Origin of the sequence: Domibacillus indicus (assembly GCF_023715895.1) — a bacterium.
Classification (GTDB): domain Bacteria; phylum Bacillota; class Bacilli; order Bacillales; family Domibacillaceae; genus Domibacillus; species Domibacillus indicus_A.
The window spans coordinates 1-57,671 of sequence record NZ_JAMBOO010000025.1; the positions used below are offsets into that span (position 1 = coordinate 1).

Consider the following 57,671-nt stretch of genomic DNA (forward strand, 5'->3'; position numbering starts at 1 on the left):
CTCCTGCGTGACAGGCAGGCATTCTAACCAACTGAACTACCGGACCAACGATTGCGGGGGCAGGATTTGAACCTGCGACCTTCGGGTTATGAGCCCGACGAGCTACCGGGCTGCTCCACCCCGCGATGATAAAATAATGGAGGAGGAAAGGGGATTCGAACCCCTGCGCGGTTTGACCCGCCTGTCGGTTTTCAAGACCGATCCCTTCAGCCGGACTTGGGTATTCCTCCAACATAGCATATAAAAATAATTGGTGGAGCCTAGCGGGATCGAACCGCTGACCTCCTGCGTGCAAAGCAGGCGCTTTACCACTGAGCTACTGCAGAATAATCTGCACTAACGACAGATATCAAATATTATCATCCTTAAAGTTTAAAATCAATACTTTTTTAAAAAAATATTTATTGCCAACTTTCTTTTTCAGCATTTCCTTTTTTCAGCATTTCTATAGAAGCTAAGTCAAGCTCAGGTTTTAACGGTATAACTTCTTCTACTTTTAAAGAAATATAATAACAGCCTTGAACTTAGGAAATTTATTCTGACCTTTGAAAAAACGGTCATACCCATCCTGCACTTCCTCACAGGCACATTCCACGCAAATTTATCAACTTCTTTGAGCCAGTTAAAAGCAGAATGCTCTTTGAGAGCATTAAATGCTTTTTTGAATTCAGCAACCGACAGGGTTTCCCTGTAACCTTCCATCCGTTCAGGAAGATGAAAGTTTTTTGTGAAACGAGCTCATCCTAGGGTTTTTTAATCTTTTCTCTTTGAACAGAAGCAGGCATGGCACGTTATTTTAAGGCATAAATATGCAGCTTTAGCCCTTTTAAAGCCAGCTCTTTATTAGTTCTTTTATGGTTTTAGGTTTTGCCATGTTTAACAGCTCCTGCTCTTTTAGTAATAAGAATATTTCAACAAAAGGAACGTCAGTTTGTCTCTTGGAAACTTTTTTATCCTGCAAAGAATAAGGTCTATAGCGTTTTCGAGAGCTTTCTCACCGTATTTTCCATGTTGTTTGACCCAATTATGAATAATGGAATATTACTTTGCTCTGAGGGAAAAATACACCGTAAATTCGCTGACATTTAGAACTTACTGAACCATCTAGCAATTAGTTTACAAAACCTATAACAAAACTGGAGGTTACATCATGAAAAAATTAGCATTTTCTATCATTACTCTTGTTTTGGTTCTCGCACTTGCTGCATGCGGCGGAAATAATGCAAACGAGGGTAAGAAGGAGGAAGAAAATAAACAAGAAGCACAAAGCTCTTATGAGCAAATAAAAGAAAAAGGCGTCATCACAATTGGCACTGAAGGTACATATTCTCCATTTACTTTCCATGATAAGTCCGGAAAATTAACTGGGTTTGATGTCGAAGTTGCAACAGAAGTGTTTAAACGTTTAGATATTAAGCCGCAGTTTGTTGAAACAAAATGGGATGGCATGATTGCCGGGCTTGATGCGAAACGCTATGACATGATTGCAAATCAGGTTGGAATCAACGATGAGCGCAAAGAAAAATATGACTTTTCTGATCCTTATACAATTTCAAAAGCTGTTCTAATTGTAAGAGAAGACAACAACGAGATTAAATCGCTTGATGATTTGAAAGGCAAAACAGTTGCCCAGTCTTTAACAAGCAATTACCGCCAAACAACAGAAGAGCATGGAGCAAAAATTACCGGAGTAGAAAGCTTTAACCAGGCAATAGATTTAGTCACCTCTAAGCGCGCTGATGCTACTTTAAACGATAGCCTTTCTTATTTAGATTTAAAAAAGCAGCGTCCTGAGCTTCCAATCAAGATCGCCTATACGGAAAACAATGCTGCTGAGAGTGCTTTTCTTTTCCGTAAAGACAATAAAGAATTAGTTGATGCTGTTAATGGTACTCTTAACGACATGAAAAAAGACGGTACGTTCGAAAAAATATCTAATAAATGGTTCGGTGCAGACGTATCGAAATAAAGGAAGAGATCGCATATGTTTGGGGAGGAACGTACAGAACGAATTATAGGAATCCTTAGTGAATCCTTTTTTCCTATCTTAATGGCGGGTTTGCAGTACACCATTCCTTTAACACTAATCACTTTTACCCTTGGCCTAATTTTAGCTTTCTTTACAGCTGTAGCAAGGATTTCCGGATTTATGCCGCTTGTTCTTTTAACACGTTTTTATGTATGGATTTTTAGGGGAACGCCATTATTGGTTCAGCTGTTTATCATTTTCTACGGGCTTCCAAGCGTAGGAGTTACCCTTTCTCCATTTGCGGCTGCTGTTATTGTTTTCACCCTGAATAAAGGGGCATACAGTTCGGAGATCATACGTGCCGCCATATTATCGATTAATAAAGGCCAGTGGGAAGCCGCCTATAGTATTGGTATGACAAAATCTCAGGCTCTTAAAAGGATTGTGCTTCCGCAGGCGGTTCGTGTTTCCCTTCCACCACTTGGAAATTCTTTTATCAGTCTTGTTAAAGATACTTCTCTTGCGGCCACTATTACGGTTACTGAATTATTTCAAAAGGGACAGCAGATTGCAGCTGTTACGTATGAGCCCCTCTGGCTTTATATCGAAGTAGCCTTCTTCTACTTAATATTCAGTACTGTGCTTTCTTATTTTCAGGGCAGGCTTGAAATACGGTATGGCCGCGGCATAGCGAAATAGTGGAGGGTAAGCGATGATCACAATTAATAATTTATACAAACGGTTTGATAAACTCGAAGTATTAAAAGGAGTAAGTCTTTCTATTGAAAAAGGAAAAACAGCAGTCATTATCGGGCCTTCAGGATCGGGAAAGACAACACTCCTCCGCTGTTTGAACCTGCTAGAGATGCCTGACAAAGGAACCATTACGCTAGGAAACAAAACGTTAAATATAACGGCAAGCACCAGGCTTAAACAAGCGGAAATTGTTTCTTTTAGAAAGCAGACCGGAATGGTTTTTCAAAGCTATAACTTATTCCCTCATTTGACGGCTGTTGAGAATGTCATGGAGGGACAAGTGATCGTTTTAAAACGTTCTAAGGACGATGCCAGAAAAAAAGCTTTATCTTTATTAGAAAAAGTCGGGCTGCGTGATCGCGCGGATATGTATCCGTTCCAATTATCCGGAGGCCAACAGCAGCGTGTTGGGATCGCACGCGCGATGGCTATTGATCCAGAGGTTCTTCTTTTTGATGAGCCAACATCCGCTCTCGATCCTGAGCTGGTCGGTGAAGTACTAAAGGTAATGAAAGACCTGGCAAACGAAGGGAGGACAATGGTAGTCGTAACCCACGAAATGAAGTTTGCGAACGAAGCTGCCGACCAAATCATTTTTATGGACGGCGGTGTTGTAGTTGAACAAGGTACGCCTAATGAAGTATTTAATGCGACTAGAAACCCGAGAACTCTTCAATTCTTGAATAAAGTATCTGAACGATAACTCCTTGTCCTGTACCATGTGCAGGGATTCCCCTGCTTTCGCAGATATAAAAAACATTAACGCCATTGCCAAACTGAATACAATAATCGTACCGATCATTTTAACTTTTTCTGATTTAATTACGTTTAACGTCTCCCTTATTCTGTTTAGATAAGTGTAGACGCGCACTAAATAAAGTTTATTCATGTAAAATTATTCCTTATAAGCAATAAAAAATAGACTTGCATCTGCAAGTCTCCTCTTTTATTTACATACATAAGTTTGTATTAATTTATTAACACTTATCCCTTGCCCCGATGACAACCAAAGCATGCATATAAACTGCTCATTCCTGACCAAAATCTACCGGAGGCTTTCTAATGCCTGCTTCACTGTAGCAAAAGCTTCGATTTTAGACGGATCAACACTCTGACTGCTAACCACTGCTTGTACGACTTCGGGACGTAAGCCTGTCGTAAGGACACGGATTCCCATTAGCTGAAGCGTTGCCCCTATTTGATCAAAGTATTTTGCAATTTCTTTATCGAGGTTGAAAATTCCTGAAAGGTCAGCGATAACATAGTCAACGTCCATTTCCGAGATTTTTAGGATAACATGGTCTGCTATATATTTCAATCGGTATTCGCTGAATTCTCCAATCAGAGGAATAACAACTACATCATCTTTAACAGGTGCAATAGGTGCTGATAGTCTTGCCAGTTCTTTTTGGTTTTCCTCTTGCAGCTGATCGGAAAGGCGTTCAAATGCGAAAATGGTTTCGTTTAAGCTGATATCTAATAAGGTGTTGATCTGTTTTATGATAAAAACATTTTCGTTTAGAGATAAACCAAGCTGTGAGCTAATTTTTGTAAACAGTTCAAGGAAAACCTGCCGGGTTGGAGGATACCGAACGGCAATTTCCGAAATAGTTCCTCCTGATGAGACTTGCATAGCTGCATTTTGCTTACTCCATTTTATAAGAGCTTCCGGAGCTGTATCTTTCCTTTCGTCCAGTACTAATTCACTTAAAAATCCCAAAAGTTCAACATACATAATGACAGCTTGTTCTTTCTCCCATTCAGGAATTTCTAAATTCATTTTACGAAGAACAGCCCCAACAATTTCACGAGCTAGGGAATTTGTATTTTTTCTAAGGTATTCAGAAAAGCCAAAAAGTAATGTCAAAAAGTCTCCCACCTTCGTCTATCTTGATGATTTCATTATATAACTTAAATGAAGAATGACAATATAGTAGTACCTTTCGGCTTTCCTCCCTGAGTCCTCCAACCTCCTTCAGTTACCCATTCCTTTTTGTATTAAAAACGCCACTTAAAGGCGACATGGTTTTTGGATACAAAAAAGAGCACCCAGATAGGATGCTCTAGCTTGATTTATTCAGTTTTGTTTGCTCAACAGTTCTTTAAGTAATAGTTAAAATTCTCCCTATACTTTTCGTAATGATATAATTTCTTTTTCTCAAATTCTCTTTGAATTTTTTTATTGATACAATCCACTTCAAGTTATTTGTATTTTAAATAATTATATTTATGCCATATCTGAAGAAGTTTAGATAATAGGGTTATAGGGGTGTTGTTAATTCTAAGCCTAACTCCTACAAACGTATTGTTCTACAGTCAGGTTTCCCTCTCCTGGCTGCTTTTTTGCATTTTCATCTACTTTACAAAATGTCACACGGTTTCTTCCTTGGTTTTTAGAGAGGTACAGCGCACGGTCGCGCGATCTATTCATTAGGGATAAAGAGCGTCACGCCAATGCTGATCGTTATACCATAGCTGTTTCAGCCTGCATGTTCAATGGTATGCCGTATTCTTTTCGCTGTTTTCTTTGACTCATTTTCGTTCGTATTGAACACTTGCTAGTCAACTACTTAGTTTGAACCAAGTCAATTTCGTTAATAATCGGAATTTCTTTTTTTAGTAAAGATAGAAAAGTTTCTTCGATTTTGTTGTCGATTTCACAAATCGTTATGGCCTCACCATTAATTTTCGAACGTTCATTAGCCATACGGGCGATGTTATATCCATTTTGATAAAGAATTCCGGATAAGTCGGCAATAACTCCTTTTTTATCGGTATGGCGGATGACAAGTGTTGGCCGTTCTCCTGAAAACTTTAATGGATAATCATTAAATTCCTGAACCTCCACCTTGCCACCGCCTAAAGAACTGGCCAATACCTTTACAGTACGGGAAGGTCCTGCCAGTTCCACGAGAACAGTATTTGGATGATAACTTCCAAGCACCCGTTTTGTGAATTCGTATTGTAATCCGTTTTCATTAGCGAGTTCTTTGGCGTTTGGAATGCCATCATCCATTGTCGTTAACCCAAGAACACCTGCTAATAGAGCTAGATCTGTCCCATGACCCTGATAGGTTTTGGCAAAGGAGCCCATTAGCGAGAAATTCACATATAAAGGATTCTCATTTAATAGCTGGCGGGCAATGTTACCGATTCGGACAGCTCCGGCTGTATGCGAACTTGAAGGGCCAACCATTACAGGACCGATGATTTCATATGCACTTTCGTATTTCGCCGGCCCACAACTACTCGTTTTTTCACCAAGAATCTGTTCTTTTAATTTTTGCCCTGTCGGAGTTCCAGCAAGACCCCCTATCCCGGTTTCCCTCAATGATTCGGGCATTTGCTGCCCAACTTCATGCATAACATGGATCACTTCATCTGGAAGAATGATGCTTGTTACCCCAGCTAGAGCCATATCTGCTGCAGCTTGCGCGGTAATAGCATGTAAACCGTTGCGAATGATACAAGGTATTTCCACCAGACCAGCAACTGGATCACAAACCAATCCGAGTGAATTTTTCAAAGCAATTCCTACGGCATTTCCTACCTGTGCCGGTGTTCCACCAGCAAGCTCAACTAATGTTCCAGCTGCCATTCCGGTTGCTGATCCGACTTCAGCCTGGCATCCGCCGGCAGCCCCTGATATCGAAGCTTTATTGGCAATGACTAAACCGAGAGCAGAAGCAGTAAATATCGACTGTATAATCTGCTCACGGGTGAAGTTTCCGCTGTCAAGGGCGTGAACAAGTACGGCTGGCAAGATTCCCGCTGAACCGGCTGTTGGCGTCGCTACAATCCGCCCCATTGCCGCATTTACTTCTGATACTGCCAGCGCATTTGCGGCTGCATTTAATGTTGTAGGATTGACAAATGAGTTCCCGTTTTTTGCATACTGATAAAGACGGTTCCCATCTCCACCCGTCAAACCAGTTCGGGACATAACAGGACTCATTGTCCCTCTCCGGACAGCCTCTTCCATTACCGTAAATTGTTCCGACATTTTTGCGATGATCGTCTCTCTAGAATAACCTTTCTGTTCCACCTCAGTTTTGATCATCAATTCCGAAATTGTTGTTTTTTCCTGCTCTGCTTGTTCAATTAATTCTTTTAGGCTTGTAAAAGACATGTGACCACTCCTTTAAAAAAGACGGCTCCCACGCTCGAGCATGAAGAACGTCCCGTTGTTTACTTTATTCTTGCCCGAAATATTCTGTAACAACAGCTGCCATTGCTTTTGCTGCAATGATCAATCTATCTTCGTTAATGGTGAATGTAGGATAATAAGGATAAACTGGACCTCTGCCGGCTTTGCTCCAATAAAACATACTACCAGGTATCTTCCCTAAATAGTAAGCAAAATCTTCAGATCCAGATATTGGCGGTGTCTCTACTACCCACTTTGACTTCATTCATTTATCCATACATATTTCAGCTTTTACTCATATAATTGCGGAGCAATTTGAAGGAGTCTTCTGGCGGTAATACGATAAATTTCAATAAAACATGGAGTGAATTAATAATGAAAACAGAAGAAACAGAGCAATATCTAAAAAACAAAATTGGTGAAAACTCTATTGTACAGGCGGGGAAGGATTTAAAGCTGTTGGAAAAGAAAAAGTAGATGGAGAAGAGGAAATAGCACTGCTGTTTCAAAGTGGTGTTTACAATTTCACAAGAGAAAAACGGTTTTATTATGACTTTGTTAGACAGTTTACAAATGAAGATGGTGAGGCGGAGCAGCTATATTGTGAATTTGTCTTTAAGCCAACTAAAAAGCTGAAAAGTGGTACTTTGAACAACGATAAGCATTTTGATACAAGTCTTATGAGATATCACAAAACTTAATTTAGAGTTGATTTGATTATGTGCCAATAGCCTTTACCCTGTTAAGATTGTGAAGGTTTCTACTTATACTAACGGAGCAGTTTAGTTTAACAAGAAGTAAACTAAAATTTATAGAGGGGAACTAACATGACAAAGAAGAATAAGAGGATGACTTCTAAGGTTGATGAATATTTAAGTAAAGCTAAAGAGTGGAAGGAAGAATATGAGAAGTTGAGAAATATCGTTCTTGACTGTGAGTTATCCGAAGAATTTAAGTGGATGCATCCCTGCTACACGTTTGAGAAAAAAAACATAGTTTTAATACATGGATTTAAAGAATATTGTGCGCTTCTGTTTCACAAAGGTGCCTTGTTACAGGATGCCCACGGGATTCTAGTCCAACAAACGGAGAATGTACAGTCGGGGCGCCAGATTCGGTTCACCAATGTTCGAGAAATAGTTGAGATGGAACCCATTTTGAAAACCTATATCTATGAAGCCATTGAAATTGAAAAAGCCGGTTTGGAAGTGAATTTAAAAAAGACTTCAGAATTTATAATTCCCGAAGAATTACAAAATAAATTCGATGAAATCCCTGCCTTGAAAACTGCTTTTGAAGCATTGACGCCGGGACGGCAAAGAGCATACATTCTTTATTTTTCTAAAGCCAAACAATCCAAAACTCGAGAGTCAAGGGTTGAAAAATATACGCCGCAAATTCTCAATGGAAAGGGACTAAATGATTGCACTTGTGGATTATCTCAAAAGCAGCCTAACTGTGACGGCTCGCACAAGTACATTTGATAAGAAAATATATTAATCAAACTTTAAGATATTACCTTACCTTGCGTTCATTTGAACTTCTTTTTAGATCGCAGGTAACACTCCATCAAATAATTTAAAATGGAACTTCTGACGAATGTTGGGATGTTTTGCTTGCAGCCAGATTGTTAAGAAGGCATCATCATACTTAGCAACTATCAAAGGAGGCAAAAACAGTATGAAAATCATTGTTACCAGTATATTCGTACAAGATCAAGACAAGGCACTTGAGTTTTATACAGAAACGCTGGGCTTTGTAAAAAAGCACGACGTTCCCACCGGAGAATTTAGGTGGATAACGCTTGTTTCTCCCGATGATCAAGACAGTACCGAGCTTTTGCTTGAACCGAATGTCCATCCAGCTGCGCAAGAGTATCAAAAGAAGATATTTGCCGAAGGTATCCCAGCAACAATGTTTGGCGTTGCAGATATTCGCAAAGAGTACGAACGATTATTGGAAAACGGCGTGAAGTTTACTATGGAGCCGACAAAAATGGGCGAAGTCACAATAGCTGTCTTCGACGATACATGCGGTAACCTTATTCAGATAATGCAGAATTAACTTTATGTCGAAATAGTTGTTCAGTGAAGCGTTTTTATCAACAATTAAACAGCAACTTTATGTTAACCCTGTTCTAATTTTAGGACGGGGTTATACATTTTTAACGTTTAAAAATAAATGGCATTGTTGTCATTCTCCCCTTGATCCGGATAATTTTGCATGGACAAATGAGAAAAATTGATTTTGCTGCTGGCATGAAATTGCGGTTAAGATTTTGTCCGTAACTGAAATTAAATAAAAAAGCTCTGGCACAAACCAAAGCTCCTTCTCTTTCACAATTATTTTTTATCATTTTTATAATATCCAGTTCCGTTACAATGATGGCATCCGTTGCCATTGCAAGGTGTGCAGATATATAGTTTCATTATTTCCCCTCCTTTCTTACAGCAGTGATACAACCTTTTTTCTCGTTTCAATTGAGGTACTTCGATTCTCTCAAAGTCTAAAAACTCTTTACCTAAAAATCTAGTTTTTTAAATAGTAAATGTTTTCTGCCTTTTTATTATTTCCAGTCCGTCGTATATTAAAACATTTATCGACAAAAATAGATATATTTACACAAATAAGCAGGTTTTTTGGATTCCTATAGCAATTTGTCAGAACTTTACCATGAAAAATCTTTTGGATGCGGATACCTTAGCAACAACAAAAGTGTACTTAAGCAAAAAGTATACATTTACTTAAGTACACTTTTGTCTAAATACACCTGTGTTTACTAACTTTTTGATCGCATTACAGGCCAGAAGACTCCTTCAAATTGCTTCGCAATGGGCGGGAGATGAATGGCCGCTTTTTTCTCGTTTGTTACTTAACAAGCAAAACATACATTCCTTTTAGGTCAACATCTAGTGCACATTCACGGCAGCAAGTATCGTTGAACTCTTCTACGAAAGCCTCGCAAATGGCGGCGCAAAGTTTGCAGTTTTGTTGAACAAACTGGCTGCTGTGGACCAAAAAAGAAGGGGCCTGCCAGCAAACTTGAGCGCATTCCTGCAGTGTTTGGATGCCGTTTTTTCACTTGAACATCCGTCTTTGCAGGAGAGTCATTATGTATTCTTCGCATGCTTAAGCACATTTTAAACACTCCTCTATCACTGTGTTTTCATTCGCAGTTGATGACAACAAGCTAAATTTTTTCTCGTAATCATCTTCCAGTGGTTATATTTCCTGTCCCGGCTGAAGTGTTTCTACACCTTCGATTTCAACTGTTTCCGGATATTTGAGACCTGAGCCCGTGTTAAGGCATACAACATGCTCGTCTGCCTGGATCCATCCTTGTTCACGCAGGATTCTAGCTGCCGCAAAGGTTGCTGCTCCTTCTGGGCAGACAAAGTTTCCTTCTAACGAAGCTACTTGTTTTTGCGCCTTCAATAATTCCTCATCTGAAATGGCAATCGCACAACCTTCTGTTCCATAAACTCCTTCAAGAACTAAGAAATCCCCCAATGCTTTAGGGACATTAATGCCAAATGCACAAGTTGCTGAGTCTTCAAAGAATTCGGATTCTTTTTCGCCTTTTTTCCAGGCTTCTACAATTGGCGCACAGCCTTCTGCTTGAACGGCTACTAAACGAGGAAGTTTCCCGTCTTCGATCCAGCCCAATTGCTGCAATTCAAGAATGGCTTTATAAATTCCAATGATGCCTACTCCCCCGCCTGTTGGGTATAAAATAACATCTGGAACTTTCCATCCAAATTGTTCGACAATCTCATAGCCCATTGTCTTTTTACCTTCAACACGATACGGCTCTTTAAGTGTAGAAGCGTCGTATACGCCATGGTTCTGTACTAAATGGCCGACAACCTTTCCTGCATCACTGATCAAACCGTTGATAAGATGCAAGTCTCCACCGGCAATATAAACTTCTTTACGTGTAATTTGCGGCGCATCTAAAGGCATGACAATTGTGGCTTTGATATTTGCTTTTGCCGCATACAGCGCCCAAGCCGCACCTGCATTACCGTTTGTCGGCATAGCTAAATGTTTTACACCCAGCTCTTTTGCCTTTGAAATGCCAACACTCGCACCCCTTGTTTTAAAAGAACCCGTTGGAATGACACCTTCATCTTTTATGTATAAATGGTTTAATCCATATTCTGCTCCTAATGACGGGAGCTTTTCAAACGGCGTCATTCCTTCACCGAGTGTGACAACGTTCTCCTTTTCATGAACAGGCAGCAGCTCATGATATCGCCATAAGCTGTTTGGACGATTTGCAATCTCTTCACGTGACATGTTTGCCTTCACTTCCTCTAAATCATAGCGCACCAACAACGGTGAACCACACTTACATAATTGCTGTACCTTTTTTTCCTCATATGCTTCACCGCATTTTGGGCACTCTAAATGTGAGATATAGCTATAATTTTTCATTTTTTCCCTCCTAAAAATAAAAGACTGCAATTAGTGTCTTCTTCAGGTCTCCCTTCAGCTGTGAAAGCAATTTCTTTACATTTCCCGGTACATTTTTTTACTGTATGTCTCTGCTTAACTAAGTAGAAGCAGTGTATGAATGATTAGCGCTGCTTTGTGAGTCAGCATATAACAAAAGCGGTCTTCCTCCCTGGGAAAAGACCGCGTAATGTGTTAGCCAGGGTAAGAATGTGATTCGATCGGACGTACTGTTAGCAACAGGCTGTTTCCTGCCTTTTAAATCTCTGTTAGATAACGATTAGACATTAAGATACGACATTATAACGCTTTAAGAGTTTTTTTCCGGCCCAAACAAACAGTCTATCCATGAAAAATCCCATTAGCCCCAAGACCACTAATCCTACAAAAATCCAGTCTGTTTGGAAGTACAGTCTGGCATTCCAGATCATGAAGCCAACTCCTTCATTTGCGGCAACCATCTCCGCACCAACGATCGCCATAAAAGAGGATCCCATCGCAAGCTTGGCGCCCGTGAAAATATATGGAATGGACGCCGGGATGATCACATAGCGCAGCACTTGAAAATTGGATGCACCCATGCTTTTCGCTGAACGGATTTTATCTTCTGAAATCGAAAGTACCCCTGTTAAGGTATTGATAGTGACAACAAAGAAAGTCGCATACATAATCAAAAATATTTTTGACTGTTCGCCAATTCCGAACCAAAGCATAAACAGTGTGATAAAGGCTAAAGGAGGAATAAAGCGCACAAAGTTGATTAACGGTTCTACAAGTGAACGGATGAACTGGTTACTGCCAATCAGCAGGCCTAGCGGGATCGCAACCAAGTTTCCTAAAAACCAGCCGGCCAATACACGGGCAAAACTGTATCCCATATAGATGAACAGCGACCCGTCTTTACTAAGTTCTATCGCCCCTTCTAAAGTGGCAAGAGGACTGGGCAGAAACTGCGGGTCTGAAAAAAAAGCGGCAATGCTCCAGATAACCAATAATCCGATCCATCCTAAAACACCTGTTTTTGCAATACTTCCCCAATGGCTTTTAACACTTTTTCTTTTTTTAACCGTTTTATCCCTAATTTGATGACGGGCAATGGTTTCCATTTTCATGACCTCCTCAGTCAAAATGCGACTGGACGATTTGATAGTAATGATTGAAATCCGGGCTTGTGATTTCACGCGGATACGGCAGGTTAATGTCATACGTATCCGTGATTTTCGATGAAGGGCCGACTGACATAAGGCCAATGCGCTGGCCGAGCATCAATGCTTCCTGAATATCATGCGTCACAAAAATGACGGTCTTATTCGTTTCCTGCCAAATCCTGATCAATTCCTTCTGCATGGTCCGTCTTGTCATGGCATCTAATGCACCGAACGGTTCATCCATCAATAAAATATCCGGGTTGTTTGCCAGGACACGTGCTAACTGTACACGCTGTTTCATTCCTCCCGAAATTTCGCTTGGAAACTTATGATGGTGTCCCGAAAGTCCGGCAAGTTCAATATAAGACTGAGCCATCTGTTTTCTTTCTTTTAAAGGAACTTTTTTTATTTTTAGTCCAAATTCCACATTTTCTTCTACGGTCAGCCATGGAAATAATGCGGAATCTGCCGATTGAAAGACAAATCCCCGGTTTGCAGCGTAATTGGAGTCCGCCCCATGTATATCAAGCTGGCCATCAGTTTGATCCAAAAACCCGGCAATAATATTGAGAAGTGTTGATTTTCCGCACCCGCTTGGGCCCAGCAGAACATAAAATCCACCCTGCTTTATTGTCAGGTCAACATCTTTTAATACATAAGCCGTCTCTGATGTGTCCTCTACAAATGTTTTAGAAAGCCCTCTAATTACGATAGAGGGGCTTTCTTCTTGTATCACTGCCATAGAGCGATTCCTCCAATCTTTACTTTTCGTACGTTACAGACTCTGGATATGCCTCGCGCAAAGGTTCCAAGAACAGTTTTTCTTCCAGGTCATAATCTTGCTTTAGCAAGTTTCGATCAAGAAGCCATTGCTTCATGTCTGATAAATGGTCCAAATCTTCCTGCTTAAATTCAAGCGTGTAATTGGACCGCTCCAAATCCCTTAACGTATCTTCCTTCTTCACTTTTAATTCTTTATAAGCGATTTCTGCGGTACCGTCCGGATTGTCTTTAACGTAAGCAATGCCTTCTTTGATCGCTTTTAGCAAATTCACGATCACCTGCTGATTTTCTTCCGCAAACTTTTTGTTCGCCACTAAGTAGCTGCTCACCGAAATATCAATAGAAGAAAGATCATCAATTTTATGGACGCCATCAATGGCCTTGAACTTTTCAAGCAGTGCGCCGCTTGCCAATACAGCGTCAATATCACCTTTTTTCACACCGACAAGGGCTTCGTCCGGTGTACTGTACGGTACATACTCGATATCCTCTTCTTTAATTTCTAAATGTTCCAAATATTTCGCCCAGTGATATTCAAAAACAGTTCCTTTGGCGACGCCAATTTTCTTCCCTTTTAACTGTGACGGCTCATCAATGCCATCTACAGCTAAAATTTCCGACTGTTTGATCGTTTCCGGTGTGCTGTGCGTTAACGATGAAAGCACGACTAAGTCACCGCGGTTTAATGAATTCAGCAAGGCATAATCAGCTGCCAGGCCCGTGTCTGTTTGTTCTGTTAATAATGCATTGATTGTGTCAATCCCATATGCAAAGTTGGAAAGGGACGGATCAATTTGATGATCTTTAAAATAGCCTTCTGCATTTGCGGCGCGGATCTGCAGGGAGCCGCCTGCTGCTGTATCAATCCCGATACGTATTTTTGCTGTTTCTTCACCTTCTGCTCCTGTTGTACTGTTGTTAGAGCAGCCCGCTAAAAAGAGAGAGAACACCAGACTAAAAACCAGCAGTCCGTATAATCGTTTCATTGCCGTTCCTCCAGTATCAGTTATTCTGCTCTTCCAGCGTTTCATCGTACCGTGCTACACATAATGCTCCCTCACCAATCGTTTGTGCCCCTTTTACTTCAACGACAGAATCCGTTCCTCCCGGGGCAGCATTCGGCACGCGGAATGTTTCAATATTTAAAGGCTCAATCGCTACTTCTTCCGGTTTTTCAAGCTGCGGCACCCAGTTATAAGGAACCCGGTAAGCACGGTAAACCATGTTTGAATTACGAGGATTTTTGTAAGGCGAGATGTACTCCCACACAATTTCATGCTCGGCATTCACTTCAAAAATACGGCCATTTGCCCCTTCTGTAATGAGGGTATTGCCATTTTCTAAACGCTGGGCAGAACTGATATACGGACTGTAGAAACGGAACGAATCTGTTGGTACCTGGAAGTTTGCCTCAAGTCCCGTATACTGCCATACAATTTCAAGGGTAACTGGGTCGATTTCCAACACGCGGGAATGATCGCGCGCAGCATTTTTGTTGCCGTTTGGTGATGCCGGATTTGGTGCGCCGTATCCGCCCCATCCGCCATTGTCAAATACTAATACATTGCCTTCGCCCGGCAGGCCTTTCGGAATAATATGGGCATGATGCTGTCCGATAATCCATCCCAGATGCTCGAGTTCAGGTGTTGAATAGTCAGGTCCAATCTGCCATACAATTTTGCCGGTACGCTTATCCGTGATGCCGATAATATTAGCTTCCCGTGCATCCCAAATAATATTGTCAGGATGGAATCTTTCATCCCCTGCATCATAATGACGGTTTGGCCCTACTGCCGAAATCGAATTGATATGCAGCCAGTCGCCTGACTCATTTCCGAAAAAGCGGCGATTCGGCTCTTCATAAATCACTTTTTTTGCTTCATCATCAAACTGGAGTTCGTCAAAGTGGTCGCTGAATGACCATTCCCATACGATGTTTCCTTCCCAGTCTACTTCCAAAATAACATCGTCCAGCAGCTCATACTTTGAAATCTCAGGCTTATGGACATTACGGTGTGCCAAAATAAGTGTATTTCCTGCATCTGTTTTTGGACTTTGTCCCGGTGCATAGTAGCCAACTGGATTTCCTTCGCGCTGATAGTCATGGTGTGCACGTGCGAGCCATCTTCCTTCATGTCCCGGGTCTGTAATGAATTCATGCTTATCAAATTTCCAGACGATATTCCCTTCAAAATCTACTTGTACAAGATCCCCTTCATCCTGAAACCCATGCTCCGGATCCCGGTTAAATGTATGACCCAGCACATATCCGCCTGGAAAAATCTTATTTGGAAAACCGCGAAGACCTTTCCACAAGTGAACTTCTTTTCCGTTCATATCAATTAATAAAGCACCGAGGCCAGGAGCTTGAAAAATGGTATAGCCGCTCCATGCTTTTTCTGGCGAATAAATCGTTGCCCCTGTCGGATGAATTGTTGGAAGTCCCATATGTTCCCTCTCCTTTTTATATCGATAATAGATGATCTAATAACTTAAAAAACGATTGTTTTGAATAGACGAAGCTTTTTTGCTTTCTTTTTCTAACGACATGATTTCTCCTGACAGTCCTTCTAAATTATTGATTAAGCGCGAATACAATTGGATTTGCAAGCGGATTTCTTCAGTTGAAAATCCGCCGAACAGAATGGAAATAAGGTTTGCCCCGATATCACTATTTCGGTTTAAGAATGCTCTCCCCTCATCCGTTACATCCAGCAAGACCATTCGCCTGTCTTCTTTATGGCGTTTGCGGGCGGCAAACCCTCTGCTTTCCAATTTGTCGCAAATAGCGGTGATGGCTCCCGAGGTAAGGTCTAGCTCTACAGCTAAATCCGTTAACCGCTGCTCACCATCTTGAATAATCTTTTTTAAAATTAAAAACCCGGGAAGCATCACACCTTCGATCGTGATTTTGTCGCGTTCTTTGATGAACTTGCGAACCATTTTGCGAAATAACCAATCCGCTTCTTCGAGCAATTCCATATCAATGTTTTCCATGCTCCCCCTCTCCAGGCTGAATGGGTATGAAAAAAGGCACCTTACACAGTTCAACATTCAGCTTGAAGAATGTTTTAAACTGTATAAGGTGCCTTTGGATGCCCAATCAGCCCTTAAATTTATTTTAACGCTAAAAGAATGAAGGCTAAACGATTTGATGTTCATATCTTATTCCCTTAATTCCAATAAGTCAAGTAAGAATTGTAAGAAATATTATTTTTTATTTAAAGAACAAGGCCGCTTTTTGATTCAAACAACATACCCTTTTAACAAATAAGATCTGTTCACAGAAGAATCCATATAGCCTCAAGGGCTTCTTCAATGTACTAATGAGCATGACTGACTATAAGCTTAAACGGTGCTTCTTATTCCTGCGGCTAAATAATTTGCTGTTTCAAAGATCGTTTATTTTGAGCTAGTTGGACAGCTATTTTCCCTGGTGTTAGAACCTTAGCCATCACCTTTTGTATTAAAGAAATGAGAAGACCCCTTCAAACTGCTTCATAATTAGTTGGAGAGGTTCACATTATCAGGACCTAGATCCAAAAAATAAATAGTGATCCATATTATATATGACTAATATGGATCACCCTTTTACTGCTTTTTTTTAGAAAATAGCGTGAAATGACTCGGTACAGACATTATCATTTAGCAGCTGTCTTTGGTACCTTTCATTCCCAGCTGGGGAGCAGCGTTAATAAAGAAAGTACGATTTAAAAAGACAAAAAAAACAATTATGAGAGAGCAGATTGGACAATACTGTCAGGACCAGATAGCCATTTGAACGTTTTTTCAGCCCAGGGAGAAGCTTTTTGGCGGCTGTTTCTGTATACCGTTTTTTTGTTTTTTCGAAACTCCTGATGTTTTCGTTTAATATATAATTGTAGACAAGCCGGCAGCAGCCGATCGTTTGGTTAATGATTTGTTTTTGCTCTTCACTTGGATGGATTTTAAACCGACAGGCTTTAAAATGAAGGCTCTTTTCTTCATCTTTTTGGCTTTTGTTATTTTCTCCACAACCGAAACATTTGTTCTATGTCTAATTATACTACTTTGATATTGGAGTTTTCAAAGAAAAAGAATGACTGAAAGAGCAGCGATTCATCCCCTCACTTAGCAAGCTTGAAGTTGGAATGTTCTCGCCAAAAATTATAAAAATACACTTACATAAGGGGGACATGACGTGAAAAAATGGCTTATTGGTTTGGCAGTTGCTACTGCTGCCTATTTTCTGTTAAAAGGATTGATGACGATGTTTTTTTATGGAACGCTTTTCCGGGTAGATTCTTTTCACATTTTTTATGGACGTCCTGACCAGGAAAAATTGGAAGATCTTGCACAGCAGGATGCGGCTATCATCGAGCCGACTGCTTTTACAAAAGAGGATCTTTCGTTTTTGCGGAAAAAAAACGTGATGCTGTTCGGCTATGTCAGCTTAATGCAGCTGGAAAACTGGAATGAAGAATTGAAACAGCACGTTGCCCCCTCCGATTATTGGTTACAGGAAGGCGAACGGCTTTATGTGCCGGATTGGGATACATATGTGATGAACATTAGCGAACCGCATTACCGTGATGTCCTGATGCATAAAATCAGCACTGAAATTGTTGAAAAGCAAATGGATGGCATCTTTTTTGATACCGTAGATGACCTCGATTATTATTTCCGTGATGATCTGGCTGCCAAAAAAGCGATGCAGGCTGGCTACAAACAGCTTCTTGACGAGGTTAAATCCGCTTACCCTGATTTGCTGATTATCCAAAACCGAGGGTTTGAATCCTACAAAGCTGTTTCTCGCAAAAAAGTTGAGGGCATCCTTTGGGAAGGGTTCGACAAACAGGATATAGAAAAAAGCGATTGGGCTCAAAATTGGCGGGAGTACTTCAAAAAAGAGCAGCGTTTCGGCCAGGTGCGTGTATTTACAGTTGTTTCAGACGATGCGAGCCTTCAACAAAGCAGACGCGACCGCTTTCCTGCTTTTATGCGGACAGGAGATACATATCAGTAATGAAATCAAAAAAGCATCTCTGAGCTAAAACCGTCAGCTTAAGAGATGCCTTTGCCTGTTAGTTATATGAACCGTCCACTTTTGTGAAGCTCGTAAACTTAAATCTCTTGCTATACCTGGCACTTTCTTTACCGGAAACAGTGGAAAAGACAGCAAATTCTTTTGTCCGACCCTTTTCCGCCAAGTATTGAATCCATTTTTGCCCCCAGCTACTGTCTTTCAGTTTGCTGTAATTGAAGCTTTCCCACAGCAGCGCGTCAACAAATGGTTGGGACCCTGCTTTTAGCGTATCAAAACCGCGATTTTGGATAAGCAAAAGCGAGCTGTCTTTCTTTTTTATTTCAACCAAAAGCACTTCATATGCTGCTCTGAATACGCTCTGTTCTTCATCACGTTTATGCAGATAATAATGTCATCAACCGTATCAAGAAATACGCCGTCCAAGGCTTTTGAGACAATGTCCGTGTTTACCTGATCTACCAGCAGCTGCTATAGTGAGCAGCAACACAATAAACATCGACACAATACGCTTGTGCACAGACTTCGCTCTCCTTTACGGTGATTCCTTTAACCAGGAATTACCACAGTAACCTGGCCATTATAACATGCATGTATCATGTCGTAGACCTGAGGCTTTGCGTCTCTACCTTTCGATAGATTTGCCCTTATGACAGTTTTGTGCTGCCACTTTCAGTGTAACGTATTTTGATGATATGCCCTACTGAATAAAATCCTTGTCCTGCTTTTCATTATACTGCATAATCACCATTATATTGGACCAATGACACATCACGTACACCTTCAACTTCATTGAGACGGCTCATAAAAGCTGTATTATCAATTTTCAGCCGTATCTCTGAGGTTTGCTCAATCACATTTTTGCGCACAATTTTTGATTTCAGTGTATGGTCAAGCTTTTGCAGTTCCTTCCTCACATCATCTGCCGCTTCTTCTGTGTAGTGAATAACAAGCAAATACAGTGTATCCGCGTGTTTTTTGCGGGATAAAATAATAAGTACACCGCCGATCACCCCAGCGCCGACAAACGTTAAAAAGTATAGCCCAGCTCCGCTTGAAATCCCGGCAGCAATGGCCCAAAACATAAACACAACATCAAGCGGGTCTTTAATGGCCGTACGGAAACGCACAATGCTCAGTGCGCCGACCATGCCGAGCGACAGAACCACATTAGTGCTGATGGTCATGATAACCAAGCATGTAATCATCGTCATAACAAGCAGTGTCGCATTAAAACTCGGGCTGTAAAGCACCCCTTTATAGGTAGACTTGTAAACAAAGTAAATAAATGCGCCGGCAATAAATGCCGTCAATAGCCCAAGCAGGATGTCAATAATCGATAGATTCCCGAACATAAAATCATTTAAAAAGTTTTTCTTTAAAATATCATTGAAATTAGTTGTCTCATTCATCTTTATCACTCTTTCATATACCGTGATAGCGGATTGAGGCCATACGGCAGTGCACATATTTGGAAATGGCAGATCGGTTGTGCGAATCAAGCTGAAGCACCTGCCGTATATAATCCGGCAGAAATTCATCGTACTTTACTTCAAGAATTGTTTTCGGGTAGTCGAGCACTTCTTCCGATACACCACTCTGATCAAACAAATCAATGGTATTCGTTACAAAGCTTAATTCTTTGTCAAACGTAATCCGGATATTGCTCATCGGCCCGACATACGCTTCACGCACATAATCCACAATTACACGCGGCTTCATATAATAACTGTTTAAATAATAATAAAACTCCTGGTAAAGCGGGCCTTCTTTTTCCTGCAAAAACGCATAATCCCACTCAAGAAGCCGCGTGTATTCACTGCGCGTAATAGGGACAGAAGATTTTAAGATGTATTCCCCCTGCCGGCTTTTTTTCTCAAGCCGGATGACAGAATCCGAATAATTGTATGTGCGGATCCGAAATTTTTTGCGCCGGAACACGCCATTGTTTTTTTGAATCAAGTCATGGTCATGCACATTGTCGAAATACAAGCTGCGGATCAAATAGCCGCGCTCATCAACTGAGTATTGATCCTGCGGCAAAAGCAGGCCAATTTTTTCACGCATCAATTCATAATCCCGCTCTGTAATATAAAACTTCAATTCATGGCGAAACTTTTTCACGAAGAGCTGCCTCCCGGCACGACAATTTGCTGTACGCCCCAATACACAATGCCAGCATTGTCGCGGTAGTAATCAAACGGGATTTGTTCATGGCCTTTGTCATCATGCACTAGAACTCGCCAGTAGTAGCGTCCTGCAGGTAAGGCCGCCATGTTGTACGTAAAGTCCGGCTGCTCTTTTATTTGCATAATCAATGACTCAAATCCAGGTGTTTTGCTTAGCTGAAATTCATAAGACAACTTGTCATTTTGCAAGTCATGCGACGCTTCCCACGTAAAGACATCGCGCCCATTTTTCCGCTCATAATGAAGAAAGATAGGCATCGGCACTTCAAGAGATTTCATGTACTGCTCTTTGTAGCGGGATGTAACCTGTTCAAGCTTCCGGTAGGCCGGATCAAATTCTGATGCTTCAATGCCTAGATAAGATAAATCCGGCTCCTGTAGTGCGAGCTGTTTTACAACCGGATAATACGAATCAATCAGTTCTTTGGTTGTTTTTTCCGTAATAATTGCCGAAAGTTCTTCTATTTTTGCGGTTAAAGCGGCCGCGTTCTCTGGATCACGCAAATACCGCCGGTGCAGCACTGTGCCCCAATAGCGCTGAATGCCCTGCTGCCACTGTGGAAGACCGTCTGTCCGCTCTGCATCACGGCCGAGTGCTTTATCAAAATCCCAAGGGATGAAATACCATTTCTTCGAATTCAGCGGACTGTACAAATAATAATTCGTCGACATCGTATCATAATTGCCAAATAAAATATTGACCGCAAGCCATGTTAAATAGTTATCTTCTTGAAAATACGTATCAAATACCTCATCAAACGGTTTTGACAAATCATTAATGTCATCCAGCATTTGCAGAAGCTCATCATGGTTCTCATTTCCGTTTATTTTCAGCACTTGTTCAAACTTTTTTTTGTCATAATTAGGATCATTTTGATGATTTAGCTGGTCCGGATAACGGTAAAACTCAAAATTTTCCGCTTTGTACAGATGGCCGTCCGGATTCAGCCCTCTCGCTGCCAGCGCTTCTTCATTCAGCTGTTCGACATGCGTGTACAAGCCGTAGCTCTTAAACTTGCCTTCTGAAGAAGGATCCGTCAAATCTTTCACATGCAGCTGGACGAAATTTGTCCGTAAACTGATCAGGTCTGGAATGCGGCGGAAATAATCAAACGCCAGCATATTCCGTACTCTTGTCCGGTCATCTGCATGCTTATTTAAATTAATGACACTCTGCCCGTACCAGAGGCCGCCATTGTCTTGAAGACGGATTTTATAGGACTTCTGTGCTTCCAGACGGCTTGAACGGCCGCGCAGCTCAATCGTCGCATTCGGCTTGTCCGTACCAAAAGAAATAAATCCGTTGTCTGATGGGCCTTTTGCTGTTCCCGTTTGAAACAGGATATCAAGTTTTGGCCCCGAATCAAGGTTGCTGTACTGCTTATAAGATTCATTTAAGTCATAAAATGTAATATCGTTTTCTGGCACAGCTGACTGGTCAAAAATCGTAATATATACGTGTTCAAGGTTTGTTCCGTTATGTCCTTCGTACACACGTTTGTCTTCTACTAACCGCTCCGACGGCTGGACAGCGGTGGCTTCCGTTTGAGTCTCAGGCTCGCTTGAAGCAGTCAGGGCTTCCGGCTGCTTCTCAAGCCAGGACTGTAAAAACATCAAAATAATAAACAACACGCCGATCCCAATCGATGTTTTTAAATAAGGCGGCCTTTTCATTTAAACTGCTCCTTTCAATCGAGGCTGCCGACTTTACGCAAAAACTGTTCTGTTCTTGTGGTTTTTTCTTTGTAGATAATCGGCTGATAACAAAATGTCGAATAGTCAATGTTATTGAGCTGCCTGATCAGCAGCCGGCTCCCGTACATAAAGCTCAGCACTGCCGCTGTGAACATGCCTGCTCCGTGCAGGCCAAACTGCCCGCTGAACAAAATGGTTCCGAAAAAGCTGAGTAAGGCATAAAGACCGGTTAAGAAAAAAGCGGCTTTCCGCTCATCAAAATAAAGCAAAAGCAGAAAGAAAGTGATCATTAAGCTTAAAAACCAGCTGCCAAGCACTACGACCATAAAAATATCAATCTGATCCTGCGTTAAACCTAGAAACGGCAAAAAGCGGACGCCGATAAACAAAAATACGAATGTGACAAGAAGCTGTACTTGTGCTAGAAACAGAATTTCAATGCGCAGTGTCCGATACATTTCCTGCTTAGCACTTTCAATGTCCTGCAGCGGAAACCCATTTAAAATGCGTCCGTAATATTTTTTATATGTCGTATAAAACGTTGTCTCAAGCGTGACCATAAATAAAACTAAGGCAGGCAGCACGCTCAAATATGCGTAAAAGACCGGCGTGTCATAGTAAGGCGCCATGACAAACGTATCTGCCACAATGACTCTTCGCTCTCCAAGCCAGATTGCTAGGTTATGTCCATACAGGCCAGCGTAATAAAACAAGCCTATAAAAAACAAAAACGGATATTTCTCCATATATGTTAAGAAGTAAAAATATTGCTTGTTGTTCAACTGGAAAAAACCAAAAATATCCTGCATCAGCATAACAGCAATAAGCAAAAATCCGACATCAAGCCCGATGAAAACCGAGGCCGCTGTTTTCATTCCGAACAGCCCGGTCGCTGCCCAGATGAAGAGTGCTGCCACCGTTATCCCGATCAAGTAGCCTTTCACGATTTTCCGGTAATCTTTCAGTGCGGACACATACATGGATAAAATCCAAATGATATTCAATTCTGCAAAAAATAAGTATGAAATAAATTTAAACAGAAGAGGAAGTGGAGATGACCAGTAAAAAAGCACAGCGGTGATAAACCCGATCAAAAGCACAATGCCAATTGCCCCGTACATGGAAGACAGCACATTTTCTTCTTTTTCCATAAACGTCTGGTCGGCTACAAAACGGGAAATGACGAACAGAAAGCCGCCGGTCAATATTTGCGAAAAAATAAACGCATATTGCACCGATGCCATAAATAGGTTCACTTCTGAACTTGGCGTATTTAAATGCACAAGCCATTCCCGCGCTGCTGTAATAAGCAAAATGCTTAAAAACATTGGACCGACTGCCGTCACAGTGGAATAGCCATACGCACGGAGCTGTGCGAAAAAGTTTGATTGGTTATACAGTTGTTTCAGCTGAAAGCCAATGCCCGCCATCGCGCTTCGCCTCCTCATATAAATGATTGTATCTTTCTATCATGCCTGGCAGCGTATAAAGCGAGGTCACCCGCTCCCGTCCGTTGCGCCCGTACTCCTGCCGGCGCTCCCGGTCACGTGCAAGGGCAACAATATCATTTGCCATTAAGTGAAAGTGCATTACCGGTACAATCGTTCCAGCCTGGCCGAACGAGTCGTAGGTGCCAAGCAAAAGCTCCGCACAGCTGCCGACATCGGTAGAGACAAACGGAATTTCCATGGCCAGCCCTTCCAAAATTACAAGCGGCTGCCCTTCACTGATGCTTGAGAGCACCATAATGTCAAGAAACGATAAATATTCCTGTACGTTCACAGCTCCTGTAAACACGAGATTACGAATGCTGAGGCTCTCGGCGAGTTCGACGCATTCTTCGTAATACTCTTCGTCTTCCTCATACGGCCCGATAATGTAAAAGTAGGCATCTTCTATTTCCTGCTGTACAATAGCAAAGCTCTGAATCACTGTTTTAATATCTTTAATTGGCACCACCCGGACCACTGCCCCGATATGAATGCCTGTTTCTTTCAATTTACGGTTTTGTACATGAAATTTACCGACGTCAATGCCATTAGCGATAGTGGACGTTTTATCAGCCGGGCAGCCAAGCTCTATTTGGATCTGGCGGCTTCCTTCAAAGAGCGATGACACCCGGTCAGCATGCTCATACGCGCATTGGGACAATTTGTAAAAATAATCAATCCAAATGTCTTTGAAGTATCCTTTAATCCAACCTGCTTTAATGATTTCCTCTTCCCGCTCTCGCGTGTAAATGCCGTGCTCCGTCAGCACAAAAGGCTTATTGTACTGATGCTTCGCCAGCGTACCAAGCACGCCGGCGTATCCTGTCGAGACGCTGTGATACAAATCCGCTTCCGGCATTTTCTGGTCAATGCACACAAACAGAGGCAGCACCATTGAACGAAGCGCCCAGAACATGTCGGTAAATGGCACGTGAACAAACCGGTTTGCACAAAGTGTCCGGACAATATCAAAGAAATCTTTGCTTGCCAAGAAATTTAAAATGGAATCTACCCGCCCACTCACGAAAAACTGAAAAAGCACATCCCAGTTTGTTTCTTTGCCGCCAATAAGGGACAAAAATGCTTCTTTTTCTTCCTCGGTTATGTTGTAGCGCTTGCCTGCTCGAATATTCTCATCCACATAAGCGCCAAGAAAAACGTCGTGCATTTCAAGTGAATTGGGCGGCTTCTCATATTTCCATGCGGCGCCTTTGGTTTCTTTTGCGGAAATGGAATAGATAATAAACTCATGTTCCGGCATATTTAAAATCATAGATTGAATCCAGCTTGATACGCCTCCCGTTACATACGGATACGCGCCTTCTGAAATCAGGCAAATTTTCACTGTAATCCCCCTAGAACGATAGAAAATGTCAACTGGTCTGCCGCCACTAAATACAAGTCTTTTCCGATTTTCTTTACTTCACAGTTCTCTGTTTCTGCAATAGTCCGGTTTGTTGAAAAATAATAATATGTCTGCGCTTTTTCTTTCATCGTTGTAGCGTAGAAAGTCAGCGTATTACCGTTATGCTCCTCATACAGGTCACTGTTTATATACGCATACGCTGCTTCTCCCGCTTCTGAAAGGGGAAGCGATCGAATCCACGGAATTTGATTGTGAATCGACTGCTGAAAATTAGAGAAAGCAGCCATCTGTTCTTCTGCATGACCTTCTTCAAAAAAGCGATATGGGAATAAGGAGTGAGCATAAAAACCACTTAGGGCCACTTCATTGAACAGCCGCCACTTTGTATGATCGTCCAGATCAAATCCTTCTACCGTCTTCGGCAGTACAATGGTTTCTTTCATTTCTTTTACGTATGCATTTGGTGCAAGCATCGCTGATACATCCTCCATCAAATCTACATTCGCTTCCAAAGATGAACTTACGGCCGAACGGACCGGATAACCTGGCAACGCTTCCTGTATGTGCTGAACAGAGGCTTCGTAGAAACGTGCCGACTGATCAGCTGTTTTGAATACAGGTTCCTGAACTGCCATTTCACCGCCCATACGTAGCAGTTCACGGCCATACAATCGCAAATCTTCAAGCACTCGAGACGGCTCTCCTTCTGAAGGTACGGCATCTTCCGGCGCTGCATAGGAAGCGGTGTAATTTAAATCATACTTTGATTCAATTCGCTGCAATTCTGGCCATACAACCGTGCGGTAATAATCACGGTTTGTATAAGAAGGCGATAAATCCCTGCCATCGGGCACCAAAAATGGAAAGCCGCTTAGCTCCGTAACGCGGGCATTAACAATGGGCATAATTACATGCTCAGACGCCTGCTGAATGCCTTTCACAAACAATGCTTGGTCTGCCACGGTCATGAACATAGTACCGTTAAAAATAATGAACGTCCCTTCCCCGTATGAAGCTTTCCATAATAGCGGAATACCGGATGAAGAAGAAGCGAAAAGTTCGGCATCGCCTGAAAGCCGGACAGACAGCGATGAATTAATAATGGTCTCTGATTCAAAAAAGGTGCCTCCGTTTTCTCCAAAAAATGGCTGCTCGAGCTCAATGCCGGATGTTTCCACGAAATAGCCAGTTTCCACTAAGCCAAGCGGCTGATAAAGAGCGGACAAAGCCGGACCAGGCGACGGGCGGACAGCTAAAAAGAGAGAACCGCCGTTTTTCACAAATCGGAGCAGCAGATCCGTTTCCTTTATCAGATCAATTTGCTCGGTTGCTACCACTACACTAGCATAACCCGCAAGGTTCGCTTCTGATTTAATCGAGGAAATCGGCCGGACGACAACGTCTTTTCCCATCAGCTCCAGCCGGTTTTTCAATGAATATTGAAGATCCGGCTGATCCGGACCTGTCAAAAGCAAATATGAAGGCACATACTGGCTTGCTTTCACTTCCTGCTGCAGTACGCCCTGCTCAGGTGGTTCATTGAAATAACGAAACTTCAATACCGCGTCCGAACGAGCGATTAAAAATAATACGCCGACAACAGCAATAAACGTTCCCATCGCATATATGCTGCGCTCAATTTTAAATTTTTTGTTCATATAAACCACCTTGTAACCAATAGCGCAGCTGGTTCAGCCGCTCAGGCGACAGGCGTATACTTGACGAACGAATTGTATCCACGAGCTGAAAAAAAGCTTCATTGTTCCGCATGTGAAAGTGAACATTCATCGCCGCAAAATACGCGTCCTCATGGTGCGGAAAGTGCTCCAGAAACGCTTCCGCTATCTCCAGTGCCTGCTGAAACTCCTTTAGGTCCAGCGCTGTGGCGATTTTTTCATTGTAATATAACGGGCTGTCTGACGGGTCAAGCGCCAGCAGCTGGCTCAGTGCCTGAGAGTACAGATACATATATTTTTTTCGCGTTTTCTGGTCAAGAAATTCCATTTGAATAGACTGTTTCAGTACGTCTACATATTGTTGAATGGTTTCAAGGCCAGTGCTGTCTTCCTGTAGCTTTCCTTCCAGCCGCTTCAGTTCTTTCATTAAATGGCTCTTCGCCTGCTGGAGAGCAGTGGCTGCATAATGGGATGTTTCGGTATCTTCGCTTTTTAGCGCCAGTGCCAAGGCTTCTGATTGCTGCAGAAATTCTTCTTTCAGCAAGCTGATCAGCGTTTTACGCTTTATATTGTTTTCATTCAGCGTAAGCGCATCTTGAAACGGAATAATATTCGTTTCCAGTTCGCGGTCTGGCGCTTGCAAGGAAACATCCTCATATTCTTCACGCCTTAACAGCCACTCCGGCAGTTCTCCTTCTTGGGCCGGCTTTTTAAACATAGCCAAAATAACCAGAACACCCAAAAAGGGGCAGCTGATTAAAATCATTGCCTGAAGCGTAGCCCCTTTCCGGCGCAGAATAAACAACACAATGCTATACAGGAGTGCGAGGGCGTAGTATACAGTTAGCCCATTAGCCAACATGAGATAATTCCTCCTCTATTACGGCTGCATCAATGCCCTTTTTACCGAGCCGGTCTACTACTAGTGCTGCGTCGCTTGATTCTGTATTTGATAAAATAATGTGGAGTTCTCCTTCTTCCGTAAAACCAAAATAATCTGTTGTCCGGAGTGTGGCTCCGATCGACTGTAATCTTTCTTTATCATGCTCCTCCCCATAGACCTGAAGTAATGTATACGGAATATGAAGCGTTCCGGCTGCCTGCTGTTTTTGCTCCAAAATCCGGGCAAAGTACGCCGGCTTAAGTGCTGTCGTTTCTTCTACGTACCGCTCATGGTTGATTTCTTGAATATAACTGGATGAGCGTTCAAGTGCCGCGCTGATAAGGCGCGTCACAACATCGACCAAGTTTCGAAATGACAATGTCAGCTGCTGAAACGACACATCGTAGCACACAATCATAGCGACCGCTTTGTTCCGCTGCACAATCGGCGCTACAAAGAACGGGTCAGACGGTGAAAGTGAATGGTTAAAACCGAGCTTCTTCTCACTGACTGCTCTACTGATGAGTGAATTTTCTTCTATTTTCAAGGATGCACCCGGCATAAACAATGGGTCCCCTGATTTGGCAGCCAGACGGGCAAATCCATTTGGCGCAATAGAATACAGCGCAAAATGCTTCGCTTTTAATGTTTGTTCAAGTACGTGAATCGAACCGGCAAATAGGGCTTCTGGCTCAAGGCTGTCTAATGAGCGGGTTGCTTGGTAAATCTGGCCGATTCCGTTATCAGAACGTAAAATTTGCTGCTGCAACTCGTTTTTAATTTCAAGCGTTTCTTCATAAACAGATGATAAAAACGAATACTGTGCCTGCGAGGAGGCCAGCTCATCCTTTGTATACAACAGCTCGATTTTTCGCCGGTCCACAACGTAGCTGACGATAAGCCCGATCAGCAAATAAATGGTGAACGTAGCAAACAACTCATTATCCATAAACAGAGAAACGGGTTCCCTTCCTGAGCTAAAGGCTTCATTTACGTAAACAGCAATTGCTAGAAAGGAAGAGAAAACAGCTTGTGTTTTGCCGAATAAGAGAGCTGCCAGCAGCACGTAAATCATCCAAAAATCTATTACTTCTAAAGCCGGCACTGCAATAATGGAAAGTATATAAAACATAAGAAACAGCACAATATTTTCCGCAAGGTGCATCCAGTGGCTTGCCCACAAAGTAGAACGGGGTTTTCTTTCCTTCACTGGTTCCGAAGCTGGCATGTTTTCATAATAATCCAGCGTGGTTTTCAATCCCTCTTCCAGTGAATACTTCGGCACCCAGTCTAAATCTTTTTTCAGCCTCGTATTGTCCAGCTGTGAAAACGCAATGTCCCCCTCTTTTGGGTCAAGAAAGTCAATCCAATGCTGTCGCTTCCCATTCGTTAGGGCCGTAATCAGCTCATTAATACTCGTTTGTGTATTATTTGATACGTTGTAAATACCGCTCAGCCCGCTGATCACACCCCGATACACAGCCTCTGCCACATCGCCAGCATAAATAAAGTCACGTGTCTGGTCACCGGTTCCAAAAACGGTAATGGCTTCTTGTTTTAAAAGCTTGGTCGTATAAATGGAAACCACACCGCTTTCCGCACTTACATGCTGTCGCGGGCCATATACATTGGAAAAACGGAACACAAGTGATGACAGCCCGTACAGCTCATCCCACTTCCGGCAATACAGTTCCCCGTTCATTTTGTTAATGCCGTATGGTGAAACCGGGTCAAGCTTATCCTCTTCTTTCAGCGGCAATGACACGTTTTCTCCATATACTGCTGCTGATGAACAGAAAACAAACGTTTTAACGCCGTACTTTTTCGACAAATTCAGCATATTGATAAGTCCAAGAATGTTCGTTGATGAATCTTCAAATGGCTTTTCAATTGATCGCTGTACGCTTGTCTGCGCCGCACAATGAATGACTACATCAAACGAATGCGCTTTAAAAAAACTCTCACATTTTTCATCCGCGACATCCCCAATAAATGACCGGTGTTTAAAATCAATATTTTCTTTCCTTCCGGAAAATAAATTGTCGATAATAAACACACGATGGTCTTCTTTAAAAAAGCGTTCCGCAATAAACGAGCCGATAAATCCATATCCGCCCGTGACCAGTACGTTCATACACACTTCTCCTTACTGTCGAATCTTTCTCCATTTTTTCATCGATAACACTATATAACTATTGTGACAAATTTCTTAAATACTACTGAAAGGCAAGAAAAAAGTATTATTTGTCTAAAAAGTATAATGTGATGGGCATTACATGGATTTCACGGCTATGATCCTTTTAAAAAGAAACACCTCAATACTGTCTCTTCCTACAAGATTGAGACATATCCAGACGGTAGATAACATGGCGTATGATATAAATCTCTTATGTTTCACGCGTCCTCAAACTTCCCTTTTGACATAAAGAACAATTAGCAGTGCAAGACTACAAATCTATCTTTACACATGAATTTTTCTATTTTAACTATGTTTTCAAAGGCTATTTAAGATAAATAAATACATTCTTTTATACCTTATTTTTCCTTAACAATATTTTTATTATATAATGTCCAGGCTAAAATTCCTATCTATTTTAAAATCTATGCTTGCCATCATTATCACTACCCACCTTTTTATCCAAAAATCCCCTTATATTTTCTATAGCAGTATAACCATATACTAGAAATGCAAAAAAAAAACCGTTCATTAAAATGAACGGTTGCGCCACTCGCTCCCAATTTGCCAGGCGCCCATCTACAGCAAATTGTTCATTGCATTCTACTATATAATAAAAAGGTAGTACTTTTTTGTCAATTTTTAGTTCAAAATGACAGATTTTACTGCCTTAACAAATCATATATCTTAAGGTATTTAAACTCAATCTTACGCATGCATGGCAATGATGAATAGTCTTCCAAAAAAATAAATAACAAAAAACTGACTCAAAAGAGTCGTAATCAACGACCTTTTGAGTCAGCCTCATTTTTTAACAATGTACCCGTTTTTTTATAATTCTTAAAGAAAATGTGTCTAATATCCTGTTTTAACCATTCTAATAAAGTCATCTAAAGTTATTTACTTTGAATGCCTTCTTATCCTCTTGTCATACATTGATTTTCTTTAAAATTAAACTTTTTATAAAAACTGTGAGAATTTGAAGTAGGAAGTGCAAACTTGGTATTTTTAATTTCTGGATGTTCTAATATTAAGAAAAAGCACTGCTCTATTGAACTACCACCCACTTACCTGACGGTGGAAGTGGGGGATTCCTGGGCAAGAGGATCTTCGACCCCCAGTAATCAGGCTAACCCCGTATTCCAACGGTTTTATGACCAATCTTAAATAGACTGAAGTGAAAGAAGCCGAAGGGCTTCTCTTTTGATGTTCAGGCTCGCATTCAGGTCTCGGTCGTGACGCACGCCGCAGGATGGACACTCCCACACCCGGACAGCGAGATCTTTTACATCCTTATGCTGGTGGCCACACCCGGAACAGAGCTGGCTTGATGGGAAGAACGGATCGACTTTTATAATCGTCCGTCCGTACCACTTTGCTTTGTAAGCGAGCATTTCGTTGAACCTCGACCATGACGCATCGTGAATCCCCTTGCTTAGCTTTTTGTTTTGGACGAGATTCTTCACGGACAAATTCTCCACTGCGATCACTTGGTTTTCATGAACGAGTCTAGTCGTCAGCTTGTGAAGAAAATCTTCTCTTGTGTGTTTGATTTTTTCGTGCAGTTTAGCAATCTGGGCTTTATTTTTTTTCCACGATTTCGAACCTTCTTTTTTACGCGCAAACGCACGCTGAAGAAAGGCTAATCGCTTTTCGTATTTCTGGTAGTATTTCGGGTTAGCAATGGATTCACCATTGGAGAGCACGGCAAACTCTTTTAATCCCAGATCAATGCCAACGGCATCCGTGGTGCTTGGTTTGTACGGGGAATAAGGCATCTCGCAAATGACCGAAATAGAATACCGGCCGGTACTGCTGCGGCGCACGGTGACACGCTTGATGTCGCCTTCAATGTTTCGGGACTTGGAAAAACGAATCCAGCCGAGTTTCGGCAGCTGAATGCGATTGTCCACGATTTTGATATTGTTATTTGTCATTTTGGTTGTGTAGCTTTGGACCGGGTTTTTCTTACTTTTGAATGTCGGATGGCCCTTAAAGTCATACGCCGTTGGCGTATAGCCTTCTGCACATTTTTTAGCGGCTCGTTTTTTTAATTCTTTTTTCGGCTGTTCCTTATATTTTTTGAATCCTTCGTACTGATATTCGATGCTTGCCTGAAGAGCAATACTGTCAGAACCAGACAACCATTTGAACGTTTCTTTTAGCCCAGGGAGGAACTTTTTAGCAGCTGTTTCTGTATACCGTTTTTTTGTTTTTTCAAAACTCTTGATGTTTTCATTTAATATATAATTGTAGACAAACCGGCAGCAGCCGATCGTTTGGGTAATCAGTTGTTTTTGCTCGTCACTTGGATGGATTTTAAACCGAAAGGCTTTAAAATGAAGGTTCTGTTTTTCATCTTTTTTGGTTATTATCATTTTTCTCACCCACCTGAACATTTGTTCTATACCTAATTATACCATTTTAGCAATACAGCGTTCAAGGAAAAAGAATGACTGAGAGAGCAACGATTCATCCCCCACTTTAGCAAGCTTGAAGTGGGGGTGTTCTCGCCGAAGATGATAAATGAGTAGTGCTTTTTCTTGTCTTTAGATACGTAACATATATTTATATAATAAGAATTTCATTTAACATCAACAAAAGTACACCTAATCAAAAGCATACTTTTGATTAGGTGTACTTTTGACTAGGTATACTTCTGCTTATAAACAAATTGTTTGTTCTCTTGAATGGATTAAGCCAAAAGTAAACGTTATAACGCTACGTTCCCGCTTGAACAAAAAATCAAAGTCTTCAATTTAGTGAGAGTTAGGCGCTAATTTTTTTGTTCAATTACAGTTTGCTATTTTATATGGATTGTCCACATTAAATAATAAATTAATTTACAGGGTGCTTAGCTTTGAAATAATAGGCTTATTCATTTCAGCTAATGTTTCATTTACATAATCGGTTATATTGACATCCTTCTGCAAGTTCCCTTTCCATGCGTCTAATTCCCACTTCACCAGCTGGTCAGAATGTTCAACAATCAGCCTGCTTCGTTCAAACCGTTCCTGCATAAATTGATCTAGTGTGTTTTCTATAGAGAGATTTCTCTTTAAAAGTTCAGCCAGCACAATTACATCTTCAATGGCAAGCGAAGCACCCTGCCCTAAATGCGGTGCTGTTCCATGAGCTGCATCGCCAACCAGCAGCACTCTTCCTTTATACCAGGGCTGAGGGATAAGGTGGCTGAATATCGGCCGGTATACGACTTGTGAAGGATCCGTTATTTGATCTGCATACTCTTTGATAATGCCGCCAAACTCAGAAATTCGTTCTTTCAGCAACGTGTGCAATTGATCAGCAGGCATTTTAGGATTTCCTGGTTCAGGTGTGGTGACCAGCAAGTACATTTTATCGTCAGACATAGGGACGAGACCTGCTTTTGCTTTACGGCCGTAATAAAAAAGGCCTCTAGCTATATCTTTAGGACGAGGAAGCGTATAGCGCCATACCCCTTGTCCGCAATATTGCTGCGGCACATCGCCAAATATCATTTTACGTACAATAGAATTAGCACCATCGGAACCAAGAAGCAGATCATACTGGCCGGAGATCCCGTTGCTAAGCTCAACAAAAACTCCCTCAGGAAGAGGTTCAATCCTGCTTACCGTTGTTCCCATATAAATCTTGGTTTCCGTTTGGTGAACAGCATCTAATAAAATATTGTGCAGTTTTTTTCTCGAGATGCCGTTTACACCCGGATACCCTTCAATAGTAGGGCAGTCTCCATCGTTTAGCAAATGCCCTTGTGCTGTATAATAATCAAACCCTGAGTAAGAGAATCCTTGCTTCATACACTCTTTTGCCAGCCCGATTTCATTAAGAGCTCTCAGTGCATTTGGAGGTTGAATAATCCCTACTCCGTACACATTCCACTCTGATGTTTTCTCTGCTATTTCAGCTCTTATGCCGTTTTTTGCTAAAGCAATGGCCGCCGTTAGTCCACTGATTCCTCCGCCAACAATGAGTACTTTTTTTACATGTTCATTTGTCATTATTTGACCTCCTCATCCCTGGTTTGTTTGTCCGTCTATCATGGCTACTGCACGTGTCCAGCCGGCACTGCCTCCTTTAATTTTGACCGGCAGTACAGATACTTTAAAACCATAAGGCGGCAGCTGGTCAAGGTTAGCTAATTTTTCGATTTGGCAGTATTCTTTTTCTTTCCCCGCATAGTGTGCTGCCCACAGTACACCAGGCCGCGGATTCTGCTTATATTCGGCTGCCTGGATAGCAAGTGGTGTATCCCAGCCCCATCCATCTGTTCCCATTACCCGGATCCCCTGCTCAATCAGCCAAAGTGTCGCTTCGGCTGAAACGCCTACATGGATTTCACTGTAATCTGCGTCATACCGTTTTTTATCTGCATCACAGCGAATCATGACAATATCAAATGGCTGCAGCCGATAATCCATCTGGCTAAGCTTTTCTTGAATATCTTTACTGGTAACAGCGTAGCCGGCTGGACGGTCCGTAAAATCAAGAACCACACCATTTCCGAAAAACCACTCCAGAGGCATTTCATCAATAGTCCGTGCTTTTTTCCCTTCAGACGTCGGCCAGTAATGCCAGGGAGCATCTACGTGAGTTCCCGCATGGCTCGTTATGGTCAAAAAATCCCCTGCCAGTCCTTTTCTCTCCGGAAAATCATCCGGTTCAACACCGGCCAGCTTTGCTCCGAATTCTGCTCCTTCTTCGTGTGTTTCATAACGAATAGAAAAAGGAAGAGGATCTTTTAAATCCTCTTCAATTGAGACGCTTAAATCAATGATTTTCACTTCAGAAGCCTCCTTATTTTAAACTATTTTATTTTTAAGGCTGCCAATCCCTGCTATCTGAAGTTCTACATCGTCGCCCGGCTCAAGCCATCGATATGCTTCAGCTCCTGTTTCCATCAGGCAGCCGAAGCCAACTGTTCCCGAACCAATGATATCTCCCGGCTGTAATTCTACTTCTTCAGAAGCACGCTCGATCATCTCCGCAAAACTAAAATACACGTCTTTAAAATTCCCGGATGAGATGACTTCTCCATTAATGGATGCGGTCATTTCTAGATCAAAGCCTTTTCCTGATTTAAGAGATTCAAATTCATCTTTTGTCACGATACTTGGACCGATAGAGGTCGCAAAATCCTTCCCCTTCGCCGGGCCCAGCAGTACTTTCATTTCTTTCATCTGGATATCCCGGGCAGACCAGTCATTTAAAATGGTATAGCCGAAAATATGCTCTTCTGCCTCATCCGCCTTAATGTTGATTCCTTTTTTTCCGATCACACAGGCCAGCTCCAGCTCGTAATCAAGACGTTCGCAGCGATCGGGCCTCTTTACCTGTTCGCCCGGTCCTTTCATTGCATTCGCATTGGAAAAGTAGAAAATCGGCATCTCATACCATTCCGGCGCAACTTCATCACCCGAGCGTTTTGTCGCATTTTTGACATGCGTTTCAAATGCCACAAAATCACGGAAACTATTAGGGTTTGGCAGTGGTGCAGCGAGACGGGTGTCTTTTACCGGAAAAGCCGGCAAATGGGCTTGATTTTTTATGTCATTGACAATAGTCATATGTTCTTCTGCATTTTCCAGAAAGTCTGCCATGTTGTCCGGCAGCTGCCCGTTAGACGCTTCATTCATATCAATTACAAAATCCCCGCTCAGCCATCCTGCTTTTTTCTGACCATCTGGATGAAAAAAGGTAACGAACTTCATAGATGTCCCTCTTTCTTAGCTCATTAGCTGTTCTTTTAGCCAGTCATACATTTCATACGTTTCCGTAATATTGTCTACCTGACAGTGGGAAGACCCTGGACTGCTTGCCGGAATGATTTTCAGCCAGCGCGGACATGTCAGGTCATTGTAAACACTGTAGGCGTTTTCCACGACATTCTGCCGGTCGTCTTCGCCATGAACAATATACGTTGGTACTTGAATTTTCTCCGCAACGCCCCGCAGGTTATAGTGTTGAAGTTTTTCCCTTGCTGCCGGCATACCTTCTACACCAAAAATATGCTGCAGAATTTTTGCGAGCGGGTGATTATCCGGCCGTTTTGCCCAGACATCATTATAGTCATATACCGCTCCCCAGATAGCGCACGCCTTAAAGCGGGGCTCAAAAGCAGCACATCTCGCTGCCATGTAGCCTCCCATTGAGACCGCCATAACGCCAATTCTGTCAGGGTCTACATTAAGATTTTCCACTGCCCATTCATAGGCTGCCGTTCCCGCTGTATTGTAGTCATGGCGTGAGTGAATGTGATGAAGCCGCAGTGCTCCACCTTGGCCAGGGCCATCAAGTGCCAGGAGTGAAATGCCGCGTTCATTCAGCAGCTGGGCTGGACCGAAATATAACTCTTCTGCTGTAGAGTCAAGCCCGCCAAACATCACCATGAGAGACCCTTTTTCCTGGCCGGGTGCTTCAAAATAGTATCCTGGAAGGGCTGCGTGTTCAAATGGAATTTCTACGGCTTTTGGCGGATTAGCCAAAAGCTCCGCACCCTTCCGGAACGTTTCTACGCCTTTCTCGTAAACTGGCAGTTTTCTTTCATCATCCGGCTGCAGAAAAAACTCAGCTGTCCGGAAATAATTAGCTGCCCGCAAATAAGAGGCGCGTGCGGTTTCAAGATGGTTTTGATCCATCGCATCATTGGCTTTTGTTAATGTTTTATTCGCAAGCTTCGCCCACTCATAGTGAAAGCTTTCATAATCCCCTACTTTAATCCGGCTAGCAACGTCTAAAATTTCATTGGTTTCTCCTCCGCCGAAATATGTCTGGCTAATCATTCTGACAACCTGGTAAGACCACATGTAATTATCGGGAAAATAATGCCACATCTTTGAACACCTCTTTATTCAATTTCTTTTACTTGATCACTTTTCCTTTTGCATCCCACGGCATTTCTCTTCCCCAGGCATCATTTGGATTTTCGGCAAGGCTCCATTTAAATGGACCGAAATCAGGTTCAAAAACGAGGTGAGCCCCTGCATATAATTCAAAACGGTTCCCGCCCGGCTCATCCACATAGAAGAAAAAGCCTTCTGCTAATGCATGGCGTGTAGGCCCGCCCATTGCCAGCTCGTAACCGCTTTCCATGATGTGGTCCGCAGCCATTAGCACTTCTTCACGGCTTTCAACTGAATAGCATAGGTGGTTGAATCCGCCTCTTTTGCCGTTATGTCCTTTTAAGAAAGCGATATCATGAGAAAGATTTGTAACAGAGAGCCAGGCACCAATTTCAGGGCTTGCCGGATCATCGGCATCTAAGAAAATGCCTTCGTTATAGCGGAAGCCAAGTCCCTGGTAAAACTCCCGGTCTTTTGTGACATCGTTTGTGTGAAGCGTAATATGGTCAATCCGGCGTGGAGAAATACCGCGTTTCGGATTTTTCTGCGGACGGTTTTTCCATCTGCTCCGGAGTGCATCTGGCGCTTCATACAGTTCGACATCCCAGAAGATCTCTTCTACATGTCCATCCGGCGACTCGAATCGATAAGCACGTCCATGTCCAAGATCTCCCTCGATCCAGCCCCAGCCTGCTCCTGTACTTTCTAAATAAGCGACTGCTTCTTCAAGAGCAGCCGGACTGTCTGCCCGCCAGCCAATGTGTCCCAACCCTGCTTCCGGACCAGCCGTTAACTTTAAGCTGTGGTGATAATGTTCACCCCAGGCACGGAAATAAACAGAGTCTCCTTGTCTTCCGGATTCTTCTAAACCGATTACTTCTTTAAAAAATTCTGTTGATTCTTCCAGCTTTGGAGTGATTAATTCAACGTGTGCCAAATGAGAAATAAAATGCGGATTTTTATTCATTTTTTTCGCCTCCAATTATATGCTTTCCTCTAAACCGACCGGCTTATTGATTATTATTATAGGCTTTCTCATTTTTGGAAACGTTATCATTTTTGTTCTTATTTATATCGATTTTTGCTTTTTTTCATTGTGCTTCATGTATGTTTCTGGAAGAAAGCGATATAGCTTTTCAAGAGCCTCCTCATCTACATGACTGGAATACTCTCTTCCTTTTTTATCATGATGCTGGATATACCTTGCACTGGCAAAATGCTGTTTTCTATATTGATTTGGGGTAATGTGAAAGGCTTCTTTAAATACTCTGTGAAAAGAGTTTAAATTGGAAAATCCGCTTTCCATTGAAATTTGAATAATCGGCCATTCAGTCTCGGTTAGATAACGAACCGCATGTTCCAAACGAACGCTGTTTAAGTATTTTAAAAAGGACTGACCCATATGATCGTGAAAATACCGTGATAGATAAGAGATCGTCAACTGTTCTCTTTCCGCAATATCCTGCAGCGTAATCGGCTTCATATAGTTTTGTTCGATGTACGAGGCAACAGAGGATAAACGTTCAATAGCCCTCTCGCTTTTTTGCTTTATTTTTCTATTGTCCTCCACTCTAAAATAAGACAGAAGCTGAAAAACCAGATCAAGTAAAAGAGAGTGGATTTTAATATCGCCATTCGCTTTTTTCTCTCTAAGAAACCACATGAGCTGCGCTAGTGATGAGCGGATGGCATCAAACAGCCGCTGATCTTCCTGCTGAAAAGACTCACATTGAAATCTCTCTGTTTCGATGTTTTCGTAAAACTTACGAATAAAAGAAACAGGAACTTGAAGAACTAGCAGTTGATTTACTTTATTGGATTCGACTCCATGTACCTCATTGCTGTTAATGAACATCACATCGTTTTCTCTTAACTGATACTCTTTCCCCCTGGAAAAAACATTCACCTCTCCTTTTAACACAAATAAAAACTCAATCCGGTCGTGCCAATGCATCGCCACATACTTTACACTCGTCATCAGCATAAACATTGGAATTTCTTCTCCAATCACAACGCTTTCATACGGATAATTCATTTTTGTCCCTCCCTTTCAAATGAAAATAGAAAAAGTAAAGAATACATCCCATTAGAATGAAAATAATGGATGAAAGAAACATAGTAGAGTAACTGTATAGCCGTACTAATACTCCGCACAAAAGCGGACCAATACCGTAGCTGATATCCATTCCTAGAAAAAATGTGCTCATCGCCCTCCCCCTTCTACTAGCAGGTGTCCTCCTCAGGACAATAGATTGGAGTGCCGGCTGTATGGTGCCATATCCCATGGCTAAGAAAAGAGCCACGGTCATAAAAGATAGAAATGTTTCGGCAATAGATAAGAGCAATAATGACAAACAGGTCATCAGCATACTTGGAATCACCACAAATGCTTCTCCTTTTTGATCAGCCAATCGCCCGGCTGCAGGCCTTGCCAGCAAAATGATGCCCGCATAAACGATAAAAAACCACTCAATATTCGAAATCTCTGCTTGCTTTGCATACAACGCTAAAAAAGTCACAATAGCGCTGTACGGAAGCGTTACACAAAAAGCGATGCAAGCCATTATGACAGCGGTACGGCCTTCTTTCTTGCCGACTTCTGTTTGCTGATTTTTCTTATTTAGATTAGTATCTCGTTCTTTCTGATTAAGACATAAACAAAATAAAATAGCTGCCCCAATGAAAAGAACGGCTAAACTGAAAAGAGCCGTATAATGGTTTTGATTAGCTAAATAGAGACCAACAGCCGGTGTAACAGCCATTGATACGACCGTTGCCATACTAAAAAAGCCGACCCCTTCCGCCAGACGCTTTTTAGGAATAAAATCTGCTGCAATCGTTGCCGCTGCGGCTGTGGTTATACCGATCCCAAAGCCGTGCAGAAGTCTTAAAAGAGATAAAATAAACGTAGATTCTCCCCATACATACAAACCACTTGCAATCAAATGAAAAAATAAGCCTGTTATGTACACATTTCGCTTGTTTTGGCTGTCGAGCGCTTTTCCCACATAGGGCCTTGAAAGAATAGCGGTAACAGCCATTAAGCCGGCCAGCATCCCGATTACCTGCTCACCTTTTCCGATTGTTTGAAAGTAAACAGGAAGAGAGGGCACTAAAATCTGATAGCCCATCTGTGCGCAGCTATGGGCTATCAGCAATAGAATAAAATGCCGATTCCAAAGTTTTGTCTCCTCTTGGTTCATTTCTACCTTCAGTTTAATCACGCCCATTCTCCGCAAATAACATATGTTACTAGATGAAAACTCGTTTTAGCGCTCAGTATCTAAACAAACCGAATCAATCTATTTTCTTGTACATTTTAGTCATTATAGCGGTTAAAAATTTTTCGTGTAAGTAAAATATTAAAGAATTGTTAATAATTTGGAAAAATGAGGCATTTAAAGAGTGTTAGTGATACGATTCGAATAGCACTAACCCGTCAAAGAGCCTGTTCCTAGTTCTTGAAATATAATTTTTATTCGAATTTTACACATAATGTATTATAAAAATAAAAATAAGGGACCTAAAATCATATTAAATCCATACAAATCTCTTGATTATCAATGCCTCACTAATAACAAAAGTGTACTTAATCAAAAGTGTATGTTTGCTAAATTACACTTTTGATTAAGTACACCTATGTTTACTAACTTTTTGATTGCCTTAATATTTGAACAAAAAAATCCAGGAATCTACTTGGAGATTCACTGGATTTTTAATGAAATTTCCTTATATAGTCACATTTTCTGCTTGGTACACATGCACAGCTTTTTCCTGCGCAAGGAGACAAAGTTCAGCTGCTTTAAATACATGCTCTTGGCTCATAGCTGTTTCCGTTCGGTTTAAACAGTCCAAAATCAACTCGCCGAAAAATGGATATCCCACTTTTCCAGCTACGTCAAAATGGTGTTCCCCTTTACCGTCGACTAAATAGACATGGTCGCCTTGCTGCTGTCTGGCGATGTCTACGTATTTTCGAACTTCGATTGTTCCTTCTGTTCCGACAATAAATGTACGACCGTCTCCCCAAGTGCTAAGGCCATCAGGTGTCAGCCAGTCTACTCGAAAATACTGGGTCGCTCCATTATTGCCAACCAATGTTGTATCCCCAAAGTCTTCCAGTTCCGGATAATTTGGATTATGATAGTTAGCTGTTTTGCTGTGGAGAATTTCTGCATCATCACACCCTGTATAATACAGGAACTGTTCAATCTGGTGGCTGCCAATATCACATAGAATACCGCCGTATTTTTCTTTTTCAAAAAACCAATCCGGCCGGTTGTCTGCGTTTAACCGATGAGGGCCGAATCCGGTTACTTGTACGACGCGTCCAATTGCGCCTTTTTTGACAAGCTGCCCAGCAAAAACCGCACTTTCCACATGCAGTCTCTCGCTGAAGTAAACCATGTATTTTTGACCTGTTTCTTCTGAAACTCGTTTTGCTTCCTGCAGCTGATCCATGGTTGTAAAAGGCGTCTTGTCAGTAAAATAATCTTTCCCGCTTTGCATAACCTTGACGCCAAGCGGCCCCCGGTCACACGGGACGGCTGCTGCTGCAACGAGGTGAACCGTTTCATCTGTTAATATTTCTTCTAGTGAAGAAGCAGCTCGGGCACTTGGATATACTTTTAAAAATGATTCTACTTTAGTTGAGTCTGAGTCATATACCCATTTTATTGTGGCGCCTGCTTCAACCAATCCGTTGCACATACCATAAATATGACCATGATCAAGAGCTGCCGCCGCCACAAAAAACTCATTTTGTTTCACAACCGGACTTGGTTTTCCTTTTGGTGCATAATTCATTCCATCTTGATTGCTCATATGATCATCTCCTATTTAGTGTGTTCCTTCTACGGATAGTACGACATTTCCTGATTTCTCTTTTACGAAATTGGACGCTTTAATTTTTTCTTGCAATGTTTTATAAAAAAGATCCGCATCGATAGGAAGCTCTACGGATTCTTTTAGCCAGGCTGACAAATAAATGGCATTGGAAATTTCAAGTCCTTTGATCCCTTCTTCTCCAGGTGCCAAGAGTGGAGTCCCTTTTAAAATAGCATCGACCCAATTCTGCATAATTCCAAGGTGCTGAGTATTTTCACCTTTTACTGGAATTTCAATTTTCCAATGTTCTGGTTCACCAAAACCGCCCGTATACGTTGCATTAAACTCCCGCTCTGACTGAGTCAGCCGGTAAAAGATTAATTGATCATTTTCAACCACGATTTTGCCGCGGTCTCCGATGATTTCAAAACGATTTGTTCCGGGAGCTTCCCCAGTTGACGTAATAAATACACCTGTCGCTCCATTTTCGTATTCAACATACGCGGTAACATCGTCTTCCACTTCAATATTGTGATAACGGCCGAAATGGCAAAAAGCATGTACCCGTTTTGGCATTAAACCTGTGGTCCATTGCCATAAATCAAGCTGATGCGGCGATTGGTTCAGTAAAACGCCACCGCCTTCTCCCTCCCATGTTGCTCTCCATTCACTTGAATCATAATAACTTTGTGAGCGGTACCAGTCAGTAATAATCCAGTTCGTTCGTTTTATTTCACCTAGTTCACCTGATTGAATAAGCTGCCGCAACTTTTGATAAAGGGGGTTCGTTCGCTGGTTATACATAATGCTGAACACTTTGCCGCTTTCGGCCGCTGCTTCGTTCATACGCTGTACGTTTTTCGTATATACACCTGCCGGTTTTTCGATCAGAACGTGTAACCCTTTTTGAAATGCCTGTTCAGCTAAAGTCGGGTGATCATAATGAGGCGCAGCAATTAGTACTGCTTCGATATCTGCTTGATTAAAAAATGTGTCTGGATCCGTAAAACAAGCTAACTGCCCGCCGGTTTTTTCATTTGCGGCTTTTAAACGGTCTTCATTAAAGTCACAAACCGCTGTTAATTGACCGCCTTTCACAAGCCCGTTGGCAAGCTGTGAAACGTGCGAGCTTCCCATATTTCCTAAACCAATTACACCAATTTTAACTTTTGTCATATTCGTTCCTCCACTTCGTTCACGCAACTTTATGCTTCCGTACATACTTTTCTGTGTAAAACACTTGCCACATTGCTATGGAACTGGCACCACAAAGTAGTGCTACAGCTGGAATGGTCATAAATAAGAGTCCAAGCGCCATAATGCTGAACAGCCCAAACATGGTTTTAAATGGTGCCTGCAAAAAAAGCCGAAAAGCTTCTTTGAACACGATACTTATTCGCTGCTTCGTATCGATATAAAGCGGAAAAATATACATCAGCATTACTGCATATAGGAAAATTAACTGTATGGTAATCATTTTCCCTAACCAGCCCATTGTCGAGTTTCCTTGTAAAAAGAACTGAAAGTCTATAACAAGCAGCAACCCGATCACCATTAATAGCAGGCCAGTTTTTTGGCTTTCCCAGAAAAATTGTCGATATTCTTTCCGAAATTCGGAAAATAAATGCGTTACTTCCTCGCCGTCCGTCCACTTTCTTACAATGCTGAATAGCGCAGCAGTTGCTGGACTAAAACCAAACAAAACACCTCCAAGTAACGTGAATACAATCCATAGTGCATTGATATAGACGATTCTCGTCACCCATTCCATCCCTGTGTAAAGCGTTCCTGTTACATATCCTTGATTCATGCAGGTTCCTCCTCATTAGTTAATTAAAGCCTGCAACGCCCTTAAGCTTTCTTTTTTGTTTTGGCTGAATGAAGGAACAATTATGGTCATCTCTTCCGGAATCGCCAAATCAAGATGGGCAAAAGCAGATTGATCGGTTTGTAATGGCAGTCCATAAAGATGGCGTTCGCCTGTTTTATTGTTTGTTATATAGTGTTCCTGCACGAATGGATAAGCGGACACAGGCATGAGTTCATCAAGCGGTGTTAACCCGTTTTGAGTAAGTAGTCCTTCTACTAAACCTGGTTCTGCCACATACACATCACCGGCTCTTTCAGCAAGTAATACAGAGAATTTTTCCCTCGAAAGCGGATAAATGGACACATCAATCGTTTTATTCAATTTGACCTGTTCAGCCAAAAACTGTTCAATTTCCGCCTCCTGTCCCATTGCTTTGTCTGTAAAGAAAAGAAGTCGGAGATGGTTTTCTTCTGAAACAGCAGGCCGGCAGCCAGTCAACATGAGAATACTGACGATCAGGATGATCCATTTATCCATTTCAACTTACCGTCCTTTTATTTCTTCATAGTGGTTCTTTAATTCCTCATAGGCTTCATCCTGGGAGAGTACACCAAACATAAGCTGCTCTCCAACTTGTCTATAGGCATTGTTTTGGAATTCTCCCCAGCCTTGCGGACCGCCATTGAATGGCTGTGCATCTGGTGCTGTATCATTGACTAGCTGCAATTGGGCTTTGTCAGAATCTGTGAAACTGCTGCTCATTGAATCTAAAATTTTCTTAGAAACCGGAAGGCCGCGTGATACACCTAAGATTTCAGCTGCTTCTGGATCATTAATGAAAAAGTCGATCACTTTCTTTGCTTCTTCTTTCTGTTTCAAGCTTTCGCTGACTGACCAGAACATAGATGGCTTCAAGTATCCGCCTGCTTCTGCGTCTTTTGGTGCTTTCACAAGCGCATACGTATCCGGTTTTACGCTATCAAAGCTTGGAAATTGAGCAGCAAAGCTTTGTTTAATTAAAACGGAATCATTCAATAGAAGGTCATTTTTCGGATCATATTCGACTTCTGCTACTGTTGTTTCCGCAGGAGAAACAACTCCTTCTTTCCGTAAATCTTCAAAAATAGAAACCCATTCTTTCCATGTTTTTTTATCAATATTGAAATCGCCATCTTCAGTCGTCAAGTGGCCTTTGCCTTTGCTAAGCTGGTACATTTCATATACCGCTGAGTCAAATGTAAAATCACGCATTGCATATTTTCCGTCTTTAAGCTTTGGCTGTACTTCTCTTGCCAACGCGAATAAATCATCCCACGTCCAGTCTGCTTTCGGTGTTTCAACACCTAACTTTTCGAAAGCTGCTTTGTTATAGATCATTCCAAACGCGTTATTTCCAAGAGCGACGGCATATAGTTTATCATTTACTTTTCCGGAATCAACGAGAGTCGGATCCATATCCTCTACATTGATGCCTTCCGAAAGATCAGCCAATTGATTGCGTGTAGCGTATTCCTGTAAGTACTGGGCGTCCATTTGAACTAAGTCCGGTGCGTTTTGAGCAGCCGACTGCGTAGCAAGCTTGTCCCAATATCCGTCCCATCCAGAAAACTCTGTTTCAAATGTGACGTTTGGATTTTTTTCTGTATATAAATCAAGTACTTTCATGGTTGCATCATGGCGTTCCTGCGAGCCCCACCATACAACCCGTAAACTTACTTTTCCGTCTGTACTTCCGCTTTCCTCTTCTTGCTGCTGCGCCTGTTGTGCGCTGCATGCGGACAATGTAAATGTAAGCAGTGCCGCAAGGAAAAAAGATAACCACTTTCTTTTCATTACTTCCTCCCCCATTCCCCCGTAATGTTGATTACACCTCAATTATAAAACGCTTTCATAAATGCTTATATAAGAGAGATGCACAATTATTGTTAAAAATGTACACCGATTATTGTTTCAATAAGTCCGTTGGATTGACCCCGGTATGCTTTTTAAACATGGAGCTGAAGTAAGGGGTATTTTTATAGCCCACCTTTTCTGCAATTTCATAAATTAAATAATGGCCTTCTAAAATTAAATACTTGGCTTTTTCCATTCGAACATTATTTAAATACTGGTTAAATGATAACCCGGTCACTTTTTTAAAAATCTGGCTTAAATAATTGCGGGAAAGAAACACTTTTTCTGCCATCTGATTTAACGTCAGATTTTCATGATAATGGCTGTCAATGTATTCAATTACATAGTCAACGGTCTGCTTGTGGCGGACATTTTCTTTTTCCTCTTGTTGAATGCGTGAAAGAATAAGGTCTATGGAAGCAAGAATCCAGCGCTGAAATTGTTCTTTCTGATGAACTTTTTCAATTTGGCGTGAGGCTGTCTGATGATCGACAATTTCTTCAAGATTTACGCCCTTATCATAAAGTGAATACGTTAAAATAACCCATAAATCCTTGCAAATTGTCTGCAGGTGGGATGGCAAGGAGTAAGTCCACTCTTGTTCATCCAACATAAATTTGTTTAGAATTCGGACCGCCTGATCTTTTCTTTCCTGCTTGACCGCGTCAGAAAGCTCCCGGTAAAATTGAACCGGCTTACGGAAAGCTGATTTTTGCGAGTTGAATTTCGACTGCTCACTTGCCGGTACATCTTCGTAGCGAATAATGGGCTGGGATAAAATTTTTGAAAGTGAGTAAATGGCTTCCTCTGTTGATATCGGTATTTCTTCCCAATTGGTTTTCACCTGTCCTATTCCGATTTTATACTTATAGTCTTCTTTTAAATGCATCAGCTCTATCAACTTCTCAGCTACATTTTGGGCAGCTTTCTGACAGACTTTGTTATCCGTTTGCACATCATAAGACAGCAGAATGGCTGAATATATGTAATTAAGTTCAATCCATTCCACATTTTTTAAATACGGTAATGCATGATTCGAAAAAAAACAGCTGATATTTTCCTGAAGGCTGTCCCATTCAATAGCCTCATTATCTTTATCCAGCTTCAATACCAGCACCTGGTGTTTTTGTTTTTGCAAATAGTCGGTTTTTTGTTCCTTGCGGGCGACTTCCTGGTCTTCCATCCCCGTTACCAGCGACTTTAGCCATGTATTTGAAATTAAAGATTTATAATAGTTGATTTTTTGCTTTATTTCCTCCTGTCCGCTTTGTTTCATTCTTTCTTCTTCTAATCTTGTTGTTACTCTTTTTAATGCTTCTTCCATCGTTTGAATGGTAATGGGCTTGCTTAAATAATCTTGGACTTTCAGCCGAAGGGCCGTTCTTGCATATTCAAAATCAGAATAGCCGCTTAAAATAATAACACTGCCGGTATATTGATTTTCCCGTAAAGCCTGCATCATCTCCAAGTCATTCATGACCGGCATGTAAATATCGGTTAATACGATATCCGGCTGCATGTCCATAATAATCTCAAACCCTGCTTTGCCGTCTGATGCCTCTCCTATACATTCAATACCCAGCTTTTCCCACGGAATGGCTTTTTTCATGCCCCGCAGTACACTTGGATCATCATCGACAATAATCGCTTTCCACATAAAAGGCCCTCCTTTATTTATGCAGTTTCTTCGGAATTTTAACAAAAACGGTTGTTCCTTCACCGACCTGGCTTTCAATGGATATTGAACTATTTGCTCCAAAATGGGCAGAGAGTCGGTCCTGCACATTTTTAATGCCATATCCCCCATCTGCAGTTCTTTTATTTAGCATTTGGTCTTTAGAAAACCCTGTGCCGTTATCACGGATAATAATGTACATCATTTCCCCTACATCGTGCAGATTAATAGAAATCATCGCTTGCTGCTGTCCACGCAGACCATGAATAATTGCATTTTCGATAAACGGCTGCAAAGTCAGCTTGGGAATATAATAGTGCAGATATCTTTCTGGAATATAGATCTGATAGTTAAGCGCTCCTTCCAAACGAATTTGCTGAATTTGAATATAGGATTCTAAATGTACCAGTTCGTCCCTGAGAGGGATCAGTGCTTCACCTTTAGAAAGGCCGATTCGAAACATCCTTCCCATTAACTCCAGGACGCGGCTTATTTTCTCCTGTCCTTCTTCAATGGCCATCCAGTTCAACTGATCGAGCGTGTTGTATAAAAAGTGAGGATTGATATTTGCTTGAAGAGCGTCTAATTCTGCTTTTCTTTTCTGCTGATATTCTTGTTCTAAATCGCTGTATAGTCTTTTAATACGGTTGTTTAATTTATAATATCCACGAAAAAGCGTACCAAATTCATTCCGGTAATCGTCTGGAAGCTTTGGTTCCCGTTCCTTTAAAGAAAAGTCATTCATGCTTTGAAGCAGTTGGTTAATAGGTTTTGTAAACTGCTTCGATAAATAATAGGTCAATATAACAATAAGTCCAATCGTAACCAAACTGATAAACAAGAGCAGCTGAGCCAGCTTGACACTTCCGCTAATAATCTCATTCCAGGGGGTTACTTCAATTAGAATCCAGTCTGAATTAGCTAATTTTGACCAAACAACAAACTTTTCTTCCTGTCTTGAGGAGCCATTTACATTTACATTTTCATCTTTGCTTAATTCAGTAAAAGCATTTAAGTATTCGCTTACATTTCCAGCGCCATTGTACGCAATAATGCTATGACTCGAATCAATTAACAGACGATCGCGGCTATCCACTTCCCCATTCATTAACTTAAGGAAACGATCTGTTTTTGTGTTGACGACCACAATGCCTGCAGCCGTGCCGTTGCGTTTATATATTTTACGCGCAAAGCTGATCACCGAAATGTTTCCCTGCGGAGATGAAATAATATGCTTCTTCAGCCAGGCAGAGTCTGCATTTTCCATTGGCTGAAGCCAGTCAATCGATTGGTAGTCCTTAAATGAAAAGTAGCGGATAGGCCCTTCTTGAACCCTCGCTGGAGGGGATTCAAGATATACATCGACTGTATCGACTACTGGGATACTAAACATTGTGTTGAAGAATGATGTATTAATTTCAGAAATAAGCTGATAAGATTCATATGAATCTTTTGTTCCCTGCAAATAATTTTGCAGGTCCTCATTCCGTGACAGTGCAATCGTCACCTGCTCAACAGACTGTTTTTGCATGCTGATTTGTTCATTAATTTTTCCAAGCAGGTTCTGCTGGTAAAAAGATGTGTTTTTTTGCATTTCAGCTACCGAAACCCTGTAACTGACCAAGACAAAGACTGTAAGCAACAACATTATTAAACTGGCAAATGCAAAGAAGAATACATTCCGTATTGGGTATTCTTTAAATGGATTTTTCATTGCGTCCCCCTTTCTCTATTTCTCAGAATAGCAGAAAAAAGGCTGACGCGTCAGCCTTTCAAACCAGTACTTGCCGCTCCATCCACAATATGGCGCTGGGCAAAGAAGAAGATAATAATCGCTGGAATAACAGATACGAGTGACATAGCGAACAGCTGACCCCATGGGACAGTAGAGTTCGCATCAACAAACATTTTCAATGCAAGGCCAACCGTATAATTTTCTACTGAATTCAAATAAATTAAATGGCCCAAAAAGTCATCCCAGTTCCAGAGAAAGCAATAAATCGCTACTGTAACGAGAGGCGGTTTCATGAGTGGCAAAATAACACGCCAGTAAATGCCGAACCACGTACAGCCATCCATCTTTGCTGCTTCATCCAGCTCTTTCGGAATCCCTCTAATAAACTGTACAAGCAGGAAAATGAAAAACGAACCGCCAATTCCGCCTGCCAGTGAATGCGGAACGATAAACGGTAAATACGTATCCACCCAGCCGAATGCGTTGAACATATCGTATTGTGGAACAAGTGTAATCTGGCTTGGCAGCATTAACGTACCCAGTACAATAGCAAACCAGAAATTACGAAGCGGAAAGTCCAGGCGAGCAAACGCAAATGCGACTAAACTGCATGAAACAATCGTTGTGAATAATACACCTGCAATCAATTCAAAGGTGTTCATAAAGAAGTGGCCAAACGAGTAACCAGGAATAGCATACCAGCCTTCCGTAAAGTTAGAAAACATCAGCTGGGATGGAAAAATACTCGCTGAATTCATTTCCTCATTAGACTTGAACGCTGCTCCCACCCACCATAGGATGGGATACACCATAAACAGGGAGACTACGGCTAGTGTAAGATGACTTATCCATTTTTTCTGCATATTACTTTCCACCTTTCGCTTCATAAAAGACCCATTTTTTCGATGATAAAAAGATTAAAGCAGTGAAAATGCCGATAATGACGAGAAGTACCCAAGCCAGAGCCGAAGCGTAACCCATTTGAAATCCTGCAAACGCCCGTTCATATAAATACAAAGCGAACATGTAAGTCGATTGAACAGGACCACCTTTTGTAATAACAAAAGCCTGGGTAAACATTTGAAACGAACCAATAGTCTGAAGAACGAGGTTAAATAAAAGAACAGGTGATAATAAAGGCAGTGTAATGGAAAAGAATTGTCTTGCTTTTGAAGCACCGTCTACCGAAGCAGCTTCATATAATTCAGGTGATATTTGCTTTAATCCGGCTAAGAAAATGACCATTGAGGAGCCAAACTGCCAGACGACTAATAAAATAAGTGTGCCCAGTGCTGAGTCAGGATTTGAAATCCAGTTCGTTCCTTCGATTCCTAAAATGCCGAGAAGCTGGTTAATCAGTCCATCCTGGCCAAATAGATTCCGCCATAAAATAGCCACAGCGACACTTGTGCCAATCAATGAAGGCAAATAAATCAATGTTGTGTAAATCGACATGAATTTTAATTTCTGATTTAAAAAGAGGGCCATCATTAAAGCGGTAATAAGCTTTAATGGAACGGAAATAACGACAAACAAAAGAGTAATGTACAGTGATTTATAAAACATGGAATCACTGAAAAACATTTTGCTGTAATTGTCGAGGCCAACCCATTCAGGAGCTTCTAATAATGAGTAATTAGTAAAAGAAAAATAAAGAGACAGCAGCATTGGATATAATGTCAACAAGAAAAAGCCGATCAGCCACGGTGAGAGAAACAAATAGCCGGCTACTGGTGATTCCCACCGTTTCCTTCTATGTTTTTCTTTTGAAAACAACGAATTTTTTATAACCCCTTTTGTTTTGATTGCGCTTTCATTTGGCTGCTTCATAAATCCCCCTCCATCCCTTTTTTTAAAGTATACGAAATCAAAGGGAATGAATATATGAGAGAAATGCACAATAACTATTAATTTTTCACACAGTTTAAGTGAACTGCAAAAAGACACTGTGACTCTTTAACAGAGTGTTATACAGTGTTCTTTACATTTTCCTTATTCTATATGAATTCCGCTTTTTACCTGCTTCCAAATTTCCGCATAGACCTCTTTTAACGGAACGCTAAATTTAACAGCAATCGCTTTGCAGTCTTCATATTCTGGCGCGTGCTATACGATCTCGCCGTTCATCATTTACCGTAACAGGCCCCCAAGGTGTGTTTACCTTCATAAACTGCCGCTCCTTCTACAAATATTTTCTTGGTTCCACAAGCTCCTTCTGTAAATTATTTGAAAACAAAAAGCCAAATCCGACGATGGATTTGGCTTTCATGTTAACGACCATATGGTGTACTTTTGTTTTGCATGATTTTAGAGAAACTTATCGAGTCTACTGCTTAATATCGTTATTCATTTTCACTTCTTATTTTAATGGAATTTTTCCAGCATGGGCAGGCAGGCCGGTTTCACCTGCATGATCCGGCTTACCAATCGCTTTTCCCTGGTTATAGGAAAGACCGAACCCATACTTATACTTGTCTCCAGCTTTATTCACATATGCGTAATCAGGATATTCCTCCTCCGCAAAGCTAGGAACATCTCCCACCTCTTTGTTCACTGCATCCTCATTCGCAGGAATAGCGAACGGAAGCTTTCCTGTAGGGTTGAATTCTCCCCGGATTACATCCATTACGGCTTCTGTCTTCGTTCCATATGTGCTTAAAACGGCTGCTGCATTAGGCTCAATTTTATCAATCAGCCAAGGACTAATGAAGTTTACGGCAGTAATAGTTGGAACCGTTTTTTGTATCTCAGCAATTTTTTCAACATTAGCGATGCCGGTTTCTGGCCCCACTGAAATACGTGGATTATTGTCCCAGTTAGACTGCGCTGGTTTAACCCATACAAAAGCATGAGTTGCTTCTTCGAGGTTTTCCACAATGGTGATTGACTCATCATGTTTTTTAATGGCTGTTTTTAAATTTTTATTGGCAGCTTCAGCGTCTCCGCCAGTAAACATCTCAACATAAAGCTTTACTTTTTGAATTTTAGCATCCTTTAGTGGCAGGAGGTTCTTGTCATTACGCAGTAAAACAATAGACTTGTGATGTGCTTCATCTGCCAGCTTTTGTGCTTTAGGGTTGGCAACAGTATTAAGAGCATTTTGCGGGTCTACATATGGGTCTTCAAACAGGCCTAAATTCATCATTTCGGTTAACAGCAGAACAACAGATTCGTCAATTTCCGCTTCTGTAAGTAAACCCTGCTCAACTGCAGTAATAATGGGTTGAGGATCAGAAGAACCAGAAATAATATCTGTGCCGGCTTGTATTGCTTTCGCTACCTTTTGTGCCGGCGTTAAACTTTCAGCTCCCCAGGCATTCGCTCCAACAGCCCCTGTGTCGGAGTTCACATAGCCTTTAAAGCCGAGATCATTCCGTAAAAAGTCCAAAATTCCCTTATTCAAAGCAAAGCCCACTTCTTCAAATTGCTGGGTCTCGCTATACCAAGGCAATCCTTGGTCAGCACTGGTGTTGCTTGGATATGCATAATAAGGCATGACGGATGCTGCATTCGCTTTGATAGCCGCCTTAAAAGGAGGGACGTGATACTTAAGAAGGCTTCCTTCGGTTGGATAAGGATTGAATTTCCCCTCTACGAAATGCGGATCCAGACCATTGTCTCGCGCACCGCCCCCTGGAAAATGCTTTACTGTGATAGACACACTATCTTTGCCAAGCTCTTCTCCTTGGAAACCTGTAATCACGTTATAAATCATGTTTGATGCAAGAGCTGGATCTTCGCCAAAAGTATCTTCAATTCTTGCCCAAAGCGGGTCCGTGGCAATATCAGCTGTATACCCATAAACTTTCCGGATCCCAGCTGCCCGCCATTCCTTTGCAGCAATTTCGCCGAATTCCTTTACTGCCTCTGCATCACGCGCTGCTGCAAAGCCAAGTGCGCCCGGCCAAAAAGTGTGCGCGCCTTTGCCGCCGTCATTATTTGTGTAGTCCGTGGAAGAATGATTTCGTGGATTTGAAGTGACTACCACTGGGATTCCTAATCTTGATGCCTCTCCCAGCTCTTGGAGTTGATTGGTATACTTTGAAACCACCTCTACAGAAGGTGATTGGCGGTAAATAACATAACGCATGTTTTTCTCAACTATCATTTGGTCATCTGCTTTTACATATCTGCCATCTGCTGGATTTGCAATTGGAGTATGTGTATTAATTAATAGTAAGCCTGCTTTTTCAGCAAGTGTCATTTTGGAAACCAGATCGGCTACCCGTTGTTCAACTGGCTTTCTCCAATCTTCATAAGAATCCAGGCTTCTGTCTCCATCCAAATCTCTGAACTGGTATCCTCCTGCAGAAAGAACTCCTTTTCTTGCTGCTTCAATTTCGGGCTGCCCAGTAGCAGGATTGGCCAGCACACGGTACGTAGTTACATCTGCACCTGAGTTTCCAGGTGTCGTGTTTTCAGTTGGATCTACATACCCCAAGTCTTCACGACTATCAGCACTGACCTGCGGCGTTACGACCGGGGTTAATACCGATAATGTGAGCGTACTGGCTAGGACCGTTTTTCTTAGTTTCGAGGATTTCTTTTTTATTCTTGAAGATATTGAAGCCATTTTTCCTTCCCCCTTTTCAATTAAACAGCTCTTTGAAAAAATGACGGATCAACAATCAAGTGCTACGCGTTATTACCTGTTACCGATAAGTTACCTCCTTTTTAAAGCGCTTTCATTTTAAGTAATTATATTTAAAAGAATAATTGAAGGGTTAGTGGTTTTTTTTAGATCATTTTGTGATTTTTTTATCGCCTTACAGGCTAGAAGACTCCTTCAAATTGATTCAAAGATGAATAGCCGGTAATGCAATAAATAAGAACGACTGGGTTCTCCTTTCAATAGGATTTGTCCAGCCGTTCTTATTCAAACGATTTCTTTCTTATTTGTCTTAATGGACTTCAGACAGGCATCGATTACTTTTAAGTTTAAATAAGACTGTTTAAACTGAGCTTTTGTATCCCCATTCTTTTCAAGAATAGCAGCTGCAAATTGATCAATTTCTGTTTTGTATTGGTCAGCATAAAATCTCTCTGTTCGTGTAACTGAATCGTTTTCGATAATGACCAGCCCTTCGCCGCCGTGCCAGTCAGGGCGGAATGCGCGTGGAACAGTGATTTTTCCTTTTGTACCGATCACTTCATATTCGCTGCGCCTGAATGAGTGGAAGCCGGATTCAATGTATGCAGTGATTCCGTTGGGAAAAGTCATATGCGAAAGCTGGCTTGTATCGACACCGCTTACCGGATCTATGACAGCATGAGTTTGTACGGTTTCCGGCTCTGCACCTAAAATTGTTCGAATCGAGTGAATGCCGTAGCACCCGACATCATATAAACTGCCGCCGCCCGTTTCTTTCTTCATTTTGATACTTCCGAAAGGCTGTTGGAGGAAAAACGTAAAAGCGGCACGCATATTTGTCACTTCACCAATTTCACCGGATGCAATAATTTCTTTTACCCTTGCATGCTGCGGGTGGACGGCATACATAAAACCCTCCATGAAGAAAGCATCATGTTTCAAGCAGGCTTCTTCCATCTCTTTTATTTCAGAGCTGTTTAATGCAGCCGGCTTTTCACAAAGAATATGCCTGCCTTTTTCTGCTGCTTTTATAACCCATTCTTTATGAAGATGGTTTGGCAGCGGGATGTACACTGCATCAATCTCCGGATCACCCAGCAAATCTTCGTAACTTCCATATGATTTTGGAATGTCATTCTTCTGTGCAATTTCGCGTGCTTTTTCCTCGTTTCTGCTCGCAATGGCTGTAACTTCCGCAAGTGCTGCTCGTTTAAACGCAGGAATCAGCTCTTTTTGGGCGATGCCGGCTGTACTTAAAACACCAAAACGAATTTTTTTCAACTTTATGCCTCCTTGGCTGATTTTCGAAATTCCGATGGTGTGCATCCTGTCATTTTCTTAAAGTTGTTGCTAAAGTAAGCGACATCTCCATAACCAACCCTATCTGCAATTTCCGACATTCTTAACGTGGTGTGCAGAAGGAGATGCTTTCCCTCTTCAATACGAAGCTCGGTTAAATAATCAATAAATTTTTTATTTAATTGCTGCTTAAAAAGCTGGCTCAAGTAACTCGGGTTCACATGAACTTTTTGGGCTGTGTCATGCAGTGTTACTTCATTCAGGGGCGTCTTTCGTATATATTCGAGTACCTGCTCAATTGTCGTAGAGGGGACAGCCGGATTGCTAGCTGTACTTAAAGCTGTTTTTATTTGCTTACCGGCCTCTTCCATTTGAAGCCATTTTTCAAGGCTTGCCCGCAAGTCCTCTTCTTCAATCGGTTTTAAAAGATAGTCCATTACGCCGCTTCTCAGTGCCTGCTGGACAAATTGAAATTCATCATGAACGCTGATCACAATAACATCCTGCTTTTCTTTAACGTTAGCGAGCTCTTTTACAAATGTCATTCCATCCATGATTGGCATTCTCACATCTGTCATGATTAAATCCACTTGATTTTCTTTTAACCACTCTAGCGCCTGGAGCCCGTTTTCACATTCCTGAACGACTTCTACAGGCAGATTAAGCTTGTTGATTGTCCACTTTAGTGCTGTACGGACCCAGCGTTCATCATCCACTAATAAAATCCGCTTCATATCGCTTCCTCCCTGCTGCCGGCGGTTAAAGGCACGCACATCGTGACTACGGTGCCCTCGCCAGGCTTGCTTTGAATGTCTATTCCATATTCCTCTCCGAATAAATACAGAATGCGCTGATGAACATTTATCAGTCCGATATGCTCCCCGCTGCTGACTGCGGAATGCCGCTTTAAGTTATACTTCATTTCGGACAGCACTTCTTCTTCCATGCCTGAACCATTGTCGGAAATAGAAATGATGCACGCTTTTTCGGACACGCGAAGCACTGCGATCGAAATCATTATTTGACGGCTGCTTTGACCGAAGGCATGCACAAAACAATTTTCTACGATCGGCTGCAAGGAAAATTTGACCACTTCTACTTGCTCCGCCCATGCCGGAATAGAAAGCTTATAGTCAAATCGATCACCAAAACGGAACTTTTGAACCTGCAGATACATTTCGCAGAATTTCACTTCTTCCCTGAGACTGACCGTTAGTGTGTTATTTTTCAAGTTGTATCGTAGCAGCTTTCCGAGTGAATTTGACATCACGGCAATATCTTCCTGGCTTCCTTCAAGCGCCATTCCCCGGATCGTTTCGAGCGAATTATATAAAAAGTGTGGATTAATCTGCGATTGAAGCATCTTCAGCTCACTTTCTTTTTGTTTTAATGAAAGCTCGGCTTCTTTTAGTTTTGATACGTAAACTTCATCAAGAAGGGCAGACAGCTTTTCAACCGTGTTGTTAAAACCCATTGTCAGCTGGCCGATTTCATCTTTTGACTCAACATGTACTCTGCCGTCAAGCTTGCCTACTTCCACCTCTTTCATAAAATACTGTAAGCGCTTAATCGGACGAACGAGTGCAGAGGCAAATCCATAGCCGGCAAGATAAGCCGCAACGAGGGCTACAATAATTGTGATCAGAATCGTTTTCCTGATTTGATTAATACCCATCGTTAAATTGTCGTATGGAACAGACGTCAGAAACGTCCAGCCGAGATTGGAAGAATGGGTATACGTGACAAAGTTTTTCGTGTCGTTTTTCAGCATGACCGAATCGCTGTCTTCTATTTTCAGCTTTGATAGCAGCTCCGTGTCTCCATTTTGCCCCAGCCTGCTGTAATCGGGGTGATAAACATAATGCCCTTCTGCGTCCAATATGGAAAATGATCCGTTTCTGGTGATCGTGACTTTGTTTGAAATTTCTTCAATGCGTCTGAAATTAATATCAATTACCAGCATTCCTACAGGCTTGAGCGTTTGTGAATTGTAAAGCCTGCGCACGAGCGAAATAACAGGCTGTTCCTTATCTTTTGTTTTCAATGTCCGGCTGACAAGTCTAATCATGCCGTTATGAGGAATAGACTCATACCAATATTCTTCTTTCATTTTCGGAGCGGGATAATAATTCCGGTTTCCAAGTGTATCGATCACTCTTCCCGAGTCTGTCATGATGGTGATATTTGAAATATCTGGTCTAGAGTATTCCTGAAGTTCAAGGAAATTGCGGACAGCACTGCTGAGGGTTTCTTCTTGGCCGCTTTTCTCAGCGTCTGCTTGTATAAAATCTTCCACTTCAGATGAGTTAATAATTTTCAGGCTGGTAATTTCAAACTCCTGCAAATAATACTCTATATTTGACTCGGCCTGATCGATCACATGCAGACTGGAAAGCCGGACTTCTTTCTCAATTTCTATCGCTGACCGCTGGTAGGAAATAATGCCAACCGCTAAAACGGGGAGGATGACTAATAAGCTGGAGAAAACAAACAGCTTATGCATAAAAGGCTGATCTCTTAATAAAATAAAGCGGTCCATAAACTCAATCCATTTTCTCCTTCTTCGCTTCATTGTCTTCCTCCCCTTTTATACAGATAGAACCCGGCACGCGTAAGCATGCCAGGCAAGCCTTCTATTCTATCATACGGTTACGGACGTGCTTCTTCAATAGCATCCATAATATCCTGGTGATCTTTTGAATACTTTTCGACTACTGGTTTTACAGCGTCCTGCAAAGGTTTCATATCTTTTACTTCAGTGAAAGTAACGCCTTCGTCTTTTAATTTCTTTTCAGAACGTTCCTCCCATTTTGCCCATTCAGCTTTTTGTGTTTCAACAGAATCAAGCGCAGCCTGCTTGATAATTTCCTGATCCTCTTTATCTAACTTATCCCAGATTGTATCACTCATCAACAACACTTCCGGAGTCCGCTGATGATGATCCAATAACACATGTTTCGCTTCCTGGTAATGGTTAGAAGAGTCGAGACTTGGCAAATTGTTTTCAGCTCCATCAATGATACCTGTTTGCAGGGCACTAAATACTTCTCCGTATGGCATCGGTGTTGCACTTGCACCAAGTGCGCTTAAGAAATCAATATTAATTTCACTCTGCTGGACGCGAATTTTCATCCCTTCCAAGTCTTTAATGCTCTTCAATTTTTTTGTAGCATAAAAACTGCGTGAACCGGAATCGTAATACGCAAGCCCTTTCATTTTTGATTGTTCTAATCCGTCAAGAAG

Annotated in this window: 48 protein-coding genes, 2 tRNA genes, 1 pseudogene and 2 riboswitches (1 of these 53 running past the window's edge); of the genes and pseudogenes, 6 read left to right on the forward strand and 45 right to left on the reverse strand. The window is 41.7% G+C overall.

Annotated features, from left to right (window positions below; all coding sequences use genetic code 11):
- Positions 1–51: 51 nt before the first annotated feature.
- Both M3221_RS21085 and M3221_RS21090 read right to left on the reverse strand, forming a co-directional pair.
- A tRNA-Met gene (locus tag M3221_RS21085) sits at positions 52–125 on the reverse strand.
- A 12-nt stretch (positions 126–137) separates the two neighbouring features.
- Positions 138–230: transfer RNA gene (locus M3221_RS21090), tRNA-Ser, on the reverse strand.
- 920 nt (positions 231–1,150) lie between these two features.
- Between M3221_RS21090 and M3221_RS21095 the strand changes: the two genes are divergently transcribed.
- Genes M3221_RS21095 through M3221_RS21105 form a run of 3 tightly spaced genes read left to right on the forward strand, consistent with a single transcriptional unit; the run spans position 1,151 to position 3,428 of the window.
- The gene (locus M3221_RS21095; protein ID WP_251273663.1) at positions 1,151–1,969 is read left to right on the forward strand and encodes an amino acid ABC transporter substrate-binding protein; all 819 of its coding nucleotides are present in this window, start codon (positions 1,151–1,153) and stop codon (positions 1,967–1,969) included.
- A 15-nt stretch (positions 1,970–1,984) separates the two neighbouring features.
- Positions 1,985–2,668 (forward strand): amino acid ABC transporter permease, encoded by a 684-nt coding sequence (locus tag M3221_RS21100; RefSeq protein WP_251273664.1) that lies wholly within the window; start codon positions 1,985–1,987, stop codon positions 2,666–2,668.
- Positions 2,669–2,681: 13 nt separating this feature from the next.
- Complete coding sequence (locus M3221_RS21105) at positions 2,682–3,428, forward strand: amino acid ABC transporter ATP-binding protein (RefSeq protein WP_251273665.1); 747 nt, start codon at positions 2,682–2,684, stop codon at positions 3,426–3,428.
- 342 nt (positions 3,429–3,770) lie between these two features.
- On the opposite strand, the gene M3221_RS21110 is transcribed toward M3221_RS21105, so the two are convergent.
- The 3 genes from M3221_RS21110 to M3221_RS21125 all read right to left on the reverse strand — a co-directional run bounded on the left by M3221_RS21110 (position 3,771) and on the right by M3221_RS21125 (position 7,137).
- The gene (locus M3221_RS21110; protein WP_251273666.1) at positions 3,771–4,592 is read right to left on the reverse strand and encodes an STAS domain-containing protein; all 822 of its coding nucleotides are present in this window, start codon (positions 4,590–4,592) and stop codon (positions 3,771–3,773) included.
- A 699-nt stretch (positions 4,593–5,291) separates the two neighbouring features.
- A complete protein-coding gene (gene sdaAA, locus M3221_RS26635; protein WP_311316161.1) occupies positions 5,292–6,854 on the reverse strand; it encodes an L-serine ammonia-lyase, iron-sulfur-dependent, subunit alpha in 1,563 nt (520 codons plus the stop codon).
- Between the two features lie 64 nt (positions 6,855–6,918).
- On the reverse strand, positions 6,919–7,137 hold the full coding sequence (locus M3221_RS21125) for a hypothetical protein (RefSeq protein WP_251273667.1): 219 nt from the start codon (positions 7,135–7,137) through the stop codon (positions 6,919–6,921).
- Positions 7,138–7,699: 562 nt separating this feature from the next.
- On the opposite strand from M3221_RS21125, the gene M3221_RS21130 reads away from it, so the two are divergent.
- Both M3221_RS21130 and M3221_RS21135 read left to right on the forward strand, forming a co-directional pair.
- Positions 7,700–8,356 (forward strand): DUF1801 domain-containing protein, encoded by a 657-nt coding sequence (locus tag M3221_RS21130; protein WP_251273668.1) that lies wholly within the window; start codon positions 7,700–7,702, stop codon positions 8,354–8,356.
- Between the two features lie 196 nt (positions 8,357–8,552).
- Complete coding sequence (locus M3221_RS21135) at positions 8,553–8,936, forward strand: VOC family protein (protein WP_251273669.1); 384 nt, start codon at positions 8,553–8,555, stop codon at positions 8,934–8,936.
- Between the two features lie 100 nt (positions 8,937–9,036).
- Here M3221_RS21135 and M3221_RS21140 read toward each other — a convergent pair whose 3' ends face one another.
- The 9 genes and pseudogenes from M3221_RS21140 to M3221_RS26910 form a co-directional block, all read right to left on the reverse strand.
- The gene (locus tag M3221_RS21140; RefSeq protein ID WP_251273670.1) at positions 9,037–9,273 is read right to left on the reverse strand and encodes a hypothetical protein; all 237 of its coding nucleotides are present in this window, start codon (positions 9,271–9,273) and stop codon (positions 9,037–9,039) included.
- Positions 9,274–9,740: 467 nt separating this feature from the next.
- Complete coding sequence (locus tag M3221_RS27100; protein WP_472843780.1) at positions 9,741–9,941, reverse strand: four-helix bundle copper-binding protein; 201 nt, start codon at positions 9,939–9,941, stop codon at positions 9,741–9,743.
- A 153-nt stretch (positions 9,942–10,094) separates the two neighbouring features.
- Positions 10,095–11,309 carry a threonine synthase gene (locus tag M3221_RS21145; RefSeq protein ID WP_251273671.1) on the reverse strand — a complete coding sequence of 405 codons (1,215 nt, stop codon included), beginning with the start codon at positions 11,307–11,309 and terminating at the stop codon, positions 10,095–10,097.
- 305 nt (positions 11,310–11,614) lie between these two features.
- Positions 11,615–12,433: an ABC transporter permease gene (locus M3221_RS21150; protein WP_251273672.1), complete on the reverse strand. Its 819-nt coding sequence runs from the start codon at positions 12,431–12,433 to the stop codon at positions 11,615–11,617.
- 13 nt (positions 12,434–12,446) lie between these two features.
- Positions 12,447–13,217, reverse strand: coding sequence for an ABC transporter ATP-binding protein (locus tag M3221_RS21155; protein WP_251273673.1), 771 nt, complete (start codon positions 13,215–13,217; stop codon positions 12,447–12,449).
- A gap of 19 nt (positions 13,218–13,236) precedes the next feature.
- Complete coding sequence (locus tag M3221_RS21160; protein WP_251273674.1) at positions 13,237–14,244, reverse strand: ABC transporter substrate-binding protein; 1,008 nt, start codon at positions 14,242–14,244, stop codon at positions 13,237–13,239.
- A 16-nt stretch (positions 14,245–14,260) separates the two neighbouring features.
- On the reverse strand, positions 14,261–15,706 hold the full coding sequence (locus M3221_RS21165; RefSeq protein WP_251273675.1) for an aryl-sulfate sulfotransferase: 1,446 nt from the start codon (positions 15,704–15,706) through the stop codon (positions 14,261–14,263).
- Between the two features lie 36 nt (positions 15,707–15,742).
- Entirely contained in the window at positions 15,743–16,255 is a 513-nt protein-coding gene (locus tag M3221_RS21170) for a MarR family winged helix-turn-helix transcriptional regulator (protein ID WP_251273676.1), read from the reverse strand.
- A 694-nt stretch (positions 16,256–16,949) separates the two neighbouring features.
- Positions 16,950–17,210: pseudogene (locus tag M3221_RS26910) on the reverse strand (helix-turn-helix domain-containing protein); the annotation flags it as partial.
- Between the two features lie 228 nt (positions 17,211–17,438).
- Between M3221_RS26910 and M3221_RS21175 the strand changes: the two are divergent.
- Positions 17,439–18,263, forward strand: coding sequence for an endo alpha-1,4 polygalactosaminidase (locus M3221_RS21175; RefSeq protein ID WP_251273677.1), 825 nt, complete (start codon positions 17,439–17,441; stop codon positions 18,261–18,263).
- Positions 18,264–18,321: 58 nt separating this feature from the next.
- Here the strand turns inward: M3221_RS21175 and M3221_RS21180 are convergent, their stop codons facing one another.
- The 31 genes from M3221_RS21180 to M3221_RS21330 form a co-directional block, all read right to left on the reverse strand.
- Positions 18,322–18,618 carry a hypothetical protein gene (locus M3221_RS21180; RefSeq protein WP_251273678.1) on the reverse strand — a complete coding sequence of 99 codons (297 nt, stop codon included), beginning with the start codon at positions 18,616–18,618 and terminating at the stop codon, positions 18,322–18,324.
- Between the two features lie 227 nt (positions 18,619–18,845).
- A riboswitch (cyclic di-GMP riboswitch) is annotated at positions 18,846–18,937 on the reverse strand.
- Positions 18,938–19,012: 75 nt separating this feature from the next.
- Positions 19,013–19,693 (reverse strand): DUF4956 domain-containing protein, encoded by a 681-nt coding sequence (locus M3221_RS21185; protein WP_251273679.1) that lies wholly within the window; start codon positions 19,691–19,693, stop codon positions 19,013–19,015.
- A 13-nt stretch (positions 19,694–19,706) separates the two neighbouring features.
- Positions 19,707–20,405: a polyphosphate polymerase domain-containing protein gene (locus M3221_RS21190; protein WP_251273680.1), complete on the reverse strand. Its 699-nt coding sequence runs from the start codon at positions 20,403–20,405 to the stop codon at positions 19,707–19,709.
- The gene (locus M3221_RS21195; RefSeq protein WP_251273681.1) at positions 20,402–22,144 is read right to left on the reverse strand and encodes a CotH kinase family protein; all 1,743 of its coding nucleotides are present in this window, start codon (positions 22,142–22,144) and stop codon (positions 20,402–20,404) included. Before M3221_RS21195 ends, M3221_RS21190 begins: the two co-directional genes overlap by 4 nt.
- Before the next feature lie 14 nt (positions 22,145–22,158).
- Positions 22,159–23,595, reverse strand: a complete 1,437-nt coding sequence (gene pelG, locus M3221_RS21200) for an exopolysaccharide Pel transporter PelG (protein ID WP_251273682.1) — start codon at positions 23,593–23,595, stop codon at positions 22,159–22,161.
- Positions 23,558–25,000 (reverse strand): GT4 family glycosyltransferase PelF, encoded by a 1,443-nt coding sequence (pelF, locus tag M3221_RS21205; protein ID WP_251273683.1) that lies wholly within the window; start codon positions 24,998–25,000, stop codon positions 23,558–23,560. Before pelF ends, pelG begins: the two co-directional genes overlap by 38 nt.
- Positions 24,997–26,679: a DUF2194 domain-containing protein gene (locus M3221_RS21210; protein WP_251273684.1), complete on the reverse strand. Its 1,683-nt coding sequence runs from the start codon at positions 26,677–26,679 to the stop codon at positions 24,997–24,999. Before M3221_RS21210 ends, pelF begins: the two co-directional genes overlap by 4 nt.
- Entirely contained in the window at positions 26,663–27,559 is an 897-nt protein-coding gene (locus M3221_RS21215; RefSeq protein WP_251273685.1) for a hypothetical protein, read from the reverse strand. The genes M3221_RS21210 and M3221_RS21215 overlap by 17 nt, the downstream gene beginning before the upstream one ends.
- The gene (locus M3221_RS21220; protein WP_251273686.1) at positions 27,549–29,714 is read right to left on the reverse strand and encodes an NAD-dependent epimerase/dehydratase family protein; all 2,166 of its coding nucleotides are present in this window, start codon (positions 29,712–29,714) and stop codon (positions 27,549–27,551) included. Before M3221_RS21220 ends, M3221_RS21215 begins: the two co-directional genes overlap by 11 nt.
- Before the next feature lie 571 nt (positions 29,715–30,285).
- A riboswitch (cyclic di-GMP riboswitch) is annotated at positions 30,286–30,369 on the reverse strand.
- Positions 30,370–30,919: 550 nt separating this feature from the next.
- Positions 30,920–32,134, reverse strand: coding sequence for an IS200/IS605 family element RNA-guided endonuclease TnpB (gene tnpB, locus M3221_RS21225; RefSeq protein ID WP_251273687.1), 1,215 nt, complete (start codon positions 32,132–32,134; stop codon positions 30,920–30,922).
- Between the two features lie 465 nt (positions 32,135–32,599).
- Positions 32,600–33,757, reverse strand: coding sequence for an FAD-dependent oxidoreductase (locus M3221_RS21230; protein WP_251273688.1), 1,158 nt, complete (start codon positions 33,755–33,757; stop codon positions 32,600–32,602).
- 12 nt (positions 33,758–33,769) lie between these two features.
- Complete coding sequence (locus M3221_RS21235; RefSeq protein ID WP_251273689.1) at positions 33,770–34,540, reverse strand: cyclase family protein; 771 nt, start codon at positions 34,538–34,540, stop codon at positions 33,770–33,772.
- 18 nt (positions 34,541–34,558) lie between these two features.
- Positions 34,559–35,467, reverse strand: a complete 909-nt coding sequence (locus tag M3221_RS21240; RefSeq protein WP_251273690.1) for a fumarylacetoacetate hydrolase family protein — start codon at positions 35,465–35,467, stop codon at positions 34,559–34,561.
- A 15-nt stretch (positions 35,468–35,482) separates the two neighbouring features.
- On the reverse strand, positions 35,483–36,589 hold the full coding sequence (locus tag M3221_RS21245) for an alpha/beta hydrolase family protein (protein ID WP_251273691.1): 1,107 nt from the start codon (positions 36,587–36,589) through the stop codon (positions 35,483–35,485).
- 28 nt (positions 36,590–36,617) lie between these two features.
- Entirely contained in the window at positions 36,618–37,565 is a 948-nt protein-coding gene (locus M3221_RS21250; protein ID WP_251273692.1) for a VOC family protein, read from the reverse strand.
- A gap of 102 nt (positions 37,566–37,667) precedes the next feature.
- Positions 37,668–38,633 (reverse strand): AraC family transcriptional regulator, encoded by a 966-nt coding sequence (locus M3221_RS21255; RefSeq protein WP_251273693.1) that lies wholly within the window; start codon positions 38,631–38,633, stop codon positions 37,668–37,670.
- Positions 38,617–39,822, reverse strand: coding sequence for an MFS transporter (locus tag M3221_RS21260; RefSeq protein WP_251273694.1), 1,206 nt, complete (start codon positions 39,820–39,822; stop codon positions 38,617–38,619). Before M3221_RS21260 ends, M3221_RS21255 begins: the two co-directional genes overlap by 17 nt.
- A gap of 505 nt (positions 39,823–40,327) precedes the next feature.
- Positions 40,328–41,422 carry a Gfo/Idh/MocA family protein gene (locus tag M3221_RS21265; RefSeq protein ID WP_251273695.1) on the reverse strand — a complete coding sequence of 365 codons (1,095 nt, stop codon included), beginning with the start codon at positions 41,420–41,422 and terminating at the stop codon, positions 40,328–40,330.
- A 15-nt stretch (positions 41,423–41,437) separates the two neighbouring features.
- Positions 41,438–42,601: a Gfo/Idh/MocA family protein gene (locus M3221_RS21270; RefSeq protein WP_251273696.1), complete on the reverse strand. Its 1,164-nt coding sequence runs from the start codon at positions 42,599–42,601 to the stop codon at positions 41,438–41,440.
- 19 nt (positions 42,602–42,620) lie between these two features.
- A complete protein-coding gene (locus M3221_RS21275) occupies positions 42,621–43,235 on the reverse strand; it encodes a YesL family protein (RefSeq protein WP_251273697.1) in 615 nt (204 codons plus the stop codon).
- A gap of 15 nt (positions 43,236–43,250) precedes the next feature.
- The gene (locus M3221_RS21280; RefSeq protein ID WP_251273698.1) at positions 43,251–43,772 is read right to left on the reverse strand and encodes a hypothetical protein; all 522 of its coding nucleotides are present in this window, start codon (positions 43,770–43,772) and stop codon (positions 43,251–43,253) included.
- Positions 43,773–43,778: 6 nt separating this feature from the next.
- A complete protein-coding gene (locus tag M3221_RS21285) occupies positions 43,779–45,068 on the reverse strand; it encodes an ABC transporter substrate-binding protein (protein ID WP_251273699.1) in 1,290 nt (429 codons plus the stop codon).
- Positions 45,069–45,177: 109 nt separating this feature from the next.
- Positions 45,178–46,785, reverse strand: a complete 1,608-nt coding sequence (locus tag M3221_RS21290) for a response regulator transcription factor (protein ID WP_251273700.1) — start codon at positions 46,783–46,785, stop codon at positions 45,178–45,180.
- A gap of 13 nt (positions 46,786–46,798) precedes the next feature.
- A complete protein-coding gene (locus M3221_RS21295) occupies positions 46,799–48,397 on the reverse strand; it encodes a sensor histidine kinase (protein WP_251273701.1) in 1,599 nt (532 codons plus the stop codon).
- A 170-nt stretch (positions 48,398–48,567) separates the two neighbouring features.
- Complete coding sequence (locus M3221_RS21300) at positions 48,568–49,401, reverse strand: carbohydrate ABC transporter permease (RefSeq protein WP_251273702.1); 834 nt, start codon at positions 49,399–49,401, stop codon at positions 48,568–48,570.
- Between the two features lies 1 nt (position 49,402).
- The gene (locus M3221_RS21305) at positions 49,403–50,368 is read right to left on the reverse strand and encodes a carbohydrate ABC transporter permease (protein ID WP_251273703.1); all 966 of its coding nucleotides are present in this window, start codon (positions 50,366–50,368) and stop codon (positions 49,403–49,405) included.
- A gap of 529 nt (positions 50,369–50,897) precedes the next feature.
- Positions 50,898–53,111, reverse strand: coding sequence for a glycoside hydrolase family 3 protein (locus M3221_RS21310; protein ID WP_251273704.1), 2,214 nt, complete (start codon positions 53,109–53,111; stop codon positions 50,898–50,900).
- A gap of 303 nt (positions 53,112–53,414) precedes the next feature.
- On the reverse strand, positions 53,415–54,410 hold the full coding sequence (locus tag M3221_RS21315; RefSeq protein WP_251273705.1) for a Gfo/Idh/MocA family protein: 996 nt from the start codon (positions 54,408–54,410) through the stop codon (positions 53,415–53,417).
- Between the two features lie 2 nt (positions 54,411–54,412).
- A complete protein-coding gene (locus M3221_RS21320; RefSeq protein ID WP_251273706.1) occupies positions 54,413–55,162 on the reverse strand; it encodes a response regulator transcription factor in 750 nt (249 codons plus the stop codon).
- Complete coding sequence (locus tag M3221_RS21325) at positions 55,159–57,000, reverse strand: sensor histidine kinase (protein WP_251273707.1); 1,842 nt, start codon at positions 56,998–57,000, stop codon at positions 55,159–55,161. The genes M3221_RS21320 and M3221_RS21325 overlap by 4 nt, the downstream gene beginning before the upstream one ends.
- Before the next feature lie 77 nt (positions 57,001–57,077).
- Positions 57,078–57,671, reverse strand: the 3' portion of a protein-coding gene (locus M3221_RS21330) for a TRAP transporter substrate-binding protein (protein WP_251273708.1). Its footprint extends 429 nt past the window's final position; the window shows 594 of its 1,023 coding nt (coding positions 430–1,023); the start codon falls outside the window, past its right edge; it ends in the stop codon at positions 57,078–57,080.

Excerpts from the sequence above, each read along its gene's own strand:
- M3221_RS21095 (WP_251273663.1), top strand. The coding sequence starts at position 1,151 with ATGAAAAAATTAGCATTTTCTATCATTACTCTTGTTTTGGTTCTCGCA.
- M3221_RS21100 (WP_251273664.1), top strand. The coding sequence starts at position 1,985 with ATGTTTGGGGAGGAACGTACAGAACGAATTATAGGAATCCTTAGTGAA.
- M3221_RS21105 (WP_251273665.1), top strand. The coding sequence starts at position 2,682 with ATGATCACAATTAATAATTTATACAAACGGTTTGATAAACTCGAAGTA.
- sdaAA (WP_311316161.1), bottom strand. The coding sequence starts at position 6,854 with ATGTCTTTTACAAGCCTAAAAGAATTAATTGAACAAGCAGAGCAGGAA.
- M3221_RS21125 (WP_251273667.1), bottom strand. The coding sequence starts at position 7,137 with ATGAAGTCAAAGTGGGTAGTAGAGACACCGCCAATATCTGGATCTGAA.
- M3221_RS21130 (WP_251273668.1), top strand. The coding sequence starts at position 7,700 with ATGACAAAGAAGAATAAGAGGATGACTTCTAAGGTTGATGAATATTTA.
- M3221_RS21135 (WP_251273669.1), top strand. The coding sequence starts at position 8,553 with ATGAAAATCATTGTTACCAGTATATTCGTACAAGATCAAGACAAGGCA.
- M3221_RS21140 (WP_251273670.1), bottom strand. The coding sequence starts at position 9,273 with ATGGCAACGGATGCCATCATTGTAACGGAACTGGATATTATAAAAATG.
- M3221_RS21145 (WP_251273671.1), bottom strand. The coding sequence starts at position 11,309 with ATGAAAAATTATAGCTATATCTCACATTTAGAGTGCCCAAAATGCGGT.
- M3221_RS21150 (WP_251273672.1), bottom strand. The coding sequence starts at position 12,433 with ATGGAAACCATTGCCCGTCATCAAATTAGGGATAAAACGGTTAAAAAA.
- M3221_RS21155 (WP_251273673.1), bottom strand. The coding sequence starts at position 13,217 with ATGGCAGTGATACAAGAAGAAAGCCCCTCTATCGTAATTAGAGGGCTT.
- M3221_RS21160 (WP_251273674.1), bottom strand. The coding sequence starts at position 14,244 with ATGAAACGATTATACGGACTGCTGGTTTTTAGTCTGGTGTTCTCTCTC.
- M3221_RS21165 (WP_251273675.1), bottom strand. The coding sequence starts at position 15,706 with ATGGGACTTCCAACAATTCATCCGACAGGGGCAACGATTTATTCGCCA.
- M3221_RS21170 (WP_251273676.1), bottom strand. The coding sequence starts at position 16,255 with ATGGAAAACATTGATATGGAATTGCTCGAAGAAGCGGATTGGTTATTT.
- M3221_RS21185 (WP_251273679.1), bottom strand. The coding sequence starts at position 19,693 with ATGAATGAGACAACTAATTTCAATGATATTTTAAAGAAAAACTTTTTA.
- M3221_RS21195 (WP_251273681.1), bottom strand. The coding sequence starts at position 22,144 with ATGAAAAGGCCGCCTTATTTAAAAACATCGATTGGGATCGGCGTGTTG.
- pelG (WP_251273682.1), bottom strand. The coding sequence starts at position 23,595 with ATGGCGGGCATTGGCTTTCAGCTGAAACAACTGTATAACCAATCAAAC.
- M3221_RS21210 (WP_251273684.1), bottom strand. The coding sequence starts at position 26,679 with ATGAACAAAAAATTTAAAATTGAGCGCAGCATATATGCGATGGGAACG.
- M3221_RS21215 (WP_251273685.1), bottom strand. The coding sequence starts at position 27,559 with ATGTTGGCTAATGGGCTAACTGTATACTACGCCCTCGCACTCCTGTAT.
- M3221_RS21220 (WP_251273686.1), bottom strand. The coding sequence starts at position 29,714 with ATGAACGTACTGGTCACGGGCGGATATGGATTTATCGGCTCGTTTATT.
- tnpB (WP_251273687.1), bottom strand. The coding sequence starts at position 32,134 with ATGATAATAACCAAAAAAGATGAAAAACAGAACCTTCATTTTAAAGCC.
- M3221_RS21230 (WP_251273688.1), bottom strand. The coding sequence starts at position 33,757 with ATGACAAATGAACATGTAAAAAAAGTACTCATTGTTGGCGGAGGAATC.
- M3221_RS21240 (WP_251273690.1), bottom strand. The coding sequence starts at position 35,467 with ATGAAGTTCGTTACCTTTTTTCATCCAGATGGTCAGAAAAAAGCAGGA.
- M3221_RS21245 (WP_251273691.1), bottom strand. The coding sequence starts at position 36,589 with ATGTGGCATTATTTTCCCGATAATTACATGTGGTCTTACCAGGTTGTC.
- M3221_RS21250 (WP_251273692.1), bottom strand. The coding sequence starts at position 37,565 with ATGAATAAAAATCCGCATTTTATTTCTCATTTGGCACACGTTGAATTA.
- M3221_RS21255 (WP_251273693.1), bottom strand. The coding sequence starts at position 38,633 with ATGAATTATCCGTATGAAAGCGTTGTGATTGGAGAAGAAATTCCAATG.
- M3221_RS21265 (WP_251273695.1), bottom strand. The coding sequence starts at position 41,422 with ATGAGCAATCAAGATGGAATGAATTATGCACCAAAAGGAAAACCAAGT.
- M3221_RS21270 (WP_251273696.1), bottom strand. The coding sequence starts at position 42,601 with ATGACAAAAGTTAAAATTGGTGTAATTGGTTTAGGAAATATGGGAAGC.
- M3221_RS21275 (WP_251273697.1), bottom strand. The coding sequence starts at position 43,235 with ATGAATCAAGGATATGTAACAGGAACGCTTTACACAGGGATGGAATGG.
- M3221_RS21280 (WP_251273698.1), bottom strand. The coding sequence starts at position 43,772 with ATGGATAAATGGATCATCCTGATCGTCAGTATTCTCATGTTGACTGGC.
- M3221_RS21285 (WP_251273699.1), bottom strand. The coding sequence starts at position 45,068 with ATGAAAAGAAAGTGGTTATCTTTTTTCCTTGCGGCACTGCTTACATTT.
- M3221_RS21290 (WP_251273700.1), bottom strand. The coding sequence starts at position 46,785 with ATGTGGAAAGCGATTATTGTCGATGATGATCCAAGTGTACTGCGGGGC.
- M3221_RS21295 (WP_251273701.1), bottom strand. The coding sequence starts at position 48,397 with ATGCAAAAAAACACATCTTTTTACCAGCAGAACCTGCTTGGAAAAATT.
- M3221_RS21300 (WP_251273702.1), bottom strand. The coding sequence starts at position 49,401 with ATGCAGAAAAAATGGATAAGTCATCTTACACTAGCCGTAGTCTCCCTG.
- M3221_RS21305 (WP_251273703.1), bottom strand. The coding sequence starts at position 50,368 with ATGAAGCAGCCAAATGAAAGCGCAATCAAAACAAAAGGGGTTATAAAA.
- M3221_RS21310 (WP_251273704.1), bottom strand. The coding sequence starts at position 53,111 with ATGGCTTCAATATCTTCAAGAATAAAAAAGAAATCCTCGAAACTAAGA.
- M3221_RS21320 (WP_251273706.1), bottom strand. The coding sequence starts at position 55,162 with ATGAAGCGGATTTTATTAGTGGATGATGAACGCTGGGTCCGTACAGCA.
- M3221_RS21325 (WP_251273707.1), bottom strand. The coding sequence starts at position 57,000 with ATGAAGCGAAGAAGGAGAAAATGGATTGAGTTTATGGACCGCTTTATT.